At 43.8% G+C, this 44,003-nt stretch carries 36 protein-coding genes, 1 tRNA gene and 1 pseudogene (1 of these 38 cut by a window edge); 14 read left to right on the top strand and 24 right to left on the bottom strand.

What is annotated here, in order from left to right; genetic code table 11:
* The 3 genes from DW938_RS04575 to DW938_RS04585 form a co-directional block, all read left to right on the top strand.
* On the top strand, positions 1-1,891 hold the 3' portion of the coding sequence (locus DW938_RS04575; protein ID WP_118124017.1) for a beta-glucuronidase. Its footprint begins 827 nt before the window's first position; 1,891 of the gene's 2,718 nt are visible here — the last part of the coding sequence; its start codon lies off the left edge, out of view; the stop codon is at positions 1,889-1,891.
* A gap of 192 nt (positions 1,892-2,083) precedes the next feature.
* Positions 2,084-3,097 carry a M15 family metallopeptidase gene (locus DW938_RS04580; protein WP_118124018.1) on the top strand — a complete coding sequence of 338 codons (1,014 nt, stop codon included), beginning with the start codon at positions 2,084-2,086 and terminating at the stop codon, positions 3,095-3,097.
* Between the two features lie 20 nt (positions 3,098-3,117).
* A complete protein-coding gene (locus DW938_RS04585) occupies positions 3,118-3,951 on the top strand; it encodes an alpha/beta hydrolase (RefSeq protein ID WP_118124019.1) in 834 nt (277 codons plus the stop codon).
* A gap of 190 nt (positions 3,952-4,141) precedes the next feature.
* Here DW938_RS04585 and DW938_RS14645 read toward each other — a convergent pair whose 3' ends face one another.
* The 11 genes and pseudogenes from DW938_RS14645 to DW938_RS04635 all read right to left on the bottom strand — a co-directional run bounded on the left by DW938_RS14645 (position 4,142) and on the right by DW938_RS04635 (position 17,050).
* Positions 4,142-4,480 carry a hypothetical protein gene (locus DW938_RS14645; protein WP_147342358.1) on the bottom strand — a complete coding sequence of 113 codons (339 nt, stop codon included), beginning with the start codon at positions 4,478-4,480 and terminating at the stop codon, positions 4,142-4,144.
* A 16-nt stretch (positions 4,481-4,496) separates the two neighbouring features.
* The gene (locus DW938_RS04590) at positions 4,497-5,996 is read right to left on the bottom strand and encodes a UDP-glucose--hexose-1-phosphate uridylyltransferase (protein WP_118124020.1); all 1,500 of its coding nucleotides are present in this window, start codon (positions 5,994-5,996) and stop codon (positions 4,497-4,499) included.
* A gap of 116 nt (positions 5,997-6,112) precedes the next feature.
* Positions 6,113-6,358: pseudogene (locus DW938_RS04595) on the bottom strand (NAD-dependent epimerase/dehydratase family protein); the annotation flags it as partial.
* A gap of 1 nt (position 6,359) precedes the next feature.
* Positions 6,360-7,412, bottom strand: coding sequence for an aldose epimerase family protein (locus DW938_RS04600; RefSeq protein ID WP_118124021.1), 1,053 nt, complete (start codon positions 7,410-7,412; stop codon positions 6,360-6,362).
* Positions 7,413-7,442: 30 nt separating this feature from the next.
* A complete protein-coding gene (locus tag DW938_RS04605) occupies positions 7,443-8,726 on the bottom strand; it encodes a galactokinase family protein (RefSeq protein WP_117897491.1) in 1,284 nt (427 codons plus the stop codon).
* Positions 8,727-8,728: 2 nt separating this feature from the next.
* Positions 8,729-10,156 (bottom strand): melibiose:sodium transporter MelB, encoded by a 1,428-nt coding sequence (melB, locus tag DW938_RS04610; protein WP_242989595.1) that lies wholly within the window; start codon positions 10,154-10,156, stop codon positions 8,729-8,731.
* Between the two features lie 150 nt (positions 10,157-10,306).
* Positions 10,307-11,293, bottom strand: coding sequence for a substrate-binding domain-containing protein (locus DW938_RS04615; protein WP_181982481.1), 987 nt, complete (start codon positions 11,291-11,293; stop codon positions 10,307-10,309).
* Positions 11,294-11,303: 10 nt separating this feature from the next.
* Positions 11,304-12,173: a hypothetical protein gene (locus DW938_RS04620; protein ID WP_118124022.1), complete on the bottom strand. Its 870-nt coding sequence runs from the start codon at positions 12,171-12,173 to the stop codon at positions 11,304-11,306.
* On the bottom strand, positions 12,157-13,911 hold the full coding sequence (locus tag DW938_RS04625; RefSeq protein ID WP_181984369.1) for a sensor histidine kinase: 1,755 nt from the start codon (positions 13,909-13,911) through the stop codon (positions 12,157-12,159). Before DW938_RS04625 ends, DW938_RS04620 begins: the two co-directional genes overlap by 17 nt.
* A 1-nt stretch (position 13,912) precedes the next feature.
* Entirely contained in the window at positions 13,913-15,496 is a 1,584-nt protein-coding gene (locus DW938_RS04630; protein WP_181984370.1) for a response regulator, read from the bottom strand.
* Between the two features lie 435 nt (positions 15,497-15,931).
* A complete protein-coding gene (locus DW938_RS04635; protein WP_118124025.1) occupies positions 15,932-17,050 on the bottom strand; it encodes a 5-methyltetrahydropteroyltriglutamate--homocysteine S-methyltransferase in 1,119 nt (372 codons plus the stop codon).
* A gap of 229 nt (positions 17,051-17,279) precedes the next feature.
* On the opposite strand from DW938_RS04635, the gene DW938_RS04640 reads away from it, so the two are divergent.
* Together DW938_RS04640 and DW938_RS04645 are read left to right on the top strand one after the other, a co-directional pair.
* Positions 17,280-17,873, top strand: coding sequence for a DUF3267 domain-containing protein (locus tag DW938_RS04640; RefSeq protein ID WP_117876210.1), 594 nt, complete (start codon positions 17,280-17,282; stop codon positions 17,871-17,873).
* A gap of 455 nt (positions 17,874-18,328) precedes the next feature.
* A complete protein-coding gene (locus DW938_RS04645) occupies positions 18,329-19,399 on the top strand; it encodes an ATPase (protein WP_118124026.1) in 1,071 nt (356 codons plus the stop codon).
* Here DW938_RS04645 and DW938_RS04650 read toward each other — a convergent pair.
* A complete protein-coding gene (locus tag DW938_RS04650; protein WP_022287322.1) occupies positions 19,389-19,832 on the bottom strand; it encodes a GNAT family N-acetyltransferase in 444 nt (147 codons plus the stop codon). The genes DW938_RS04645 and DW938_RS04650 overlap by 11 nt on opposite strands.
* A gap of 142 nt (positions 19,833-19,974) precedes the next feature.
* On the opposite strand from DW938_RS04650, the gene DW938_RS04655 reads away from it, so the two are divergent.
* From DW938_RS04655 to DW938_RS04665, 3 genes are read left to right on the top strand one after another with little or no spacing between them, the layout of a single operon-like run.
* Positions 19,975-21,003, top strand: a complete 1,029-nt coding sequence (locus tag DW938_RS04655) for a DnaD domain protein (protein WP_118124027.1) — start codon at positions 19,975-19,977, stop codon at positions 21,001-21,003.
* A gap of 13 nt (positions 21,004-21,016) precedes the next feature.
* Positions 21,017-21,997: an ATP-binding protein gene (locus DW938_RS04660; protein ID WP_118124028.1), complete on the top strand. Its 981-nt coding sequence runs from the start codon at positions 21,017-21,019 to the stop codon at positions 21,995-21,997.
* An 11-nt stretch (positions 21,998-22,008) separates the two neighbouring features.
* The gene (locus DW938_RS04665) at positions 22,009-23,337 is read left to right on the top strand and encodes a triacylglycerol lipase (protein WP_118124029.1); all 1,329 of its coding nucleotides are present in this window, start codon (positions 22,009-22,011) and stop codon (positions 23,335-23,337) included.
* 195 nt (positions 23,338-23,532) lie between these two features.
* On the opposite strand, the gene DW938_RS04670 is transcribed toward DW938_RS04665, so the two are convergent.
* The 4 genes from DW938_RS04670 to DW938_RS04685 form a co-directional block, all read right to left on the bottom strand.
* Positions 23,533-23,883, bottom strand: coding sequence for an Hpt domain-containing protein (locus DW938_RS04670; protein WP_117905096.1), 351 nt, complete (start codon positions 23,881-23,883; stop codon positions 23,533-23,535).
* 30 nt (positions 23,884-23,913) lie between these two features.
* A complete protein-coding gene (locus DW938_RS04675) occupies positions 23,914-25,854 on the bottom strand; it encodes a diguanylate cyclase (RefSeq protein WP_118124030.1) in 1,941 nt (646 codons plus the stop codon).
* A 169-nt stretch (positions 25,855-26,023) separates the two neighbouring features.
* Positions 26,024-29,272, bottom strand: a complete 3,249-nt coding sequence (locus DW938_RS04680) for a UvrD-helicase domain-containing protein (protein ID WP_118124031.1) — start codon at positions 29,270-29,272, stop codon at positions 26,024-26,026.
* Positions 29,269-31,986 carry a PD-(D/E)XK nuclease family protein gene (locus tag DW938_RS04685; RefSeq protein ID WP_181984371.1) on the bottom strand — a complete coding sequence of 906 codons (2,718 nt, stop codon included), beginning with the start codon at positions 31,984-31,986 and terminating at the stop codon, positions 29,269-29,271. The genes DW938_RS04680 and DW938_RS04685 overlap by 4 nt, the downstream gene beginning before the upstream one ends.
* A gap of 263 nt (positions 31,987-32,249) precedes the next feature.
* On the opposite strand from DW938_RS04685, the gene DW938_RS04690 reads away from it, so the two are divergent.
* Both DW938_RS04690 and DW938_RS04695 read left to right on the top strand, forming a co-directional pair.
* Positions 32,250-33,593: an MATE family efflux transporter gene (locus tag DW938_RS04690; protein ID WP_118124033.1), complete on the top strand. Its 1,344-nt coding sequence runs from the start codon at positions 32,250-32,252 to the stop codon at positions 33,591-33,593.
* A 105-nt stretch (positions 33,594-33,698) separates the two neighbouring features.
* Positions 33,699-33,785: transfer RNA gene (locus tag DW938_RS04695), tRNA-Leu, on the top strand.
* Between the two features lie 260 nt (positions 33,786-34,045).
* Here DW938_RS04695 and DW938_RS04700 read toward each other — a convergent pair.
* The 5 genes from DW938_RS04700 to DW938_RS04720 all read right to left on the bottom strand — a co-directional run bounded on the left by DW938_RS04700 (position 34,046) and on the right by DW938_RS04720 (position 37,859).
* Positions 34,046-35,371: a tyrosine-type recombinase/integrase gene (locus DW938_RS04700; RefSeq protein WP_118124034.1), complete on the bottom strand. Its 1,326-nt coding sequence runs from the start codon at positions 35,369-35,371 to the stop codon at positions 34,046-34,048.
* 136 nt (positions 35,372-35,507) lie between these two features.
* Positions 35,508-35,726 carry a helix-turn-helix domain-containing protein gene (locus DW938_RS04705; protein WP_117923823.1) on the bottom strand — a complete coding sequence of 73 codons (219 nt, stop codon included), beginning with the start codon at positions 35,724-35,726 and terminating at the stop codon, positions 35,508-35,510.
* 387 nt (positions 35,727-36,113) lie between these two features.
* Complete coding sequence (locus tag DW938_RS04710; protein ID WP_118124035.1) at positions 36,114-36,545, bottom strand: hypothetical protein; 432 nt, start codon at positions 36,543-36,545, stop codon at positions 36,114-36,116.
* Positions 36,545-37,039: a helix-turn-helix transcriptional regulator gene (locus DW938_RS04715; RefSeq protein ID WP_118124036.1), complete on the bottom strand. Its 495-nt coding sequence runs from the start codon at positions 37,037-37,039 to the stop codon at positions 36,545-36,547. Before DW938_RS04715 ends, DW938_RS04710 begins: the two co-directional genes overlap by 1 nt.
* 529 nt (positions 37,040-37,568) lie before the next feature.
* Positions 37,569-37,859, bottom strand: coding sequence for a hypothetical protein (locus tag DW938_RS04720; RefSeq protein WP_242992374.1), 291 nt, complete (start codon positions 37,857-37,859; stop codon positions 37,569-37,571).
* Between the two features lie 515 nt (positions 37,860-38,374).
* On the opposite strand from DW938_RS04720, the gene mobC reads away from it, so the two are divergent.
* Positions 38,375-38,728: a plasmid mobilization relaxosome protein MobC gene (mobC, locus tag DW938_RS04725; protein WP_242992376.1), complete on the top strand. Its 354-nt coding sequence runs from the start codon at positions 38,375-38,377 to the stop codon at positions 38,726-38,728.
* Entirely contained in the window at positions 38,677-40,077 is a 1,401-nt protein-coding gene (locus DW938_RS04730; RefSeq protein ID WP_118124037.1) for a relaxase/mobilization nuclease domain-containing protein, read from the top strand. The genes mobC and DW938_RS04730 overlap by 52 nt, the downstream gene beginning before the upstream one ends.
* 5 nt (positions 40,078-40,082) lie before the next feature.
* Here DW938_RS04730 and DW938_RS04735 read toward each other — a convergent pair whose 3' ends face one another.
* The 3 genes from DW938_RS04735 to DW938_RS04745 all read right to left on the bottom strand — a co-directional run bounded on the left by DW938_RS04735 (position 40,083) and on the right by DW938_RS04745 (position 42,668).
* Positions 40,083-40,691 carry a hypothetical protein gene (locus DW938_RS04735; protein ID WP_147342359.1) on the bottom strand — a complete coding sequence of 203 codons (609 nt, stop codon included), beginning with the start codon at positions 40,689-40,691 and terminating at the stop codon, positions 40,083-40,085.
* Positions 40,692-40,786: 95 nt separating this feature from the next.
* Positions 40,787-41,215 carry a hypothetical protein gene (locus DW938_RS04740; RefSeq protein ID WP_118124038.1) on the bottom strand — a complete coding sequence of 143 codons (429 nt, stop codon included), beginning with the start codon at positions 41,213-41,215 and terminating at the stop codon, positions 40,787-40,789.
* 253 nt (positions 41,216-41,468) lie between these two features.
* The gene (locus tag DW938_RS04745) at positions 41,469-42,668 is read right to left on the bottom strand and encodes an IS110 family transposase (protein ID WP_118124039.1); all 1,200 of its coding nucleotides are present in this window, start codon (positions 42,666-42,668) and stop codon (positions 41,469-41,471) included.
* A gap of 286 nt (positions 42,669-42,954) precedes the next feature.
* Between DW938_RS04745 and DW938_RS04750 the strand changes: the two genes are divergently transcribed.
* Both DW938_RS04750 and DW938_RS04755 read left to right on the top strand, forming a co-directional pair.
* A complete protein-coding gene (locus tag DW938_RS04750; protein WP_118124040.1) occupies positions 42,955-43,344 on the top strand; it encodes a single-stranded DNA-binding protein in 390 nt (129 codons plus the stop codon).
* A gap of 26 nt (positions 43,345-43,370) precedes the next feature.
* On the top strand, positions 43,371-44,003 hold a 633-nt coding region (locus DW938_RS04755; RefSeq protein WP_147342360.1), incomplete at its 3' end, for an AAA family ATPase.

Genomic DNA, 44,003 nt, shown 5'->3' on the forward strand with positions numbered 1-44,003 from the left:
TCTCAGAGGAAAGCATGACGGCATGATATTCCCTAAGACCGCTTTTGCACCTACCGACCTTGAGGAATGGCTGAGGGTAATGAAGATATCAAAGTCATACGGCATGAACCACTATCGTTATCACACCTGCTGTCCCCCTGAGGCTGCGTTTGTCGCTGCGGATATGCTTGGAATTTATATGGAGCCACAGCTTCCTTTCTGGGGAACTATCACAGAAGAGGGCGAGGAAAACCACAATCAGGAGGAGCAGAATTTTCTCGTTGAAGAGGGCTTCAATATGCTGAAATTCTTCGGCAACCACCCTTCCTACTGCATGATGTCAATGGGCAACGAGCTTTGGGGCTCAAAGAAGATACTCAACGATATCATAGGCGGCTACAAGAAATTTGATAACAGACACCTTTACACACAAGGTTCAAACAATTTCCAGTGGTTTCCTAACGTTATTGAGAACGACGATTTCTTTGTAGGCGTAAGACTTGCAAACGACAGGCTTATAAGAGGCTCATACGCTATGTGTGACGCTCCACTTGGTCATATTCAGACTGACAAGCCTGCGGCAAATCACGATTATGACAGCATTATAAGACCCAAGAAGCAGGCTAGCTCCACGGAAATTTCAGAGGACGGCACTGTTCAGATACAGTACGGCACGACTATGAAAACTGTCAAGGCAAGCGAAGCTGACGCAGATTTTATCCCTGAAGTGCCTATCGTTACTCACGAAATAGGTCAGTATGAAACTTATCCGAACTTCAAGGAGATAGAGAAATACACAGGATCCCTTAAAGCCAGAAACTTTGAGGTATTCAGAGAAAGACTTGAAGAAAAGGGTCTGCTTCCGCTGGCTGAGGATTATTTCAAATGCTCAGGCAAGCTTGCTGTGCAGTGCTATAAGGAAGAAATGGAGGCTGTTTTCCGTTCAAGACTTCTTGGCGGTTTCCAGATACTTGATATTCAGGATTTCAGCGGTCAGGGTACTGCTCTTGTGGGTGTACTTGACGCATTCATGGACAGCAAGGGACTTATCACAGACAGCGAGTGGAGAGAATTCTGCAATGATGCTGTTGTAATGGCGCGTTTTGACAGCTATGTTCTTGAAGCTGGCAGCAGTTTCAAGGCGCACACAGAGCTTTGCAATTACAGACCTGACCTTAAAGACGGCAAGCTTATTTGCACTCTCACTCTTGAAAACGGTGATGTCATTGGCAAGGTGGAAAAAGATTTTGTATCAGAAGGCAACTACACTGACATTTGCGATGTAGAATTTACTCTCCCACAGGTAACAAAGAACACAAAGGCTGTGCTTGCACTTGAAATAGAGGGTACTGACATACGCAATCACTATGACCTTTGGGTCATTCCGACAGTTGAAAAGACAGATATAAGCGGCGCATACATTTTTAACGAGGTAAATGACGAAGCTGAAAGTCTGCTGAAACAGGGCAAGACAGTGCTTATCGTGCCTGACCTCTCAAAGCTTGAAAACTCTATCGAGGGCTTCTACTGTCAGGACTTCTGGTGCTATCATATGTTCTGTATCATCTCACAGATGATGAAAAAGCCTGACCCTGTTGGCACAATGGGACTTCTTATCGACACCGAACACCCTGCTCTTGCAGGCTTTGCAGGGGAAAAATACTCAACGCCACAGTGGTGGGAGATAGTTCAGAACTCACGCTCGGTTATTCTTGACGACTTTAAGGGCGAGAAAAATGTTATTGTGAGAACTATCGACAACTTTGACCGCAACCACGATCTTTCACTCCTCTACGAGTATGAAAAGGACGGCGGCAAGGTGGTAGTTTGCTCATGCGATTTTGAAAAGCTTTCCAAGTCGCCTGAGGGACGTGCGTTCATAAAGTCTGTCGTTGACTATGTAAGAAACTAACAGAATATTTATTGCTAAGGGCTGTACCGCAAAACAGTACAGCCCTTATTTTGTTTGTGCTTGTTGCATAAAACGCCCGCAAAACATTTGTCTGATATAACAAAAGTGCCGACACTACAGTGGCATATGGTTCACTTATTACGAAAAATGTGTTATAATTTAGGTGTATGTTATACAGGAAGGTGATGTTAAGTGCCAAAAGTAAAACGTTATAAATACAAGAATATTGCAGCGGCTCTTGCCATACTGCTTTTGATCATTCTGGGAATATCTACATCGTGCAGTTCAAAGGCTGACAGTCCTAAGAAAATTTCCGACAGCTCGTCAAACTCATCTGCGGTCAAGGCTGACAGCAGCAGTAAAAAAGCTGTAAAAAAGCTTACGGGCAATTATATGTATGTTACCGCAAAAAACAAAACTGATATGGTAAATGGAGATCTTATTCTCGTTAATGGCGACCACTCCTTCACCGGTACAGTGAATAACACAGACACAGTTTATTCCTATTTGTTTGACAAGAACGGAAGTCAAATAATGTCCACCAGCAGCACTCAACTGACGGCTAAAAAAGAAACTTTTGAAGCCTTTGGCAAAATGGGCAATGATTTTTATGCTGACAAGAAGATATCAACACTTATGATAAACACAGCTATGCCTGCGGAAGATGATGAAGACAGCAGCTCTGCCTGCTACGAGCATGACACTGGACTTGCCTTTGACCTGCATCTTTATGACGCAAGCACAGGCGCATATCCTGAGTTTACAGGCGAGGGAGATTATAGTTGGATATCTGAAAACTGTTGGAAATACGGACTTATCCTCAGATACCCAGAGGACAGAGCTGACATCACAGGTGTAAGCCCTATGGCTTATCATTTCAGATATGTAGGTATACCACACGCTGAGATAATGACAGCGAACAAGCTTTGCCTTGAAGAATACATAGATTTTGTCAAGGACTATACATTTGAAAAACCGCTCACATTCACGGCTTTTGATGACACTGAGTATTCAGTTTACTACGTTGCCGCAGACAAGGGCAGCACCACGAACGTGCCTGTTCCCCTTGACGACAGCAACAACGAGCGCCCTAACACTATCTCAGGCAACAACGTTGACGGTTATATCGTCTGCGTGAATATGACAGAAAATGCAGCACCTGCTGACTCGTCCTCTCAGACAGACCAGCAGGCGGCTACAGAATAAATTTTTTCGGAGGAAATAAAATGCTTAAAGAAACAGTAGAAATAAAAGTGGATTATGAAAAGGCTGGCGTTTCAAGCGAGGGCTGCGCACCTGTGCTTGACTGCTATTACAACACACTCACTGAGGAAATAGGCAGAAAGAAACACAAGGCAATTATAATCTGCCCGGGCGGAGGATATGATTGGTGTTCTGAGCGTGAAGCTGAACCTGTTGCATTCAGATTTTTGGGTGCAGGCATATGTGCATTTGTGCTAAGATACTCATGCGTCAAGAAAAAATTTCCTACTGACGCTTTGGAATGTGCAGCGGCTGTCAAGTATGTTAGAGATAATGCGGAGAAATTTGACATTGACCCTGACAAGATAATAGTATGTGGTTTTTCAGCCGGCGGACACCTTGCGGCAACAATGGCAAACTTCTGGAACAGCGAGCTGCTCACAAAGCCTCTTGGCTGCGATCCTGAGGACATCAAGGTAAACGGCTCTATCTTGGGCTATCCTGTTATCACATCCGACCCTGAATACACTCATGAAGGCTCAATACTCAATATTATTGGCGAGGAAAAATCATCTGAGCTCAGAGAACTTGTTTCAATGGAGAAGAGAGTATCGGAGAACACTCCTCCTACATTCATCTGGCACTGTGCTGATGATGGCTGTGTAAGGGTTGAGAACACACTTTGGTATATGTGCAGTCTTTCAAAGTATCACATTCCATTCGAGAGCCACATTTATGAATACGGTGGACATGGACTTGCATTGTGCGACGAAACCACTGCCACATGGGAAGGTCACTATCAGCCGGTGGCAGCTCATTGGGCAGAGGCGGCTATTGATTGGGTACATAGGCTATAAAAATATGTTGCGTGTGGCAACATAATTAAGCTAAAAAATGACTCACATCAATTTGATATATACTCATATAGACATTTTCAAAGGACTAATATGAATGACCTATATAGTGAACTATGAACAGGACAGGTAGATACCTCAATTGAGTTATCTACCTGTTTTTATTATCATAATTTTGGATAATAAGATAAATTTATATAAATCCTTTTCCCATGCTGACTGGATCCACACTATCTGGGCATCTTCGTACGGATACAGCGATGATATCTACATCCCATTTTCCACAGAAACACAGGAACTTGAGGAAAGAATGTGCTGAAAAAAGTCGAACAGGAAGCCGCCGACAAACTGGATGCTGCTCTGTTTGAGCAGAACCCGGCATAAGAAAAATACCTGGAATTCCAACAACGGGATTCCAGGTATTTTTTTCGGAAATGGAAGAAGATTTTATAGAGGTTTTGAAGAAGGGTATCACTTTTTCACTTGGTGGGGTGGTGAGGAAAGTGATGTAGTTTTCACAACCATCTTCCATTTTGATACGTTTTCGATTATTCTTCCAACAACGATTTCATAAATCGCACGAAGGCTGCTTTGCCTGTCTCATTTCTACGGAATACACCAGCATCTAACAGAACCTGCTCGAACACCTTCCCCACTTCTGCGTGTAAGATATACCATGCATTTTCCACTGAAAATTCCGGATGCTGTTTCAAAATGGAAACAACCCAGTCAGCATGTGATGCGGTCAGCGGATTCGCCGTCAAATCTGCACCAGAAAGCATTGCCGTTCTCACAGCATCCAGTTCCACTGCAAGACGTGATGGCAGCACTGCAAGCCCCATGACCTCGATCAGGCCGATGTTTTCCTTTTTGATGTGGTACAATGACGGATTGGGGTGAAATAGTCCCAGCGGACGTTCTTCCGTAGTGCGATTGTTTCGCAGAACCAGATCACACTCATAGGTACTGCCATGCATTCTGGCGATCGGTGTAATGGTATTGTGCGGCACACCATCAGTGGATGCCAATATCTGCACACTTGCATCGCTGTAGGTACGCCACTTTTCCAGAATCTTGCTGCAAGCCGCAGCGAGCATGCTCCGGTTTGATGCCTGCAGCCGTATCACAGACATGGGCCATTTTACAATGCCCACCTGCACATCCGGAAACTGAGGAAGCACATAGTATTTTTCAATCGGTGCTTTTGCCATGGCAAAGGAATAGTTGCCGCCCTGAAAATGCTCATGACTGAGAATCGAACCGCCCACAATGGGCAGATCTGCATTCGAGCCAATGAAATAGTGGGGCAAAATATCCAGCACATCAAACAGTTTCTCAAACACTGCCGCATCGATCTTCATTGCTGTATGCTTTTCGTTGAACACAATGCAGTGTTCGTGGTAATACCCATAGGGTGAGTATTGCAGCTGCCACGGTTCTCCCTGAATTTGCAGCGAAACCGGACGCAGATTCTGCCTTGCCGGTTGTTTCAAGTTGCCGGCAAACCCTGCATTTTCTGGACACAGCTGGCACTTGGGATACGCAGATGCCTTGGCAGATTTTGCTGCGGCAATGTCCCTAGGATCTTTCTCCGGCTTGGAACGGTTGATCGTAATGTCCAGCGTGCCGTATTCGGAAGCATATGTCCACTTCAAATCCTTTGCAATTCTGCCCCGACGCACATAATTCAGGTTCTGGCTAAACGCATAGTACCAGCTCGTTGCTGCTTCCGGCGATACAGCGTAGTGCTTCCGAAAAGATGCCATCACCTCTCTGGGCATAGGTGTCAACACGCCCATAAGCCTGGTATCGAACAAATCCCGTGAGGCACTGGTATCCGGAATGAGATGCTGTGCACAGGCATAGTCGATCAGTGGCTGCAAAATCGCATCAATCTCTGTTTTCGAAGATGCATCTCCGCTGGTCTGCCAATCGTTCAGTTGAAAAATCTCCATGTACTGATTCTGTACCACATAACGATCTTCCGGTTGGATCAAATCGTTTTGTAATCCGTAATCCATCAGCTTTTGAATTTCATCGCAAATCATCTGTCTCACTCCTCGTATCCATTTGGGTGGTGCGTATGCCAATTCCACGCACTGGCAATGATCTCCTCCAGGCTATTGTGCTCCGGTTTCCAGCCCAGCACACGCTTTGCCTTTTCACTGGACGCCACCAGCGAAAATGCTGCAAAGTGAATCACGGCATCGATTTTTTCCGCATCGAACAGCTTATCCAAAAAGGCAGCATCCCGGATGTCGCCCTCATAAAATTTCACCTGCTTGGGAACAGCGTTGCGGTGCCCTGTCAACAGATTGTCTGCGACAATGACCTCATGACCGGCTCTTACCAACTCCAGTGCGGTATGCGAACCGATGTATCCGGCTCCTCCCAAAACTAAAAAACGCATATTATGCTTCTCCTTTCAGTGAAAAATGGAACTGTGTTTCCTGCCGGTATGGGGTATTTGCACGCAAAATTGGCGAGGGAAAATTAGGATGATTGATGGCGTCCGGAAAATTCTGCGTTTCCAGGCAAAAGGCACCTCGTTTTCCGTAAGCACAACCGTCTTTTCCCAAATCCGCCGGAGTTTCTACGAAATTGGCAGTATACACATGAATGGCGGGCTGCGTTGTTTTGCAGGTAAGCCGGATTCCGCTCTCTGTGCTGTATGCCTCCGCCTGAATCGGTGAATCGGAACGAACGGCAAAACTATGATCTAATCCGGCAGCGTTCTGAATCTGCACACAATCCTCCTGAAATGCTGCCGGAATCGGCTTGTATGCCCGAAAGTCAAAAGGCGTTCCTGCAACCGGTGCGATTTCTCCTAACGGAATAGAAGTCTGGTCAATTGGAATGTAGGAATCCGCAAAAAGTTTCAGCATATGATGCGCCAGTGTTCCACTTTGATGTCCGTCCAAATTGAAATAGCTGTGGTTGGTCAGGTTGCAGATCGTATCTTTATCACAAACTGCCTCATAAGCAATGGTCAGAGTATTGGTATTGTCAAAAGTATAGGTAACAGTCACCTGCAAATTTCCCGGATAATGTTCCTCACCATCCGGACTCTCTGTGGTGAAAGCAACGCTATTCCCGCCGCATTCTGCCTGCCAGATACGCCGGCTTAAGCTGCGGTAACCGCCGTGCAAATGGTGTTTTCCATTGTTGCAATTCAGCTGTATCTCCTGACCATTCAGGACGAACCGTCCGTGACAGATACGGTTGCAGCACCTTCCAACAGTTTCGCCAAAATATTCTCCGCCGGTTTCATAGCCTTTCACATGGGCATAACCCAGCACCACGTCCCGCAGCAGCTTCTGCCGATCCGGCACCAGCAGAGAAACGATCGAAGCACCATAATCACAAAGTGTCACACTTGCACCGGAGGCATTCTCAATGCGGTAGAAATGTGCCATCTGTCCACTGAAAGTTGGTTCAAATTCTGAAATCTGTACTTGTTTCATGCGATACACACCCCATTTCTCAACAAATCCTCAGGCAAACTGCATGCCGCCAATGTTCCGGATCTGTAGGATCTGGCAGCTGCCCGCCCCGAACAATTGATCCATTTTTTTGCAGTAATCTTTCGCCATATGTACCGGCACAAATGCCTGAATAGTTCCGGCAAATCCTCCGCCGTGCACTCTGGAAACGCCTGCATCTCCGAGAATCTGCTTGCTCGCCCAGAGCCCCAGCGTAATACCCTGCTCTGCCGGTTTGCTGCAGGAGTAGAGATTCTGGAGCCATTTCGCAGAGGAATCTCCGGATTCTTTCACCAGTTTCAGAAACCGTGGAAAATCATTGCTGGACAGTGCCTTTGCCTCCTCGGCTGCACGCCGGTTATCCCCGTAGAAATGGGCAGCACGCAAAATAGCACGGTCGGAACAAGCAGTTCGCAATTTCGGAAGTGCCTGCAGGAATGATTTCTCATCCACTTCCCGCAGATGATTTTTTCCGAATTGTGCAGCCACCAGATTCATCTCCGCCGGAATAGAAACGTAATCATCTGTTAAATCTGCATGGCTGCCCTTGGTATCTGTGATACAAAGCATATAGCCGGCATCTTCAAACTGACAGGACAGCTTTTCGATTTTCGGGTTGTCCGTGTCCTCAAAATCAATGAACACAAATCCACCTACAGAGCTTACCATCTGATCCATCAGCCCGCTCTTTTTTCCGAAGTACCGATTTTCCGCATACTGTCCGATTTTGGCAATCTCTACTGCTCCGGCAGCACCTGCATGATAGTGCTGGTCGATGATAGTGCCGATGAGTACCTCAAAGGCTGCCGAAGACGAGAGTCCGCTGCCGCTCAGGACATTGGAAGTGGTGTAAGCATCAAAGCCGCCTACAGCAACGCCCATTTCCTGAAATCTGGAAACCACACCGCGAATCAGTGCAGCGGACTTTCCCTTTTCCTCCGGATGTACCGTGAGGTCACACAAATCCACATAATCCTGCGGATACCCGGCAGATTGCAGCCGAATCACATGCTCGTCGTGAAATGCCACAATGGCAATGACGTCCAGATCAACAGAGGCAGCCAAAACACAGCCATGCTGGTGATCGGTATGGTTTCCGCCGATCTCGGTTCTGCCAGGTGCAGAAAATACGGCGATCTCCTCCCACTCCGGATACAGGCAAGAAAAGTTCTCTGCCGCCTGCAAATAGCGTGCTCGCTGTGCAGCAAGTACGGCATCGGAGCTGCCGTAGAGTTTGCAAAGCTTTTCATCATATTTTCCTGCGGTCAGGTCTGCCTGAAATTGTTTCAGTTTCATGGTCATGATTCCTCCTCTGTCGTCTTTTCGGATGTCAATTCAGTCTTTGGACTAGAAATGGCGGAAACCACCTTTTTCATATACGCATCGTTCAGCTTATACTTCCTGCGGTATACCACATATGCCAGCAGCATTCCCACAGCCGGAATGACACACATCAGCACACGAATGGAGTTCTGAGTTGCGAGGGACTGGATCTGATTCGGTACATATCCAGTCAGGTCCAGTGCAAAGCCAATGGACAGAGAAGTAAATGCAGCGGTCAGCTTCACGATCAGTGTCTGGAGGGAGAATACGACACCCTCATTCCTTATGCCCAGCTTATATTCGCCGTAGTCCACCACGTCTGCCAGAAAGACTGTCGCACAGCCCAGTTCCAGACCAGTACCAGTCTTGACGATCACGCCTGCAATGACAGTGAGCACAATGTTCTGCGGTGCAAAAATACCGGTGAGCAGCAGGATCAGCAGCCCGATTGCCGGAAGAATACATGCCATCAGGAATGCTTTCTTTCTGGAGAGCATCTTGGTGACTTTCGGGAAAATAATCAGACCAACCACTTCTGCGATGGAGGCACTGATCATAAATGCAGAGAGCATGCTGCTGTTGTTGCAGACATAAGCAAAATAATAAGTTGCAACACCCATAATGAGCTGGATTCCCACGTTGTACAGGAGAATCAGAGCCACTGCCCAGCGAAGCTGGTCATTTCTCTTGATGATGGAAAAGATGTCCTTGAAAGAAACCTTTTCTGCCTTTTTGCCCACCTGCTTTTTCGGCAGATTGATGACGGTAACTGCAATGGTAAAGATAAAGGTTGCGGCAATGATCAATGCAAAACGATGATATCCTGTATAACCGCCTCCCAGTCCCTTGATGATCTGTACGCCAAATCCGGCGATGATCAGGGACTGACCGATGCTGGCAAAAATACGGGGCAGTACAGAAACCTTTTCTCTCTCGTGAGGGTCTGAAGTCAGATTCGGAACGATAGACCAATATGGAATATCCATAATAGTATAGGTCATGCCCCAGAGGACATAGGCAACGGCAGCAAATACGCAAAGTCCGATGCCGCTCAGATGGAAGTCGGTGAACAAAATGATAAAAACAAATGCGTTGATCAGTGTTCCGACCGTCAGCCACGGGATAAACTTTCCGAAACGGCTTCTGGTGTTGTCCACCAGCATTCCCATAAACAGGTCGTTGAAGGCGTCCCAGATTTTTGCGGAAAAGAACATGATGCCGATAAATGCCGGTGCGACCTTAATGATGTCGGTAAAATAGATCATGGAGAACGTTGCGATCATGCCATAGATCATATCCTTGCCCAATGCACCAAATGCAAATGTATACTTGACTTTCCCCGGAACTTTCCCGGGATACATGACGTTTCCGCCGCCGGCGGGTTGTGTGCTGTTTTTTAACATAAGAAAAACCTCCTTGAATCGGAACCTATTTTCGTTCGGGTCCCTGTTTTGTTGACACCTATATCATAGCACAGGACATTTCCAAAAGGAATACATTATTCTGTGCAAAAGATACAAATTCCAACACGATTCAAGAAGGTTTGCTTTATTTTATTTCGTATAAGGGGATTGCGGAAGATAGCAGACTTTTTCTTTCGGCATTTCTGCTCCGGCATCGAAATATCCCTGAATGATTGCAAAAATAGTTTTTGCCTGTTCCGGAACATTCAGATCTACCGTCCCGTAAATCACCCCGGCATCAATGGCATCCTGCATGTCCTGAATCCCATTGATACCAATGATGACTGGCAGCGGCAGCTTCTGCTTTGCATAAAAATCTGCGACACCCAATGCCATGCTGTCATTGCTGCAAATCACCGCCTCGACTTCAGTTGTCTCCTCTGCGGAGAGGTTCTGCATCTCCCGCAGTGCAGAGGTTCTCGCCCAGTCCGCGGAGATCACATGGAGCTGATTCAGAGGAAGTGCAGCAGAAGCCGTTTGCAGAAACGCATCGGTACGGTTGATGACATCGGTATGTGCCTGTTCTCCCTCTACCAGAATATAGTCCAGCATGCCGTTCCGGTTCTTGTCCATCTCACAGGTATTCCAAGCCTGAATCAGCATTTCTCCCTGCATATTTCCGGCTTCTTTCGCCTCTGTGCCGACGTACCATACATTGTCCTGCTCCTCCAGATCCGCTTTCGCCGGTTCACGGTTGAACAGAATCACCGGCACATCCTGTTCCTGTGCATCCTCCAGTATCCCCACGACATTAGTGGGCGAAACCGGATTCCAGAGGATCACGTCATACTCCTGCTGCAAAATTTCGTAAAGCTGTGTGTTCTGTGTTACCGCACTGCCGGAGGCATCAAAAACATCGTAGATGATCTCCCTTCCGTCGATGGTCTTATCTTTCAGCTGACTGCGAATAGCATCTGTCAATGTCTGAATATAGGGGTCTTCCAGATCATATACCGCAATTCCCACTTTCAAAAAACGGTCAGTGTGCTGCTTTTGAAAGTGGACAAATCCGCCCACCATAGCAGCAGCCAGAAGTCCAACGCCTACCGCAGAGAAAATAAGGTTCTTCTTTTTCATGGCACTTCTCCTATTCAAACAGCAGTGCGTCCTGTTGGGCATCGAACAGATTTTCCTTTGTGACCTCACGCAGTTCTGGCGGAGAAAACGGCACATTTTTCCGCTGCATACGCTTTGTCAGATAGACGATTGCCTGATACCCAAACCCATAATCATTCTCTGTCACGATCATGTCCACCGCACCGCTTGTCAGTAATGTATAATCCGGCTGTTCGGGGCAGATCTGAATGACTGCCGCCGCACGGGAAAAAGCTTTGGTGTCGTCTGTTTCTCCGCAGACAAGCAGTGTTTTAGAGCCGTTTTCAAAACTGGTATCCCGATCATATACCGCATCATTTTGTTTCAGACACTGCTCCACAGACTCCGCAATTCGCACACTCTTTGCCTGCGTGGTATCTGCGAAAATTTCGAACGAACCCTGTGCTGCCTCTTGGATTTGCGGGGATAGGATCTCGGAGAGCTGTTCCATGCCATCGCTATAAGCACCGTGGAAAAATGCAGGTGCGTAGGTGACAGAGAAAACAGGGAGCTTGCATTGCTCCAGTGTTTCGGCATAGAACTTTTCGCTTCCGGTGTAGTATTGTTCCGGACAGAACAGCAGAACACCGTCACAGCCCTGCTTTTTTTGTGCAGACAGCAATTCCGCCCATGCGTTTTCCGAGAGCTCCGGAGTGTGTATGATACGAAGTGACACCGCACAATCCTCTGCACCGTCATAGATGCCCTCCTGAAACGCACAGAAATCGGACACTGCATCTTCCGACAAAATCACGGCGATCTGTTTTTTTCTTGTTTGAAAGAACTGCTGTTCAAGAAACAACAGCAGTACCAGCAGAATCCCTCCGGCAAAGACCCAGAGCACCTTATTTTTCAATTTCATCTTCCTGCCTCCTCATGGGGAAATAGATGCGTGCCGTAGTTCCCTCATCCGGTGCACTGATTATCTGTACGCCATATGCCTCACCGAAATACAGCTTGATTCGGTCATTGACATTTTTCACACCAATTCCGGAGCCACGCTTGCTGGACACCACATCGCCCTGCATCATCTTCTGCACCTGTGCTTCGGTCATACCCTCGCCGTTGTCGATCACATCGATGTGCACCAGTTCGTTTACCGCATAGATCTTCAGTTGGATCTCCCCGTCTTCATACATGCCCTCCATGCCGTGATAGACTGCATTTTCCAACATTGGCTGGATCACCAGCTTGGGACACAGGCAGTCCGCCAGTTTTTCGTCCCAATCCACCGTAAATGTAAACTTATCCTGAAACCGCACATTTTGAATGGAAAGATAGCTGACGGCGTGTTCCAGTTCCTTTTTCAGCGTGATAATGTCCTTTCCCTGACTCAAAGAGATGCGGAAAAACTTTGCCAGCATGGACACCATTTTTCCGGCGCCCTCATACTTTTTGCTCTGTATCATCCAGATAATAGAATCTAGCGTGTTATACAAAAAGTGGGGATTGATCTGAGATTGCAGAAGCTTTCGCTCGGTAATCTGTTTTTCCCGTTCCTCTTTCCGCACTCGTTCCATCAGCTGATTTGTCTTTTCCGCCATGTCATTAAAGCCGTCGGAAAGTCCTCTGATTTCTCCGCAGCTCTCTGCTTTTGCACGAACCTGCAATTCCCCATGTCCAAACCGTTTCATGGTTTCGGAGAGCCGCAAAACCGGTGCGATCATCAGACGCTGAATCAAAAAGTCCAATATCACAGAAACCACCGCCATCAGCAGAACAATGACTGCGATTCCGGTTCTGAGCTGCGTGTTGTTTTGCAGTTCTTCCGTCAAAGAAGCAGCAGAGATCAGTTTCCAGCCGGTATATCCTATGGTTTGCTGCTGGAGCAGCCACTCCTTTTTGTCCTGCAAAACCACCTGATTTTTCGGTGTATGCAGCGTCCATTCGGTTCGCACACCGCTCTTCAGTCGTTTCTCAAAGGGATAGCAGATCAGATGCTCTTCGTTGTCCATCAGATAAAAATAATCCGTCTGTGATGCCGGATAGATGTTCAACTCTGCCTCCATGTTGTCCATGCAGACATCAAACCGCAAAATTCCAGAACGGCTCTTTCCACCGTCCCGAAGCTCCAAATAGCGGGAAACGGTCATGGCTTTTTGAAATCCTGCTGCTGTCTGGATATAATGAGGCACATCAAATGCGACGGTGTCAATTTCAGTTTCTGCTGCCTGAAACCATGCAGCACTGTCCACCGATTCTGTATCATAATTCTCTGCATTCTGCCAGAGCAGCGCCCCGTCAATATCATAAATGGCGGCATACAAAATCTTGTTTTCATGAAGCTGGCAGAAATCCGACAAAGTCTGTTCCGTCAAAAGTGCCTGCAGGTCAGCGCTCTTGATGATCTGATAATAGGCGGTATTGGCAAGCTCAATGGTGTCGTCCACATCTTCCTCAATGCTGAAACTCATACGCCGCAGCTGCTGGGTATTTTTCTCCTGCAAAAAAGCGGTGATCTGTGCCTTGGTATACTCTGAATAAAGGGAGATGATCAGTGCAGTGAACAGACTGACGGTCAGGAAAAACAGGGCAGTAAAAATCAGACGAATGCTCTTTCCGTCAATCTTCCGGTGCAACAATTGCAATATCTTTTTCATGCTAGTTCCCCGTTGCCAGTTCTTTTCGGAATTTTGCCGGCGACATGCCCATGTTTTTCTTAAAGACATAGCTGAAATAATTGGGTTCCGGATAGCCGACCATTTCTCCGATCACTCTGCTTTTTTCGTCCGTTGTCTTCAGCAGGCGAACTGCCTCGTCCACTCGCTTCTTCGTCAGGAACGCCAGAAAACTCATGCCAGTTTCTTTGCGGAAGATGTTGGAAAAGTGAGATGTACTGACATGCAGATAGGCACACACCTCGTCCACGGACAACTCCGCATTGCCGTAATGCTGCTGGACATATTCCATGGCCTTTTGTGCAAGGATGCTGTTCCGATCCACCTTCCTCTGGTGAATCGCATAAATGATATAGTCGCAGTAATTCAGCAGCCATGCGTTCAGCTGCTCTCCCGTTTCCAGGGACAGGACCTTCATGGTCATACGCTTGGCATCGGCGAATATTTCGTCGTCCATCATGTGATACTGGCGAAAAATGCCGGAGATGGAAAAGATGATCTCCAGAATTGCTGACTGGTAAGCATTGAAATTATAGTGGCTCTCTTCCAGTTGTGTCACCAGCTTTTCCACTTCTTTCTGCACTTTTTCCTGATCTTCCAGCTTGATCGCCATTTCCAGTTTCTCTGTGGATATAGAGGTGTACACGTGGTTTTCGTACAATTCCACATCCTGATAAGAGGTCACAGACTCTTCTGCGGACACCACGCTGTATTCCAACGCCTCCATTGCCTGTGAAAACGAAGCTGGCAACTCTTCTAGCTTTTCACAGATGCTGCCGATGCCGCAGGAAAATGCCACTTGGTTATAGTGCTTGGAAATATGAGAGGCTTCGTTCAGTGCTTTCTGAATCCGTATCATTTCCAACGGTGCAGAGAGCAGCAACAGATAAATGATCTTGTCCAGATAACGAAATGTCCGAAAGGGACAGACCTGCTGCAGCATCTCATTGACGGATTCTGCCACGGAAAACTGCGACAGATAATCATCGCTTTCCTCCGTGATCTTCATAATGACCACACAAAAATGATTGGCATCCAGCGAAACCGACAGATTTTTTTGCTGCCGCTGCATCTGTTCTGGGGTAAGTGAGCCTCTGACCAGCTGTATTAGAAACTGCTCCTGCAACAATGGCAGGCTCTTTTGATAAATTTCCGCAAAACGCTCCTGATTTTGACGCTGTTCCAACTCCGTTTCTAATTCTCTGTGGATTTTTTTCAGCAGGTTTTGCATCTCCTGAAAGTCGATGGGTTTCAGCACATATTCCGATACCCCATACCGAATGGCAAGCTGTGCATATTCAAAATCGTCCCAGCCGGAAAAAAGGACAATTTTGATATGCATCATGTTCTCATGCAGGATTCTCGCCACTTCCAATCCGTCCAGAAACGGCATTTTAATGTCGCTGATTACCAAATCAGGACGAAGCGTTTCCGTCTGTTCCAGAAGCTCATTTCCGTTCAGTGCTGTTGCAATGACACGAAACCCCAGTGTTTCCCACTCCACAGAATCCCGAATTCCTTCTAAAATCTGTGGCTCATCATCCGCCAATATTACTGTAAAACACAAGATATTTTCCTCCATTCTCCGCCAATGCAGCTGATTATCAGTATGATTATAGCACATTTTTTCAGAATTGACAATGGAAAATAGAAAAAGAAAATCGGATCAACATATTTGAGAAAAATCACATCACTTCCCTCACCATGGTTTTGTCAATATCACTTGACACATTTTATTTGTATGTGTCAAGTTTCATTATACAGGATTAATTACCTTTACAGCCAAACATCTTGCAGAGATCCAAGAGATTTTAAAACAGAAACCTAAGAGCCACAAGTAATATTATAGGGAGCGCTACCGATTTGGAAACGCTCCCTACTTTTTTATTTGTCCTTTTCTCTGCACTCGTATGATCTGTTAAGAAGTTGGATATGTTTTGACGCGAGTCATTTTTTATCAAGAATATTGAGTATCCCTCGGGATATATGTTAAATCTGTTTGTTATCCCCAAACTTCTTCGGCTATCTCCTTAACAAGAGCAAGCTTTGCCCACTGCTCCTCATCTGTGAGCTTGTTGCCTATCTCGCAGGACGCAAAACCGCACTGTGGGCTAAGGCAAAGTCTGTCAAGTGAGATGTATTTTGCAGCATCGTGGATACGGTCGATAACAGCCTGCTTGTCCTCAAGCTCAGGCTTCTTTGATGTGATAAGTCCGAGGACTACCTTCTTGTCGCCGCTTACTGCTTTCAAAGGCTCGAAACCGCCTGAACGCTCGTCGTCAAATTCAAGATAATATGCACTTACATTTTCGCCTGCGAAAAGCGTCTCAGCTACACTGTCATAAGCACCGCTGCTTGCATATGTTGAGTGGAAGTTACCACGGCAAACGTGTGTTGTGATAACAAGATCCTCAGGCTTGCCCTCGATAGCAAGGTTGTTTATTCTCAACAGAAGTCTTTTTATATCCTCAAGACCTGCGTCGTCAACTCCAAAAATAGCCTTTGCATTAGGGTCAACTATCATGCCCCATGAGCAATCGTCAAACTGAATGTTGCGGCAGCCTGCTGCATAAAGGTCAGCGATGACTTTTCTGTAGCCCTTTGCGATATCCTGAACAAGCTCTTCTGTATCGTTATAATACTTCTTTGTGTTCTCCAGTGCAAAAGGCATTATCATCTGCTCAAGAAACTGTGCAGGGGCAGGGATAGTCTGCTTTGCGACTGTGTTCTCGTCCTCGAGAGCCTTAACGAATTTAAAATGCTCAACAAATGGGTGGTCGCCAACTGATACCTTGCCTGTGAGATATGTATCGTCTATCATTGCGGCCTCGCCATGGAAAGGCAGACCTGTCTGTGTCTTGCTGTGACCAACTCCGTTGAAGCCCCACATAAAGTCAAGATGCCATGTTGCTCTGCGAAACTCTCCATCAGTGATGATATGATAACCAGCCTTTTTCTGCTTTGCAACGAGATCAAGGATAGCCTTATCCTCTACCTCTTTAAGCTGCTCGGCTGTGATAGTGCCGTTTTCAAAATCTGCTCTTGCCTTTTTCAGATAGTCAGGTCTAAGAAAGCTGCCCACAAAATCGTAGCGGCATGGTACTTTGATATTATTGCTCATTTTTGTTACCTCTTTCATTTTACTATAGTTTATTTCCTATTGGTTTGCTGGTATTTAGTATAGCACGAAAAAAGGCGATAGTAAAATATTTATTTCTGTGGGATAGATATAGTTTCAAACTATATCGGATCGAATAGTTTGCTTGACTTTGGTGCATATGGTGTGGTATAATGAATAATACGATATAGTTAGACGATAAATCGAGATTAGATAAACAAAGGTATGTAATATGATAAAAATTGTGTGGTCAATAAATGATATAAATAAATATCAAACAGGAAAGTTACCTGATAATGCAGTAAAGATAGAAACGCCTAAGAGTGTCGATGAACTGATGAAAAAAGCTTCACCGATCGCCGCAATTCTATGTGTTTTACTTTTTGCTGCTATGTTTGGTAAAACTATCGTTTGCAAGGTGACAGTGATCTCTCCAATTTTTATTTTGGTGGGATTTGCTTTAGGCTTTTTATTGTTGATGATCCACGAGTGGTTACACGGAATCGTTTATCCTAAGGACGCAGATGTAACAATAGGAAGAATTAAAGGAAAGACAACATTTGTGGCATTAGCATCATATCCATTAAAACGAGATAAGTTTATATTGATGTGTCTGCTGCCTTTTGTTCTTGGGGTGGTTCCTTTTATATTATTTTTAATTAGTCCTGCCGAATTTAGAGTATTTAATGGATTGAATTTTGGTATGGCGTGTATGGGTATGGTTTCGCCATTTCCAGATGTTTATAATGTCCTTACCGTTCTAAGGCGCTCTGAAAAAAACGATTCAATAATGTTCTACAAAAATGATATGTACAAGATCTCTTGAATTTCCAGACTAAGCTTTACCCATATATTCCACCGATACAGCCCCATCTGTATCGGTATTTTTCTGTCCTTACCGCCTTCCATCGCCCCAATTCTATTGACATTTCCACCTTGTTATGCTATCATAAAAGCTTACGAGTTAGTCATAACTAGCCGTATGATACCGCAGAATTAAGATAGATAAGAAAGGCGGAACATAATGAAAAGTTCTGCAATAGTAAAAAAGGCACTGCATAAAGCGGACGGCGTTTTGTATCCTGTTGCAGGCAGGAAAGATAAAGTAGTTATCACAATGTCAATTTGCAACGTCATGCAATGAAAGTTTTTTACTTTTTTCAAGCTTTTTTTGTCCACCAAATTTTTTTGAACAATCATGCTTTTTCTGACATATTATAAAAATGAAAATGCAAACGCAGTCACACTGATCTAATGCGTTTGAGATATGGAGGGTAATTTATGTCAGAAAAGTATTTTTTGGGTGCAATGACGCAGAATGGTTTTTCCACGGAATTTGGCAAGATAATGGCTGATAAGGAGTATTTCACATTCATACTCAAAGGGGGTGCAGGCACAGGAAAATCTTCACTTATGAAAAAGATAGCCGCCGAGTTTGAACCGACAGAGGACGTCACTAGGTTTTATTGCTCCTCTGACCCTGCTTCCCTTGATGCAATCGTTCTGCATACATCAAAGGCCATAATCTGCGACGGCACTGCGCCCCACGTTATGGAATGTTCATATCCAGGAGTTTGTCAGAAAATAATCAACTTAGGAGAGTATTGGGACGAAGAAAAGCTGAAGGCCTTCAGATCTGAAATAATCGAGACCACAGACAAAAACAAGTCGCTTTTGGCAAGAAGCAAAAGGTTTACCACTGCCCTGTCTAACGTTTGCTTCGATACCTACAATTGCGGTGAAGGCTGTCTGCTGGAGGAAAAGCTGAAAAGCTTCACAGAACGATCAGCAAAACGTCTTCTAAACAAAAAAGGCTCTGGCAGTGGTAAAACTGATCTTAGACAGTTGACCGCTTTGACGGAATACGGCTGTATGACGCAGCTTGCCACTCTTGACAGCTACCTTGACGTGTTCGCCATGAACGATGATTATTATGCCGCTTCCCACAAGTTCGTCACCCTCATGGCACAGCAGGCTGTAAAGCGAGGTTATGATGTTATTCTCTGCCCTGCTATCCTATTTGGCAACACCCTTTACGAGCATTTGCTTATCCCGGAGGCTGGCATCGCATTTGTGATAAATTCCCCTATAAGCAAGCTTGACGGCTTTGAAAAAGCTATCAACATGGGCAGATTTTATGACAAGAAAAAGATCTCAGCCCTGAAAACAAGACTGAGATTAGATAAAGTCACCGCCTCCGACCTTGCAGAGGAAGTGTATTCAGGCATCAAGAAAGCCAAGAAAGTCCATGACGAGATAGAAAAGTATTATATCGCCGCAATGGACCACGCCGCCCTTAATAAGGTTTGCGACAGCATTTCAAGGGAAATTCACGAAAGGACTATAAAATAGTTTTCCACATTCCGTCGTAAGGCGCAGGCTCAAAGCCCATTTTCTTATAAAGCGATATGGCTCTGCCGTTTTCAAGCTCGACTTCAAGTCGGATACGGCGGAGCTTTTTGTCGCCATTTTCCTCGATATACTTAAAAAGCTCCCTGCCGAGACCTTTTGAGCGGTATTCCTCCAGCACAAAAAGCTCGTCTATCCATATAGTAATACCGCCTGCTTCAACTGAATATGTTTTCATTGTAACACAGTAGCCAACATTATTGCCGTCACAAACGAGCATATAACCCTGCACATACACGTCAGACCTCATCATTTCATCAAAACCCTGCTCAAAATGCTCTCTTGGAACAGGCTTGTCCACTGCAGAAGAATTATAGAACTCAGTGGAAAATCTGATATAATCTTCCCTGTCCTCAGGCACAAATTTTCTTATCATTTTTATCTCTCCGTTTCTTTGGTATTAGCCTATTATAGCATTTTATTTATCAAAAGTCAAATGCACAAATTTTGTTGCAAAAGTCCAGATTATGTGATATAATTATTTTGGATAGTTTTAATCATATTTGCGAGGATACATAATGAAATATACTTTTGATTGCGACCGCTGGGGAAGCAGTTTTTCAGTGCCGTCTAAAGTGGTCGATAAATACATAAAATTAAGTGATGGCGACTTTGTAAAGGTACTTCTCTGCATACTCTGTTCAACGGAACGTGAATGCGACAGTGCAAAGCTTGCGGAAAAGTCAGGACTTCCTGAGAACACTGTCATTGACGCTGTGACACACTGGGTATCACTGGGAGTCATCACCACAGAACACAGTGATATGGCAAAGCCTGCACAGGTCAAAGCCGTTTCTACACCTGTTTCAGAGCCTGAAACAAAGGCCGAGCCTGTTTCAAAAGTTGAGGCAGTTGCCCCGAAACGTCAGAGCGTTTCAAACAAGCTGTGCATAAGATACAAAAATTCTGAGATATTGGAAAAGCAGCAAAAGGACCCTAACCTTGCACATCTCTTTGACGAGATACAAACCGTTTTACAACGCACTATCAATGGAACTGAGCAAGGGGAACTTCTTGCTCTTTATGAGTATTACCGATTTGATGCTGCATCTATTCTCTTAGCCGCAGAATACTGTGTGTCACTTGAAAAGCACAACGTGTCTTACCTTGTGACAGTAATGCGAGGGTGGTTTGAACAAGACATCTGTACTTATCAACAAATTGAACAAGAAATAATTAGGCTTTCCAACATAAAAAAGTATGAATTCAAGGCACTGAAAATTTTCGGACAGACAGCAAAGCCGTCAAAGCAGCAGCTTGAGTTTATAGAAAAGTGGCGAACAATGGGCTTCACTGTTGAAATGCTGGAGATAGCCTATAACAAGTGCGTTGACAATACCAACAAACTGAATTACAAATATATAGACACTATACTGTCAAACTGGGCCGGCAAGAGCATCACTACCCCTGAACAGGTCACACACGAGGACGAAAAGTACCACACCTCCAAGAAAAATAAGAATACTAATAAGCAAACTTCCTATGATCTTGATGATTTTGAAAAATTCGCAATGAATTTTGATCTAGAAAAATCAGGAAAACTATGATAAGGAGTAAAAAATGAAATATTCAATAACCGCCTATGACAAGGCTGAAAATGAACTTAAAAGACGGCGTGAAGCTGTCATGAACGAGCATGAGGTTCACGCTCAGGAGATAGCACAGCGACTTCCTGAAATAGAGGTTCTTACAAGATCACTAAAAGCAAATAACTGTGAACTCATGAAGGGCATAGTAGGCAAAAATGCTCATGGAAGAGACTATATACAAAAAATGCGTCAAAACAATGCCAATACTAAACGTGCCATTAAAGGGCTGCTTAAAATGGGAGGTTATCCTGAAGACTACCTTGATTATCACTATTACTGTCCTAAATGCTGTGATTATGGCTATCGTGACGGAGTGAAGTGCCAGTGCTTCACCGACTTGCTGAAAAAATACACCACTGAGGAGCTTAACGAGAATTGCAGTATCCAGCTCCACGATTTCTCTGAGTTCAGAATAGAATTTTATCCTGAAAGCGACGGTAATGGAATGTCACCAAGAGAGAAAATGAGAACGGTGTATTCAAACTGCCGTGCATATGCTGACAAATTTCATGAAAACTCTCCATCACTGTTTTTCATTGGCAAAACAGGTCTTGGCAAGACTTTTCTTTCAGCCTGCATTGCAAATGAACTTATACAAAAGGGCTACAGCGTCATTTTCGCCTCTCTGCTGAAGCTTCTCAGACAGATAGAGGACGAGCATTTCGGCAGAGCTACAGGTCAGACACTTGACATCATAGAGAATGCCGACCTTGTTATCCTTGACGACCTCGGCTCAGAATTTCAAACGAGCTTTACAGATTCCGTGATCTATGAAATAATCAACGAGCGTATCAACCTTGGCAGGCCAACGATAATCTCTACCAATCTCACCAATGACGAATACAATGGAAAATATAATGAGCGTATAGTTTCGAGGCTCACAGGCTGTTTCATGCCTATTATGTTTGTGGGAAACGATATTAGACACGTAAAACTGAAAAATAATCTTTAAGGGGTAAAAAAATGAAAAAAATAAGGGGAACTTTTCTTTCTATACCGGTGCTTCTGCTTGCAAACGCACCTGCGCTGTGGAAACTTATTGACATAAATTCTCTGCTCAAAACTCTTATCATCATACTTTTGACACTATACACCTTGGTTTTCATGTTCAAATCACATGGACGCAAAGGTTCTCATGGAAAAATCCGACGGCTTGATTCCGGAGCGTTTGTACTTGGTTGCGGTGTTTTGCAAAGCGTTATACAGCTTATAATAGTGATAGTGCTTTGCTTTACACAACTGAACGGCTGGCGTCTTCTTGCAAATGCACTTTGCGCTTATGCTGTAACAACGCTTTTGTGTCTGAGCGGCATTGTGCGGATAGCGGCTTCGGCACGTCAGGTGAAAATACTGTGGTATGTTATTCTGTTATTCACCTGGTACATACCTCTTGTGAACTGCATCGTGTTCAGAAAATTCTACAAGGCAGCGAGAAGTGAATACTACTTCGAGCAGGCAAAGCTTGACCTTGACGCTGCACGAAAAGAGAACGAGATATGCAAGACAAAGTATCCTATACTTATGGTGCATGGCATATTCTTCCGTGATTGGCAGGTAATAAACTATTGGGGCAGAGTACCTAACGAACTTATTAGAAATGGCGCAGAGGTCTATTACGGCAAGCAACAGTCCGCCAACAAAGTATCCGTCAGTGCCACTGAGGTAGCTGAAAGGATAAAAGAAGTTATTGCAGAAACTGGCGCAGAAAAGGTCAACATAATCGCACACTCAAAAGGCGGGCTTGACTCAAGATACGCTATCTCTCACCTCGGCATGGACAAATATGTGGCAACTCTTACCACCATAAACACGCCACACTATGGCTGTAAATTCGTTGATATGCTTCTTGGGAAGATACCTGAGAGCATACAGGGCTTTGTTGATAGAAAATACAACAAGCTTTTCACTGCTCTGGGTGACAAAGACCCAAGCTTTTTAGATGGCGTTTATGACCTGACTTACAAAAACTGCTCTGAGCTTAACGCAAGCACCCCCGACAGCCAGTTGGTTTCCTACCGCTCCGTGATGAGCAAAATGAACAGTATACGTTCCGCAGGTTTTCCGTTAAATATCGGCTATCTGCTCAACAAGCCATACGGCAAGGGCAATGACGGGCTAGTAACAGTTGAGTCGGGGCTTTATGGTGAAAACTCCAAGATGATAGAACACAAGGGCAAGCGTGGCATTTCTCATGGCGATGTTATCGACCTTTTCAGGGAGAACATCAAGGATTTTGACGTGAGAGAATTTTATGTAGATATAGTAAAAGAGCTTAAAGAAAAAGGCTTCTGATAAAAAAGCACCCGTATCGCACATGATACGGGTGCTTTGCTATTTTCTGGAGCGAATTAAATATTTCATTCTGAAACGTTATCTGCCCTTGATAGTTTTGCGATTGAAGTTTGCTATCTTCGCATTGAACACAGACATCATTCTAAGCTCATGGGGTGGAAGCTCCTCCTCACCATAAAACCGACAGTCTGACACTCAGCTATCTATTTTTGTCACATTGTCATAAACTATCTTATATTTTTCGCAGACCTTTTCATAATCCTGCTCATAGCCTGACAGCTCACCGTCCCTAAGATCCTCTGTAAGGTCATAGCTCGCCTTGTAAAGCTCATCAAAGCCAAGATTGCTGCAAATGCCTTTGAGGGTGTGAGCCATACGGAAAGCTTCCTTGGCGTTTTTCTCCTCTAAAGCCTTGCACATATCCTGAAAAGTTGTATCATCAGCAAATCTTTTTGCAAACTTTGTTATCATTTTCTCACTGCCGAAACGTACCAGAACGTTGTCATAACTTGCGCCAATGCTTTCATAAAATTCTCTAGTAGTCATCAGGACACTCCTTACAAATCATATCATCTCTTATTCTACGCCCTTGGCAAGCTCGTTCTGAATATCTTTAAGACATTCGACAAGCACAGGGTTGAATGTACCGCACTCTCCGTTAAGTATCATTTCCATAGCCTTTTCATGAGTATACGCCTTTTTGTAAACTCGCTCGCTGACAAGTGCGTCATAAACGTCGGCGACAGAAACTATCTGAGCCGATATGGGTATCTCGTCGCCTTTTAGTCCGTCAGGATAGCCCCTGCCGTCATAACGCTCATGGTGCCACCTGCATATGTCATGGGCTATCTTCAAGAGTGGCTCGTCACGGAACTGCTCAAGACTTTCAAGCATATGCGCTCCGATAGCGGAGTGAGTTTTCATTATCTCAAACTCCTCTTTGGTTAGCCTGCCGGGCTTATTGAGTATCTTATCGTCAATGCCTATCTTGCCGATATCATGGAGTGCCGCAGCCATTGGTATGAGAAGCTGCTCAGTGCCGCTGACAGTATACTTGTTTGTGCGCATAGGAAGCCTATCTAAAAGCAGTTCCGTTATGCGCTTTATGTTCACCACATGGCTTCCACTCTCGCCGTTTCTGAACTCTACTATCTGGCTGAGTATGCTTATCATCATACGGTTGTTTTTATCTTTTTCGTACATCTGGTCACTTACAAGGGAAATAAGTCTGCGCTGTTTTGCATAAAGCTTAATGGTATTGAACACACGCTGATACACAACGCGTGAATCAAAGGGTCTGCTGATATAATCAGAAACGCCAAACTCATATGCTTTTCTTATAGAGGATACAGAATCCTCGCTTGATATCATTATAACAGGGATATCCTCTATCCAATGGTGTTGCGCCATATAGTCCAGAACTTCAAATCCGTCCATTTCGGGCATGATTATATCTAAAAGCACAAGTGAAATTCCAGTGCCATACTGATTAAGCAGGTCAATACACTCCTCGCCGCTTGCCGCCTCATGTATGATATATTCATTGCCAAGCATTTCAGAGAGTATCTCTCTGTTTATATTTGAATCGTCAACAATAAGTATCTCCTGCTTTTGAGGCTCACCGGCAACACTTTCGTGACCATCTGTGACAACTGTATCTTTCTTTGTCTTTGCCTGATACATAAGCTTATCAGCCTTGCTGACAGCTTCGTCAAGGCTATCGCCATCAGAGAAAACGCCGCCGACGCTTGCTGACAGACGTATATTTGAATACCCTGGCACAGTTGCCGCATGGATATTTCGTTTTATCTTCCTGAGCTTATGGGCAAAATCGTCCTCCTGAATATCAGGCATGACAAGCAAAAATTCGTCGCCACCATAACGCACAAGCACATCAGATTTTCTAATACAGCGCCTTATAACATCAACCACTGTCACAAGCACCATATCTCCTACGTCATGACCGCATGTATCGTTATAAACCTTGAAGTCGTCAAGATCTATCATCGCAACGCCCGCAGGCACATGGGACTTTTTAAGCTTATCTTCAAAATATCTCCTGTTGCTCGCACCTGTCAACGCATCGGTATACATTGCCTTATGATATTTTGACAGCTTATTCATTATCTTTTCTCTGTCCTGAACACCCAGCAGAGAGTCCTCATCAAGCTTTTTGATAAGCTCCATAACATACGGCTCTCCGTCAACCTGAACATACTTTGAAAAGACCTGATAAATGTCAGTTCCCATAAATTCAAGCTTAGTTCTCGGCTTTTTATCAATAAAAGTTTTTAAGGATATACAGTTTTCACAAGGCTCGTCCACTTTCCAAAAAGAAAAACACTGACATGGATTTTCAACGCAGCCGCTCACTCCATGAGGACCGTCCGCTTTCAGAAGCCTGACAAAATCAAAAGTTTTCCTGAGAACGTCAATTTCCTTTTCTATTTCCGATAAGTTAGAACTCAGTTGGCTTTCGCTGTTATCATCGCAGGTCCATAATTTGTACACGTCCATATTCACGTTCTCCTTACGCTTAGTGCAGACTTATTGTTGCTTTTTTTTACTTTTTTCGACATTATTAACTGATTTATTATACCACACCTCAATCACATTGTCAACCGAACGATACAAATTATAATATTATTCATAATATTAACTCATTCATATTTTAAGCGACTTTGCTCTAGTTTTTCATATATTTATCGTCATTCATAAAGTAAATATGGCACTCCACCTCAGTTTTCTCACTGAGCGAAAGCATTTTTCTGAGTATCTTTTCGTAGAAATCAAGCTGTGGACGATATGTCTTTAAAATTCTCTCCTCAAAAAGCTTTCTGTCGGCTTCTTCCTGTATGTTGGTCTTATAGTCGATTATGATAAAGCTTTTGTCTGACATTTTAAGCACAAGATCCATAACTCCGTTGCTGTATTCATTGCCGTCCATACTGTAGAATGGAAGCTCTGTATACACTGCCTGCGCAGTTTTGAGCAATTTTTCGATATCCTTATCTTTCAAAAAGCTGTGAAGCTGATAGTTGATATAGTCCTTATAAAAGCTCTCAGAAGCCTGCGAACTGCACTCGCCCTCAAAGTCGAGATACGCTCTGCTGACAATCTTCTGGATTAGCTCTTTCTGCTGTGGCGTTTCGTTATACGGAAACAGCTTTCCACGCATATTCACCGCAAGCTCAAAGGCACGATGTACCATATGACCGATATCTATGCCCTTTGGACGTTTGTAAGACAGTTTCTCCACTCCACTTGGTATAGTGACTTTTTTGCCGTCCTCAAGGTGGCTAGGAGTGATTTTGCTAACATGTTTCTCACTGAGCTTTTTAACGCTTTCATCAAAAGCATTTCGGCTGTTGTTCACCTCGTCGAATATATCCTTGACGTTTATCTGCGCCGCCTGCACAGCACTTTGCGCTGTGGCATTGTTTATCTGCGGCAGTTCTCTGCCTATTTTGCTCATTGTAAGTTTGTCGATCACAGTTTTTTTCCGTTCAAAAGTATACACAAATATAAAAGCCTGCTTTGCTCTTGTGGCCGCAACATATTCAAGCCTGAGCTGTTCGCCAAAATATTTATCCTCTGCCTGCTTCCTCTCATTAGGATAGAATGTCAGATAGTCCATATATGAATAATCGCTTGTTTTCAAAGGTACATAGACCTGTCTTTTAGCCACAAGGTCGGTGTACTTTCCACCGCTGAATTTATGATTTTTAGCCTCCGCCATAATAACGATATTCCCCTCAAGACCCTTTGCCTTGTGAAGATTCATGAGCCTTACGCAGTTCTGCTCACTGCTGTCAAGGATAAGCTCTTTTTCTTTCAGCACAGAAAGCTCGTTTTTCATCATATCCATAAGCTCGCCGCTTCCTGCAAAATCCTGCTTTTCCCACTTTTCAATAAGATAGATAAGATTTGAAAGCTCATATTCTCTGTTGCTGGTATTATCGAAAAGAAGCTCAGGAAAATCAAGGATCTTATAAAGCTTCGCTATAGGCTCATTGACAGTATCGGCAGACGCCTTTACTGCAACAAGCGTGGCGTCATTGCTTTCACAGTTTTGTTCATAATCGTCTACGTCAATTTCAGCGTCTTCAAAATCGATGCTGTCAGGCCTACATCTCCAAAGGATAGAATAAGCCTTTTCCTTTGCGGTAGGACTGTAGCTTTCAAAAACGAACTCTGCAAGAGCAATAAATCTTTTCAGCACCAGATTGTTTTTTTGAGGACGTTTGCCCCACATTGTATATGGTATGCCACGATCTGTCAAGACCATTGAATAAAACTCCATTTGAGTTGTATTCCAAAGAAGCAGAAGAAAATCACTGTATTTTATAGGTCTTTCCACGCCCTTGTCGAATATCTTTCCACAGTTCACAAGGTCTGAAATTATCTTAGCCACACTTTCAGCACCCGGATCTTTGACAAAATACGCCCCTCTGATAACGTCGTCGGAAACAGCCGCAGGCTTATCAGCCTTTGATATCATATCGCTGTATGTCATGCCGTATTTGCCGTTTATTTCCGGCTGAAACTTTTCATTTACCCAAGCTATAAGCTGCTCATCAGAGCGGAAGTTGTAATCAAGTGAGAAAAACTCGCAGTTTTTCTCGTTATTGTTCTGGAATTTGGATTTCATTTTGTTATAAAGCCTGATATCGGCGTCACGGAAGCCGTAGATAGACTGTTTAGGGTCGCCCACCGCAAACAACGCACCGTCACGGAGCGGGCATTGCCATATATCACCGCCTGCTGTAAGCTTGCTGTCGTCAGCGCAAAGATACAGCAGAAGCTCAGTCTGCATAACATCAGTATCCTGAAACTCATCTATATAAATGCAGGAATACTTGTCTTTGAAAAACGCTCTTGCCTCACTGCTGTTTTTGAGAAGCTCGTGAGTGTGATACAAAAGTCCGTCATTTGAAACGCTCTCCCCGTCTTCACTCTCCTGATAAGCCTTTACAACCTGCTCTATATACGTTGCCGTCTTGTTGAGTGCATACAGTGCATTTTCTTTCTTTACATTATCAAACCCACTTGGGCTGAAAATAGCCATGTTCTCATTGCTCTTTGGATGATCTTTCTTAATTTTAGTCTTATTAAAAGGCTCAAGGAACTTTTTGCAAGCTTTAAGATTAGCGCAAACTTTTACATAATTATACTTTGGGTCATAGGTCTTCATATCATCAGGTAATTTCTTCGTCACATCATCAACAAGAAAACCTGCTATATCTTCGTATTTTCCACCCAAAGCACCATTATAGAATGCACGCACAAGACTATCCCTATAGTTACACATTTCTTTATAGGCAAGCTTATTTATGGTGTCAAATGTCACACTGTCATAGCTTTTATCCCTAACAAACTCAACATCTCTGTATTCAGCACACTCAAGAAATGTTTCCATAAGAAAGTTTTTCACACGGCTGTCTCTGAGCTTATATTGATTGCTGTTCAGAAAGCCGAAATCTTCTATGTTCGCACCATTTGTGCGGTAATATCTCTCGAAAAAGCCAGCCTGTGCCTGCTTTGTTTCACCGTCCTCGGCAAGTTTTAATCCCAAATGCAGGTCAGCTTCAAAAGGCTGTTCTGACAGCATACTCAAACAAAAGCTGTGTATAGTGCTTATCTTCATGCGCTGTAAATTCATAACAGCGTTCTCATACAGCTTCTTTTCCTCACCGCTACATTTTGCGATATTCTCCGTAAGCCCTGCCTGTATCCTCTCATAAAGCTCGTTTGCAGCAGCATTGGTGAAAGTTATAAGCACTATCTTTTCAACAGGTATACCTGCGCCTATCTGACCTATAACACGTTGTATTATAAGCCTTGTCTTGCCTGCACCTGCGCCTGCTTCAACAAGGATATTCTTATCATAACTGTCTTTGTCTATTATATAGCTTCTTATCTGTTCTTCACTCATTCTGTTGCACCCCCTGAGCAAACTTCTTCATAAGCAGGACAAAACGTGCATGGAGTAATTTTATCATTCTTATTCACAATACACTTTTTAAAGCCCTCTTCTACTATTTTCTTAAATGTCATTGTTATCATGTTTTCGATTCCAGAATTATCCTTATTGTTAACTACATGGCAATTCCCTTTTTCAAGAATGAAAACATAATCTGCGGAAACGATATCACTTTCGCTCACTTCGCCCACAGGCGTAAGACCTTTTTCAAGCGCAAGGGCATAAATATGATCCTGTGGGTCTTCTGGAAGCTTTTCCCTGAATTTTTTGATATCCTCCGTCTTGTAGTCAACTATCTGATATGACACATTTGCGCCGTCTATTATCTTGTCAAGGCGGTCTATCCTGCCCCTTATGGTGACTGTATATTTGCCTATTTTCACATCGCCGACAAATGGATACTCGACCTCAACGACCTCACGTTTGCCTGAGTGTATATCGCCGTGCAGTTCGTCAAGATAAGCTTTGACACAGGTGTAATATTCATTTCTCTCACTATGTGCCACAGCCATATCCACAGGGGGATAGTTACGGAGATAGTTTTTAGAAACGCTATCGAATATCTCATCAAGCATCGCCTTGTCAACAGTTTCAGACACCTCAGCCGCACTTTTGCCTTTAAGCACAGTCTTGGCATAATTCTCCATTATCTCATGTATATACATTCCCTTGACATTGCCTTTGAGCCATGCACTGCGGTCTATATCCACCTCCTGCGGCTTTTCAACATGGGCGATACGCTCATAGAAAAACCTCAGCGGACACTGAAGCATAGTCGAAAGGCTTGTGGCAGAAATGATAAAATGTTCATTTTTGCACATTTCACGCAATATATCTATACGGCTTTTTCTTTGCTTATCAAGATACTCCGTAAGGCTTTCGCTTTGTTTTGCACCGTCATAATGAAGCCCGATTTTTTCTGCCTTGTTAAGAAAAGCACTGTTTAATGATATCTCAGAACGCACGCTAACCTTGCGTCTGTCAGAAAGATAATCATACACTTCTATTTTGTTTACATCAATGCCCTTTTCAGCCGCAATAACAGTATACACTGCCGACGGGCTTTGCGCTCTTATTTCTACGGTATCATAAACACTACAGCTTACAACAAGGTTCTCTCTCTCAGCCATGAGAACAGTTCTCACAAGGTCAGTGAGCTTTCTGCGCTCGATAGCGTCAGAACAATGGTCACGGTTGCCGAAAAGCTGTTCTCTCTCCTTATCGTTCAGAACAGGCGACTCGTCCTGCATGACAGGAAATCTTCCTGTTGTCAGACCAAGAACATATATGTTTTTCATGAAAAGCGCAGAATACTTCCCCATAAGACAGCAGGTAACAGCGCCTTTTGATGCAGGCAAAGAATACCTTGCGTTCTCTGCAATGTCGGTGATCTCAGTCATTGCTTCCTGCAAGCTAAGACTCTTGTCATAGTCTGCATAAAATCTATATCTGCCTATCAAAGCGTCCTTTACGCTTGATATAGAACTTCTCTGCTCAGCGTTTGTACCTCTCACATACTCATTCACCAATTTCAGCACGCCACCGTAAAACTCTTTTGCGCTGACATTCTCTTTTTTAAAGACCTCATTAAAATCCTTGAACATCTTACTATCCCTTGTGCTATACCATTCAATGCCCCAACCGTTTCCTGAGTTCTGTGCTTCAAGGAATATCCTGCCCTTGCTTTTGGTCTTGCCGTCCTCTGTTTCTTTCTCATAATGAAAAACAGGAGAGAGCATCACATCTTTGAAAAGGTCAAATCTATAGTCATTTTTGCACCATTTGAGCATTGCCCTGAAAAATGCAACAACGTCACTGTGTCTGCATGAAATGCCCTCAGGAAATTCCACGGGGACTTTGTATTGATCGCACATATTCATGAGCAAGTCCATATACTCATCATCCGGACACAGCACAGCGGTATCGCAAAGCTCGTAACCACTGTTCACGATATGTAGAACAGTTCTCTCCACCTCGTTTGTTACGCCATAATTTCTCCAAAGCTCCGCCTTTTGTGCTAACTCTCTCAGACCATTCTGATACTGCTCATCGCTCATATCAGCCATGTTATCTATCACCGCAGGATCAGGCAAAAGCCCTATATACTCCGCTGTCAGCTTGTCAGCTTCTATTTCTTTGTCATATGCAAAATGAACGCCGTTCACGTCTGTCTTACCAGCCTTTATAAGACCGCTGGCAATGCTTATGAGCTTTGCACTGTCATATAGTTTGCTGTCTGAAAGCTTATTTTCATACGCTTGAAAGATCGCACTCAGCGTGTTGATACGTCTGCTTTCCAAGGACAATGAATCAGGGCCTATACAGTTCATTCTAAGCTCTGATATTGTCTTGAATATCTCCATGCAGGCATTATGATCATCGCTTTTGAAATAGCTTATACCGCTTTCATCAATAATACGTCTTACTATCTCACAGCCCTCAGCATTTGACAGTGTTATTATCCTGCTGTCCATATACTCGGCACTGGTTTCGATAATATGCTTTGCATGATCTGCGACTGTGTATCTTTCAAGCCTTATAACAATATTTTCACCGCTTGCGTTCTCCAACATTCTCTCGGCGTTGAGATAATCATTACATATGTAAACCTTTTTAGTCAAAGGGTCTGCTTCATTACAGCCTTTGAGCCACTCTATAAAAGTCATTACGCTTTCTCCCCTAACATAAATTATCATAATAACATTTTACCATAGCAGAAAAATCTTGTCAATCTACAATCAGCGTGTTTGTATACTTTTTTGAAACACAATATTAAAGAAAATTTATTGACAAAATCATACCGCTATGTTAAAATATACTTTGTAAAACTTGCGTGGATTTTTCCTGACAGTATGTCACTTTTCGCCACACAGCAAACAGGCTGTGCGGCTTTTTTTCTGCCCACAGACAAAGGAGTGTAAAAAAATAAATGAACAGTGATTTCATGAAAACAAGACCGATCTTCCCTCTTCTGCTTTCAATGTCCCTGCCAATGGTGATATCAATGCTTGTAAACTCTCTTTACAACATCATTGACAGCTTTTTTGTAGCAAAAATAAGCGAGGACGCAATGACATCGCTTTCACTGGTGTTCCCTGTGCAGAATTTTATAAGTGCCACTGCTATCGGCTTTGGTATCGGCATCAATGCGGTCATTGCCATATATCTTGGTGCAGGCAGAAAGGAAAAGGCTGACATTGCCGCAACTCAGGGGCTTGCCCTTTCGGCTTTGCATGGTATTGTGCTAATGATAATATGTATACTTATAATGCCTGCATTTCTATCTATGTTCACAAGTAATAAAAACGTTGTAGATCTTGGCGTGCAGTATTGCAACATTGTATTTACATTCTCTCCTGCATTAATGCTTGCCATTGCATTTGAGAAGATATTCCAATCTGTCGGCAGAATGAAGATATCAATGTTCAGTATGCTCTGCGGCTGTATCGCAAACATAATCCTTGACCCTCTGCTTATTTTTGGCGTTGGATTTTTTCCTGAGATGGGTATAAAGGGAGCGGCACTCGCCACCGGTATCGGTCAGGTGCTGACTCTTGTCATATACATAATAGCATATCTTCGCTATGAGCTTCCTGTTAAGCTTTCCGCAAAACACAAGCGTCCCGACGGCATGATAATCGCAAAGATGTACTCCATAGGCATTCCTGCAACACTTAATCTTGCTCTGCCGTCACTTCTCATATCCGCCCTCAACGGCATACTTGCGGCATATTCACAAAGCTATGTGCTTGTTCTTGGAATTTACTACAAGCTCCAGACCTTTCTTTATCTACCCGCAAACGGTGTTATTCAGGGTATGCGACCAGTTATCAGTTTTAACTACGGAGCAGGCGAGAGGGAGCGTGTGAAGAAAATTTACCGCATTGTTCTTTACATGACAGGTGTGATATTGGCGGCAGGAACTATCATATGCGCACTTTTCCCAGCCAAGCTTATAGGGCTTTTCACGGAAAACGCTGACACTATCGCCATAGGCAAAACAGCACTGCGCCTAATTTGTATCGGCTTTGTTATCTCCGCTGTATCCGTCACCTCATCAGGTGCACTGGAGGGACTTGGCATGGGCATTCCGTCGCTTATGATATCTCTGTGCAGATTTATTGCGATAATACTGCCACTTGCGTTCTTCCTCTGCAAGCTCACGGGACCAACAGGCGTATGGAACGCATTCTGGATAACAGAAGTCGTCACCGCTTTGATATCTTTATTTATCTACAGATTTTCAGTTTCAAGGCAAAAAGATTTAAAATAAAAACTGCCGCTATTCTGCCATTACCACTTATTTCCGTTCAACAACTTGTAATTTGCAAAAAAGCGTTGACATTTTGCAAAAAAAGTGTTATAATATATCTTGCATGCCGCTGTGGTGGAATAGGCAGACACAAGGGACTTAAAATCCCTCGGGGTAAAACCCGTACCGGTTCAAGTCCGGTCAGCGGCACCAATGAAAGAATGTCGATTTTACGGCATTCTTTTCTTATTTTCTGACTAATTTGGTAGAAAAGTTTCTTGTGAATGAGCGTTTTTCTACCGGATTTCTACCAAATTTTCTACCAAAATCGCTGCTTTTTTCAATTTCACTTTCATTTTTGGTCTTAGCACAAAAGATTTTTATCCCCCGTGTCAAGTTGACTTGATTAACTTTTTTTATAATGCCGCCGTGGTAGAATGGGTAGACGATCGGCACACTATTATCGCAGGTTCTCAGGTTGAGGACTTGCGACTTTTTTTGCCCTCAGAACCTTTATCATGGATAGCCTGCTCCGTATCTGCACTGTCTCCACCCAACACTTTGGCGATAGTCTCCGCAGACTCCACTTTGGAATGAAAGTCGAGGTGACTATAAAAATTGGCTGTAACATTAAATGTTGAATGTCCGAGCCACTCCTGGATCGCCTTCATGGATATTCCGTTTGCAAGCAGCAGACTGGCACATGAATGACGAAGATCATGGAATCGAATGTGTTTGAGCTTATTTTTCTGAATGATGTACTTGAAGTGAGAAGTCACAAAGTTTGGCGTGATCAGCTTACCGAAGTTGTCACGGCAAACAAAGCCGTCATATTCCCTGTCAAAGTCTTTACCGAGGAGCTTCGAATAGTATCCTTCAAGGGTTTTGCGTTCGATCAGCATCTGCTTAATATGAGGGATCAAGGGAAAAGTTCTTACACTGGACTCAGTTTTAAGCTGATTTTCGACAAAGATCATTTCTTTGCCGCTGCCATAAGTGCTGGAAACCTTACGGCGAACCGTGAGTTTCTTTTCTTCAAAGTTGACGGAATCCCACTTCAAACCGATAATCTCGCTCTTGCGAAGTCCGTAGTAGGCTGCAATATGTACCACAAGTTCAAGTCTGTCGCCCTTGAATACTTCAAAGAGCTGTTCCAACTCGTCCTTGTTGTAGAAATTGGCTTCAAACTTCTGGATCTTCGGCAGTTCAACTTTATCTGCAACGTTTATATCGAGCATATCCATTTTTACAGCATATTTTAGTGCTTTGTGGATATTGGCGTGGTAATGCTTTACCGAATTGCCCGAAAGACCGCTGTTGTACTTATCGTTATAGAACTGCTGAAGCTGTAAAGCTGTCAGGTTGCCGAGAAGAAGATGCGGATAACGCTCGTCAAAATAGTTTTTGATCCTGGTGATATAGCGAGTGTAGCTCTGATGAGAGGTTCGGGCGAGTGTCGGTTTGATCGTTTCAAGCCAGTAATCAAGAAATGCCGTGAACTCAAAACTCGTCTTGCATTCAGCATCATCACTGAGGCTCTCCTCGCTGAGTTCTGTCTTTTCCTTTTCCTTTGGAGCTTCCTTGACTTTTGTTAAGCTGCCTGTGAGAAACTCCTCATAGAACTTTGCTACAATGACGTTCACCTTTGCTGTCAGTGCTTTATAAGAGCAGTCAGCAGGCAAATCGGTCGTGACCCATTTTCTCTTACGCTTGCCACTGTCGTCCTTGAAGTCAAAGACAACATAGTTTTTTCCTTTCTTATCGGCAATAATGTACTTAAAAGGCAGACTTGCTTTCATTATATTACCCTCCTTATGTCGAAAGCGGTGGTCTGCGCGATTGACCTCATAACTCTATTGTAGCGCGAAACAAGGCCATTTGCAAGCGTTTTCCTACCACTTCTACTAAATTTGACACAAGGGACATTTCTACCAGTTATTTTTGTGCGCATTGCAGAACGAAATCTATAACCGTAACTTTTGCGACCTTGATCGTTCTACCACAAGGAATTTTTTTGAGTTGTCCTTCCTTGACAAGCTGATAAATCTTTTTCTTTCCATAGCCGAGAATTTCACATAAGTCCTTCACTTCCAGTATCTCAGGATATTCACTATACATATTCTTATATACAACTTCAAGCGGTATTGAATCCATAGGACATAACCTCCTTCCTGTCAGAAAAAGAAACTGAAAAAGCGTAGATGTTCCATATTCTATTGTCAAGATACAAAGTGCATCGTTGTCAGTTATTTTTATGCCTGATATTTGATGTACTGTTGGCAGCTTCCCACTCAGATCAAGAGGAAGCTCCCGACAGCATATCAGCTGCCAAACAAAGCTAAGGGGACTGTGCGGCAAATGGAAAAACCGTACCGTCCCTTATCACAGAGGATAGTTATGTCAGCAAGTGATCCGTACCCTTATCAAACATCAGTGGTATGAACCCCTCTATATATCAACCGAGGATTTTGCAAAATCGGGAAAGTTTTTCCCATATTTCTTTCTCCAAAAAGAAAAAATCAGCGTTCTGCACATATTTATTCATTCATTTTCGTGCAAGATAATATACTCTTTGAGCTTCTGCTTTGCGATCTTGATTCGATAACGCACCACGTCAATGGACAAGCCGTATTTCTCAACGAGATACCACATCGTCACCTTGTCCTCTCTCAGAAAGTAATCCCGTATCAGCTCATACCCTTCAGGAAAATCCGATTTCAAAAGTTCTAAGGCATCAGGCAGATAGTCATGCCTGTTCCGTTGCCTGATCTGCTCCTGCTCTTCTTCCTCGCTTATTGGGATACTTGCAGGATCGGGATTCACAGAGAGAACAGCGTCAAAATCGGGATAGATCATTCCGTTTTCTGCATCCCGCTCCTCAAGGTATCGTTCTTTTCGCAAGAGCTTGTTGTACTCTTTCTCAATGTTACGGGGAACATCGTCGCCAAAGTGGATATACATAAATCTTCCCATTACACACTGTCCCCCATAGCAGAGGTCAGGTGTGTAAGAGGTTTGGCATGGATTGCCTTCAACTGTTCATTGCAGGCTGTCAGCGTATAACGGTTATTGAACGCACAGCCGTCAAGATACGCCATGATGATGTTCTTATCTGCTTTTCTGAAATCCTGATAACATGGCAACGCATACATCAGGAGCGAAAACAAATAACGCTGCCTGCAAGGGTGAAGTCTGAGTGCGATACAGACCGCACAGAGGCAATCATACTGCATCTTTCTTTTCCCCGAAAGATACCGTGAGAGTGTAGAGGGAGCAATCCCTGTCAACCTTGCCAGCGTTTTCTGGCTTATATGGATCTCGTCTAAATACCGACATAATGCTAAGCAGAAGCTGTCCTTATGCTGCTCAACAAGATCATCAGTTCCGTAAACGTAAATTTCGTAGCTTTGCGGCTCCTCCTGTTCGCTAAATAATAGAATCTGAGGAGTATGTAAATCATTCATCATACTGGTTCCGTCCTTTCTGTCGGACGGAAATCAGCAAATGAACATAGTAAGCCTGTCATTCGGAATATACCCGTCCGACAATCAAACATTACTCGTCCATTCGATTGTTTGATGTTCAGTTTCCATACAGTGATCGAGTAGCCCCTGCGCAGTAAGGTTCACCGTTGGAGAAACGCACCAATGCGTTTTATATTATTATTATGAACTATTACAGCATAAAAAGCAACTTCTTGGCGTTCCCGTTCGGGAGCACCCGATTTTTATAAAAGCCCCATTTTCCTGCACTTTTTGATAATGCACTACCAATCCAACATTTTCACCTAACTCATTCAAACCTCTGTCCCACTATTGAAAACTAACCCTTCGTGTAAAGCCATAGTGCGGCAACTTTTCACCAAAATTTCATCTTCCTATCACATTAGGCATAAGAAAAAGGACGGCCTGATCTGCTCAGACCGCCCTTTATGCCGAGAGTTTAAAGCATAACACACTCAATTTCTATATCAGCACAAATAAATCCGCAAGGCAATCAGTGCAGACCGTGATCAATTATCATCGTCCAGTACACAGTTATCACCCCTGAGAAACCCTTGTCGATCAAAGCGTAGTATGCCGTGTTATGTTCACGGTTATGCTTTACGATATGATTCCCCATAGCAGTCAGCCTGTCAAGATCACGGCGAATCGTTACGTTCTTCACCCTAGTCAGATTGCAGGCATTGGCGAGGTGTTCTTGTATTTGGCTGATCGATACATCGTGGTTCTCGTCTGTGTACCGTGACAGATAATCGTAGATGTATATAATTTTTTCATGATCCATTTTATTTTCCCTCCTGCAAAAGCTGAAAATCCCTGTTCTGAACTCCGTTTCAGAATAGGGATTTTTGTATTTTTCTTATCCCGTTCACGCATCGTCCTAAATGAAATTTTTTCTTCTGTCAGACAGCGATACGGACACAACCTGCTCTTAACATTTCACCATAATTATGCACGAGAATCAATCGGGTTCGGAAAAAAGCGGCATAACGTTCGGAATGCTGTATCACCAGCAAATTCAATCGTAAACTTTTTGTGAACTCTTGCAGATTTCTTTCCCGATTTTTCAAATATGGCGGTAGATAAGTAAGGGGGTATTGCAGCCGAAGTCGCAAAGCTCCAATTCCTCCAACGGAGAGAGGAAACTTTACAGAGCCAAAGGCTCAAATTGAAGTCGCGCACGAAGGGCGTGATTCAAACCTAGCAAGCTCGGTATCTCCGCATTACAATTTCTCGGGAATTGAATGTTTCGATACAATGCTTGCAAGAGGGACACCCCTTGAACCCCGAACGAAGGAGATGAGAAAAATAGCAGAGATCGAACCACATAATCGGTATATGCAAATACGCCTCACCGAAGCAGAATACGAAGCGATTGAGCGAAAGTTTCGCAACAGCGGTCTGAGGTCACGGAGCGAGTTTATCAGGACTATGATATTTGAGGGATATATCGTCAATTTTGATGAGGAGAAGTTTGATAAGATTTACAGGCTTGTCGGCAGTATTGCCAACAACATCAATCAGATAGCTGTTAGAGTGAACAGCACGAACAAAGTATATGCCGAGGACATTGTGAACATCAAGGAGGGACAGGATAAAATTTGGCAACTACTAAACTCTTTGCAATCAAAACTACTGAGGCTAAAGCGTTAGCCTATATCGCCAATCCTGAAAAGACAGACGACGGCAGACTGATCTTCACATACGGGTGCAGCTCTGATCCTGCACAGGCAAGCAGAGATTTTAGTGCAGTCCGTGCAGGCGGAACAGGCTTGAATACTGTCCTCTCTCAGCACTTTATTCAGAGCTTTAAGCCGGGTGAGATCACGCCTGAAAGAGCTTTGGAAGTTGGCAAGGAACTTTGTGAAAAATTCCTCAAAGGCGAATACCAATACTTCCTTGCAGTCCATACTGATACCGACCACACACATCTGCACGTTATCTTCAATAATGTGAGCCGTGCCAACGGCAGAACTTTCGAGACCAATATGAATCAGGGCAAGGTCAAGAAACGTGCGTGGAAGAAGCTTTTTGACCTATCAGACGAGATATGCAAACGGCATCATCTTTCAGTGATCGACCACCCCGAAAGAACGAGGGGCAAGAGCCATTGGGAATGGGATATGAACCGTCAGGGTCTGAGCTGGAAAGCCAAGCTGAAACACACGATAGATCAGGTTGTAAAAGCAAGCGAGGACTTCGATGATTTTCTTAGAAAGTGTGCCGAGTACGGTGTGCTTGTCGAGTACGATCCCGACCACAAGATCGACCTGAAATTTATGCTTGTGGAGCAGAAAGAACGCAATCCGAGAGCCAAGATGACTCGTGCCAAAACACTCGGCTGGTACTATGAAACACGGCAGATCAAAGACCGCATCGCTCAGTATCACGGAGTTATGATTTACACACCGAGGACAAAGGTCAGAGTTATCACAAAGAAGCCACCGAACAAGTTCGTGCAGGACGCTATCGACCGTGGCAATATGAAGCTCGCCAGTATCGCAAAGAACGTGATTTCCGAGTATGGTGTAGAACCTGAGCAGATTCGTCCTGCGGCAATGTCGGCATATGCCAATAGCCGTAGTCTTCTCTCCGAGCTGAATTCCATAAATACCGAGATAGAAGATCTGAAAGTCAAGCTGAAAGTTCTGCGGAAATACCGCAAATTGAAAGTGTACGGTGAAGAGCTGAAAACTCTCAGCGGAAGTGAGGCGAAGAAGTACCGCAAGGACAACAGTGCCGAGCTGACCGAATACGGACAGATACGCACTCAGGTGTTGGAGCTTTACCCGTCGGGACATATCCCGACCGTAGAGAATCTGGAGCAAAAAATAAACGCCCTTATACAAGAGCGTTCATTGAAAGATCAGCAGTTTCGTGAAGCGGATAAGCGGGTGCGTGACCTTGCCGACGCACAGCGTACCATTGAGGAGTTTCTCCGTCAGGAACGCAACGAACAGCAGCAAGACCGCAAGCGTAAGAAGAATGGGAATTTGGAATAAATTATTTATTCTATTTTGATTCCTTGCTTTTTGGCTGATTCTTTTGCGGCAATACTTTTTTCAATATCTATTGGTTTATCTGAGTAAACTCTTGGATATAGAATGCTACATTCCATAAGCATAGAGTATTCCTTTTTAGCAAATTGAATCAGTTTTCTTGCTCGACTATAAAACTCACAGTTTGATAAGTACAAATTATTAAAATACTCATATGTTACATAGTTATAATGCGTTATTTCCACAGGATTCATAGGAAATTCCATTTTGCCTTCATCAACTCTTTTTAATTCTTCAATCAATAATGATTCTGGAATATGATTAAGCCAGTTTCTTTCTCGGTTAAATTGAGTTAAAAGCTGTGATATTTCTTCAGTTGCTTCTAATAATGGAATATCTGTGTTTCCTTTTTTTACTCGTTTTCTAATATGTTCTCGATACTTAAAGTACGATATAGATACTTTTTGTGAATCGCCAAGCAAATTGACAAGATACGATATTACATTATAGGTTTTATCAGTCATTTCGCTATATATCTTATAGGGAACAGTATCTTGTCCTTTGTATTTATCAACATATTCTTTAAGTTCGGTATTGTAAGATTTCATTTTATCCATACACAACTCACAAGATGAAATGATCCTACAAAGATAAATGCAGCAGTTCTTTTTCGAGTCAAGTGGAAATTGTTTATCTTCTTGATTCATGTTTATTAAAGTTCCTTTCTATGATTTGATTTGTATTCTTCCAAAGCCGTGAGCAGCAGCTTATTCACGCTCATCCCCAGTGATTCCGCATAAGCCTTGATCGCATCACGCTCCTTGGCAGACACATACAGCTTCAGCGTTTTGTAATTTGCTTTGGCATACTGTGCGTTTGAGGAAATTTTCTTGGAACGAGCCTGCTTCTGCCGGCACTCCTTACAATACTTCTGAGAGCCTGCCGTCACCGTGTAAGGCTTTCCACAGACAGAGCATATCTGTTCGCTGCCGATTGCAACTGCTTCTCCGGCTTGCTTCTTCTCCTTGTATGCCCTGTTCCGCATGACCTGAGCCTTGTCACGGCAGTAGATACAGTATTTCGCTCTGCTTGACGGAGACTCAAACTCCATTCCGCAGATCTGGCAAGTGTGCTTATACATCAGATCACCCCTTGATCGGTTATTACAGCTATTCTATCACATTAGTGGGGATATGTCAAGTATAATCGAAAACTTAGTGAAGCTGCACTGGGGAAATCTTATATTTTGCTGCGCATTGCCGAAATTCAAAAACTCCTGAAAATTATATTTGACAATAGGGATATTGCATAGTATAATAAAAGCGCAACAGGAACACAGAAACCCGAAACCACGAAAGACCAGCTATAAAAAGTCAATACCCCAAAAGCAAAATTCAAGATAAATTTTGAGACTTTTTTGGGGGGATAGGCAAATAAGGTCTGTTCTCTTTGAGAATCACAAAAATAATGTTGCAAAGCTTACGAGCAACAGCACCGACAGCAGTCAGATGATGCTTGCCTCTTGCTTTGAGAGACTGATAGTATTCAGATAAAATAGGATCACAAAAAGCAGCACGCTGTGCGGCAAGCCAGATTGCCCTTCTTAAGTAAGGGGAACCACGTTTTGAAATTCTGTTTTTCGTACCTGAAAATTCACCTGATTGCTTAACAGTCACATCAAGCCCAGCAAACGCAACAAGCTGATTCGGACGTTCAAAGCGATTGATATCGCCGATTTCACTGACGATAATTGCACCGAGAACATCACCGATGCCTGTGATCGTGGTGATATACTGATTAGTTTCATGAAGCAGATTCGCAATTTGTTCCTCCAGTTCAGAAAGCTGCTTTTCAGTAAAGATGATCTGCTGAATCAGCTGCTTTATCTGAAAGGAAAAAGCGTCTTTTGCAAAAGCAATGCCAAAGGTGTTTTTTGCAGCATCTTTAAGCTCTTCTGCTTTTTCTTTGCCAAACCGTCCACGGCTTGCTTTATTCAAAATATTCGTGAGCTTTCTTGTGGAGACCGCAAGCATATCCTCAGGCGTGGGACAGTTGAGCAAAAGCTCTGAGGAGGTCTTGCCGAATGTATCTGAAAACAGCTTGTCATACTCAGGAAACACCTGGTCAAGCAGAGCAATCACTCGTCTTTTGCAGTCGCCGCAAGCGTCCACAAGAGCAAGCCGATAGCGTGAAAGCTGTCTTAATGCAATGATATTTTCCTCAGAAAGTGAAGTTGCAGAGTATTCTCCAAAACGCATGATCTGAGCGATAATATAGGAATCTTTTGAGTCATTTTTAGTTTGACGGATGTACATTTTTCTGAAGGCTTCGGATTGAATTGGATTGATAACTTTAACAGTATATCCAAGTTCAAGAAAAAAGGTATATACGGAAAGCCAGTAATGACCCGTTGCTTCCATTCCAATGACAATATTGTCAGGGGTTATTTCTGATTTTTCAAAGATGGCAAGAACCTTTTCACAGCCTTGTCTGTCATTGGCAAAAGTAATACTGTTACTCAAAGCTTTGCCGGACATATCGATGACAGAAGCTTCGTGCTTGTATTTTGCGATGTCAATTCCACAGTAAAACATTGTGATGCACCTCATAAAGTTTTGTTACAGCAAAGGATGTCCTCTGTATTTTACGGAAACACAACCTCGTTAGAGATTCAGCACTTGAATGCGATCCAGCTCATTCGTATCTGTCCGTAAAGCAGAGGTGCTACTCTTTCGTTGGAAGCCAAACTTCAAGGAAGTGATCAGCACCCTCTGACTGTACAGATTTATTATCTCACTTTTCTGTGCGATAAACAAGAGTTTTCATGTGGGTTCTCTTTAAATTACCCATAAATATATTATACGAGGAAGGTAAATACCTATGTTAAACAAATTCTTAGTCGCAGGCAGACTGACTGCCGATCCCGAAATCCAGACCAAAGGCGAGAGCCGTCTTTGCAAGTTCACGATTGCCTGCGACCGTCCAAAACGCAAGGGCGAGGAAAATCCCGGAACCGACTTTTTCACCTGCACCGCCTGGAACCGCAACGCAGATGTAATCGTCGATTGGTTTGGCAAGGGCGATATGGTGACACTCGTCGGAACAGTCCATATCTACCGCTATGAAAAGGACGGTCAGAAGCGTTCGTCCACCGAGGTAAAAGTTGAGGAGATCCACTTCTCAGGCGGTAAGAAGCGTGAAAACACCGCACCGACCGCCAACCGCTACGATAACCCCTACATCGGCACAGAGAACGATCCGCTGTTCTGAGCAATAATCACAAGGAGGATACAAAAATGGAAACCACTATCATTGCGATCAGCAATCAGAAAGGCGGAGTTGGCAAATCCACTACCGCATACAATCTCGGAGCTTGTCTTGCTCTGAACCACGGAAAGAGGGTTCTGCTTGTGGACTTCGATCCGCAGGCAAACCTCTCCGAGTACCTGAAATACGAGCCGAACGGCAATCCGACTATGACACAGCTTATCATGTCATTCCACGCAGGAACGCCCTTGAACGCTGAAGCCACTCAGAATGCGATACGTCACAGCGATACCGCAGGAGTGGACTACATTCCTTCCGACATCAACCTCGCAAATGCGGAAACGCTTATGGTCACGATGATCTCTAAGGAGCATATTCTCCACAGGATACTCACAGAAGATGTGATCGAAGGTTATGACTTCGTGCTGATCGACTGCCTGCCGTCTCTCGGAACGCTCCTTATCAATGCTCTTACCGCTGCGGACAGAGTGCTGATACAGAAATTCAGTATGGACGGCTTACAGTCCCTTGAAGCTCTCACACAGCTCGTCAAGGCAAACACCAACCCGAAGCTGGACCTAATCGGAGTGCTGCCGACAATGGTTTGGTTTTGTCAATATCACTTGACACATTTTATTCGAACAAGAATTATGCAGCGAGAA

Source organism: Ruminococcus sp. AM43-6, assembly GCF_003461785.1.
Classification (GTDB): domain Bacteria; phylum Bacillota; class Clostridia; order Oscillospirales; family Ruminococcaceae; genus Hominimerdicola; species Hominimerdicola aceti.

What these genes read in the sequence shown, in the direction of transcription:
- DW938_RS04585 (WP_118124019.1), top strand. Translation starts at nt 3,118, where the DNA reads ATGCTTAAAGAAACAGTAGAAATAAAAGTGGATTATGAAAAGGCTGGC.
- DW938_RS14645 (WP_147342358.1), bottom strand. Translation starts at nt 4,480, where the DNA reads ATGGAAGATGGTTGTGAAAACTACATCACTTTCCTCACCACCCCACCA.
- DW938_RS04590 (WP_118124020.1), bottom strand. Translation starts at nt 5,996, where the DNA reads ATGATTTGCGATGAAATTCAAAAGCTGATGGATTACGGATTACAAAAC.
- DW938_RS04600 (WP_118124021.1), bottom strand. Translation starts at nt 7,412, where the DNA reads ATGAAACAAGTACAGATTTCAGAATTTGAACCAACTTTCAGTGGACAG.
- DW938_RS04605 (WP_117897491.1), bottom strand. Translation starts at nt 8,726, where the DNA reads ATGAAACTGAAACAATTTCAGGCAGACCTGACCGCAGGAAAATATGAT.
- melB (WP_242989595.1), bottom strand. Translation starts at nt 10,156, where the DNA reads ATGTTAAAAAACAGCACACAACCCGCCGGCGGCGGAAACGTCATGTAT.
- DW938_RS04615 (WP_181982481.1), bottom strand. Translation starts at nt 11,293, where the DNA reads ATGAAAAAGAAGAACCTTATTTTCTCTGCGGTAGGCGTTGGACTTCTG.
- DW938_RS04620 (WP_118124022.1), bottom strand. Translation starts at nt 12,173, where the DNA reads ATGAAATTGAAAAATAAGGTGCTCTGGGTCTTTGCCGGAGGGATTCTG.
- DW938_RS04625 (WP_181984369.1), bottom strand. Translation starts at nt 13,911, where the DNA reads ATGAAAAAGATATTGCAATTGTTGCACCGGAAGATTGACGGAAAGAGC.
- DW938_RS04635 (WP_118124025.1), bottom strand. Translation starts at nt 17,050, where the DNA reads ATGAGCAATAATATCAAAGTACCATGCCGCTACGATTTTGTGGGCAGC.
- DW938_RS04640 (WP_117876210.1), top strand. Translation starts at nt 17,280, where the DNA reads ATGATAAAAATTGTGTGGTCAATAAATGATATAAATAAATATCAAACA.
- DW938_RS04645 (WP_118124026.1), top strand. Translation starts at nt 18,329, where the DNA reads ATGTCAGAAAAGTATTTTTTGGGTGCAATGACGCAGAATGGTTTTTCC.
- DW938_RS04650 (WP_022287322.1), bottom strand. Translation starts at nt 19,832, where the DNA reads ATGATAAGAAAATTTGTGCCTGAGGACAGGGAAGATTATATCAGATTT.
- DW938_RS04655 (WP_118124027.1), top strand. Translation starts at nt 19,975, where the DNA reads ATGAAATATACTTTTGATTGCGACCGCTGGGGAAGCAGTTTTTCAGTG.
- DW938_RS04660 (WP_118124028.1), top strand. Translation starts at nt 21,017, where the DNA reads ATGAAATATTCAATAACCGCCTATGACAAGGCTGAAAATGAACTTAAA.
- DW938_RS04665 (WP_118124029.1), top strand. Translation starts at nt 22,009, where the DNA reads ATGAAAAAAATAAGGGGAACTTTTCTTTCTATACCGGTGCTTCTGCTT.
- DW938_RS04670 (WP_117905096.1), bottom strand. Translation starts at nt 23,883, where the DNA reads ATGACTACTAGAGAATTTTATGAAAGCATTGGCGCAAGTTATGACAAC.
- DW938_RS04675 (WP_118124030.1), bottom strand. Translation starts at nt 25,854, where the DNA reads ATGGACGTGTACAAATTATGGACCTGCGATGATAACAGCGAAAGCCAA.
- DW938_RS04680 (WP_118124031.1), bottom strand. Translation starts at nt 29,272, where the DNA reads ATGAGTGAAGAACAGATAAGAAGCTATATAATAGACAAAGACAGTTAT.
- DW938_RS04685 (WP_181984371.1), bottom strand. Translation starts at nt 31,986, where the DNA reads ATGACTTTTATAGAGTGGCTCAAAGGCTGTAATGAAGCAGACCCTTTG.
- DW938_RS04690 (WP_118124033.1), top strand. Translation starts at nt 32,250, where the DNA reads ATGAACAGTGATTTCATGAAAACAAGACCGATCTTCCCTCTTCTGCTT.
- DW938_RS04700 (WP_118124034.1), bottom strand. Translation starts at nt 35,371, where the DNA reads ATGAAAGCAAGTCTGCCTTTTAAGTACATTATTGCCGATAAGAAAGGA.
- DW938_RS04705 (WP_117923823.1), bottom strand. Translation starts at nt 35,726, where the DNA reads ATGGATTCAATACCGCTTGAAGTTGTATATAAGAATATGTATAGTGAA.
- DW938_RS04710 (WP_118124035.1), bottom strand. Translation starts at nt 36,545, where the DNA reads ATGGGAAGATTTATGTATATCCACTTTGGCGACGATGTTCCCCGTAAC.
- DW938_RS04715 (WP_118124036.1), bottom strand. Translation starts at nt 37,039, where the DNA reads ATGATGAATGATTTACATACTCCTCAGATTCTATTATTTAGCGAACAG.
- DW938_RS04720 (WP_242992374.1), bottom strand. Translation starts at nt 37,859, where the DNA reads ATGGATCATGAAAAAATTATATACATCTACGATTATCTGTCACGGTAC.
- mobC (WP_242992376.1), top strand. Translation starts at nt 38,375, where the DNA reads ATGAGAAAAATAGCAGAGATCGAACCACATAATCGGTATATGCAAATA.
- DW938_RS04735 (WP_147342359.1), bottom strand. Translation starts at nt 40,691, where the DNA reads ATGGATAAAATGAAATCTTACAATACCGAACTTAAAGAATATGTTGAT.
- DW938_RS04740 (WP_118124038.1), bottom strand. Translation starts at nt 41,215, where the DNA reads ATGTATAAGCACACTTGCCAGATCTGCGGAATGGAGTTTGAGTCTCCG.
- DW938_RS04745 (WP_118124039.1), bottom strand. Translation starts at nt 42,668, where the DNA reads ATGTTTTACTGTGGAATTGACATCGCAAAATACAAGCACGAAGCTTCT.
- DW938_RS04750 (WP_118124040.1), top strand. Translation starts at nt 42,955, where the DNA reads ATGTTAAACAAATTCTTAGTCGCAGGCAGACTGACTGCCGATCCCGAA.